The organism is Streptomyces sp. H27-D2, assembly GCF_035828615.1.
Lineage (GTDB): Bacteria > Actinomycetota > Actinomycetes > Streptomycetales > Streptomycetaceae > Streptomyces.
Genome location: NZ_JAYMZR010000041.1, coordinates 10779 through 58102, shown reverse-complemented (window position 1 = coordinate 58102; position 47324 = coordinate 10779). Strand labels below are relative to the sequence as shown.

Below are 47324 nucleotides of genomic sequence, written 5' to 3'. Positions count from 1 at the left end.
GTCCCTCGTACGCGGCGGAGCTGGTGCGCGGCCCGGCCCACCTGCTGCCCGCCGTGCGCCGGCTGCTGCGCGGGATCGTGGTGGTGGGGACGCTGGAGGACGCCGAGGATCTGGTCGCGGCACGGCCCGGGTTGACCGCGGTGACCGCTGAGGGCGACCTGCTCGGGGCGCACTTCGCGCAGGGCGGTTCGGCCGGCGTGCCGAGCCTGCTGGAGGTCCGGGCGGCCGTCGACGAGGCGTCGGCGGAGCTCGCCGAGTCGGCCGTGCGGTGCGCGGAGCTGGCCGGGACGCGACAGCGGGCGGCGGAGCGGCGCGCGCAGTGCTCCGCGCTCGTCGAGGAGTTGGCGGCCCGGCGCGGCGCGGCCGACCGGGAGAAGTCGTCCGTCGCCCAGGCGCTCGGCCGGCTCGGCGGGCAGGCGCGGGCCGCGGCCGGTGAGGCGGAGCGGACGGCGGAGGCGGTGGCCAGGGCCGAGGAGGCGCTGGAGCGGGCTGCCGAGGAGGCCGAGGAACTGGCCGAGCGGCTGCTGACGGCGCGCGAGGAATCGCCGTTCGGCCCGGACGCGGACCGGGAGCCGGACACCTCCGTGCGCGAGCGGCTCGCCGCCGACGGGGCCAACGCCCGCCAGGCCGAGATGGAGGCGCGGCTCCAGGTCCGTACGCACGAGGAGCGGGTCAAGGGGCTCGCGGGGCGGGCGGACGGGCTCGACCGGGGGGCGCGCGCGGAGCGGGACGCGCGGGCGCGCGGCGAGCACCGGCGCGCCCGGCTGCGCTACGAGGCCGAGGTCGCCACGGCGGTCGCGAGCGGCAGCCGGCAACTCCTCGCGCATGTGGAGGTCTCGCTCGTGCGGGCCGCGCAGGAGCGGTCGGCGGCCGAGCTGGCGAAGACGGAGCGTGAGGCCGAGCTGATCGCGGAGCGCAACCGGGACCGCGAACTGGCGGCCGAGCTGGACAAGCTGACGGACTCGGTGCACCGGGGCGAGGTGCTGGGCGCCGAGAAGCGGATGCGGATCGAGCAGTTGGAGACGAAGGCGCTGGAGGAACTGGGCGTCGAGCCGGCCGGGCTGATCGCGGACTACGGGCCGGACCAGCTCGTACCCCCGTCGCCCGCGGCGGCGGGCGAGGAGCTCCCCGAGGCGCCGGAGCACGCCCGCAACCAGCCGGTGCGCTACGACCGGACCGAGCAGGAGAAGCGGCTCAGGGCCGCCGAGCGGGCGTATCAACAGCTCGGAAAGGTGAACCCGCTGGCGCTGGAGGAGTTCGCGGCGCTGGAGGAGCGGCACAAGTTCCTCACCGAACAGCTTGAAGACTTGAAGAAGACGCGGACGGATCTGCTGCACGTGGTCAAGGAGGTCGATGTACGGGTCGAGCAGGTCTTCACCGAGGCGTTCCAGGACACCGCGCGGGAGTTCGAGGGGGTGTTCTCGCGGCTCTTCCCCGGCGGCGAGGGGCGCTTGGTGCTGACCGAGCCTCACGACATGCTCGCCACCGGGGTCGATGTGGAGGCCAGGCCGCCGGGCAAGAGGGTGAAGCGGCTGTCACTGCTGTCCGGGGGCGAGCGGTCGCTGACCGCGGTGGCGCTGCTGGTCGCGATCTTCAAGGCCAGGCCGAGCCCGTTCTACGTCATGGACGAGGTGGAGGCGGCGCTCGACGACACCAACCTGCAACGGCTCATCGGGCTCCTGGAGGAGCTCAAGGAGAGTTCTCAGCTGATCGTGATCACCCACCAGAAGCGGACGATGGAGGTGGCCGACGCGCTGTACGGCGTCGCGATGCAGGGGGACGGCGTCTCGAAGGTCATCAGCCAGCGCCTTCGATGAACAATCTTCAAGAGTTGAACATCAACCCGTCACAGTCTCGGCGGATATTCGTCACGCCCCGGTATTGACTTCGAAACTTGAAGGAATAGTCTCGGCAACGTTGCTTTTACCTTCAGGTGGTGGCTGCATGCTTCCGTGCCCCACTTAAAGGGCTCGTTCCCCATGTACCAGCACCGCCGCCGGGCTCCAGGAGTACACCTTGACCAGCACCGCGCAGTTGCCCGTCCCGGAGGGTCGCAAGGCCGAACCGGAGCATCTCGGCCACGTCATCTTCATCACCGCGGCGGCCGCCATGGGCGGCTTCCTCTTCGGTTACGACAGCTCCGTGATCAACGGAGCCGTCGAGGCCATCCGGGGCCGGTTCGACGTCGGCTCCGAGCTGCTCGCCCAGGTGATCGCCGCCGCGCTGATCGGCTGCGCCATCGGCGCCGCGACCGCGGGCCGGGTCGCGGACCGCATCGGCCGCATCCGCTGCATGCAGATCGCCTCGGTGCTCTTCACGGTCAGCGCCATCGGCTCGGCGCTGCCGTTCGCCCTCTGGGACCTCGCGATGTGGCGCGTGCTGGGCGGTGTCGCCATCGGCATGGCCTCCGTCATCGGCCCGGCCTACATCGCCGAGGTCTCGCCGCCCGCGTACCGGGGGCGGCTGGCCTCGTTCCAGCAAGCGGCGATCGTCATCGGCATCGCGGTCTCCCAGCTCGTCAACTTCGGCATCCTCAACCTCGCGGGCGACGACCAGCGCGGCGAGATCGCCGGCTTCGAGGCCTGGCAGTGGATGCTCGGCGTCATGGTCCTGCCCGCCCTGCTCTACGGGCTGCTGTCCTTCGCGATCCCCGAGTCGCCGCGCTTCCTGATCTCGGTCGGCAAGATCAAGCAGGCCAAGAAGGTGCTCGAAGAGGTCGAGGGCTCGAAGGTCGACCTCGACGTGCGCGTCAACGAGATCGAGACGGCGATGCGCCGCGAGCACAAGTCGAGCTTCCGGGACCTGATGGGCGGCAAGTTCGGTTTTCTGCCGATCGTCTGGGTCGGCATCGGCCTGTCGGTCTTCCAGCAGCTCGTCGGCATCAACGTGATCTTCTACTACTCGTCGTCGCTGTGGCAGTCCGTCGGCATCGACCCGAGCAGCTCGTTCTTCTACTCGTTCACGACGTCGATCATCAACATCGTCGGCACCGTGATCGCGATGCTCTTCGTCGACCGGTTCGGCCGCAAGCCGCTGCTGCTCATCGGCTCGGTCGGCATGGCGCTCTCGCTGGGCCTGGCCGCCTGGGCGTTCTCGTTCAAGACGGGCACCGGCAAGGACATCTCGATGCCCGACGTCCAGGGCACCATCGCGCTCGTCGCGGCGCACTCCTTCGTGCTCTTCTTCGCGCTGTCGTGGGGCGTCGTGGTCTGGGTGCTGCTCGGCGAGATGTTCCCGAACAGGATCCGCGCCGCCGCGCTGGGTGTGGCCGCCGCCGCGCAGTGGGTCGCCAACTGGGCGATCACGGTCAGTTTCCCGACCCTCTCGGACTGGAACCTGTCCGGCGCGTACGTCATCTACACGCTCTTCGCCGTGCTCTCGATCCCGTTCATCCTCAAGTGGGTGCCGGAGACCAAGGGCAAGTCGTTGGAGGAGATGGGCTGACACCCCGCTGCCCGCTCCCCTTCGCAGGTCGCTGCCCCGGCTCAGTCCTTGAGCCGGGGCAGCACCCGTTGCGGGGTCAGTCCTTGAGGTGCGGCAGCACTCGTTCCGCGAACAGGTGCAGCGAGCGCCAGCCCTCGTCCACCGGCATGCCGCCGCACAGCGGATGCAGGACGAGGCTGCCCGCGCCGCCGCCCGGCGCGGCGAAGTCCAGGCATTCGTCCGGCGTGACGATGCGGTAGACCCCCTCGCGGCGCAGCTCCCCGACATCCCCGGCCGAGGAGCGGACGGCGGAGCGGATGCCGGCGGACTGCCAGGACGCGTAGGTGCGGGCCTCGTGCAGCAGGTGCTCGCCGTAGTGCGCCCAGGCGCGGTCCGGGTCCTCGGCGATGTGCAGCAGCGGGGTCTCGGCGGCGGGCATCATGCACCAGCCGTCGGTCCCGTACTCCGAGCGCCGGGCGTGGTAGTACGCCTCCAGCTCCGGCAGATGGGCGCTGGGGAAGAACGGCAGCCCGAGCCGGGCCGCCCGGCGCGCGGCGGCCTGCGAGCTGCCGCCCACCAGCAGCAGCGGATGCGGCTGGGTGTAAGGGCGCGGGGTGACCCGGACCGTACGCCCCCGGTGCTCGAACGGCTCGCCGGTCCAGGCGGCCAGCAGGGTTTCCAGGGCCTCGTCCTGGAGGGCGCCGCGCCGCTCGAAGTCCTTGCCGTGCGCCGCGTACTCCTCGGGGCGGTAGCCGATTCCGGCGACGGTGATCAGCCGGCCGCCGCTGAGCAGGTCGAGGACGGCGATGTCCTCGGCGAGCCGCAGCGGATCGTGCAGTGGGGTGATCAGGGCGGAGACGGTGACGCCGATCCGCCGCGTCGCGCCGAGGACCGCGCCGGCGAAGGTGAGCGGCGAGGGCAGCCAGCCGTTCGCCGTGCCGTGGTGCTCCTCGGTCTGGACGGTCGACAGGCCCCGGTCGTCGGCGAAGGCGGCCATCTCGACGGCGGCGCGGTAGCGGTTCGACAGCGACTCCGGGGTGGGCGCCGGGTCGACGAGGTTGAGACGAACGACGGTGACGGGCATGGGCGGGCGTCCCCCTGGGCCGTGGGCGGGCGGGGGAGCACGGTAGCTGACGTAGCGTCAGCTCGAAAGGGGGCGTGCGCCCACGCCCGTACGCCCGGCGTGCGAGACGCCCGGCGCGAGACGCCCGGCGCGCGAGACGGTCGCGCCGGGGAGGCGCGCGGTTGCCCGCGCGTGCCCTCGGAGCCGGAGTCCGATCCGGAGCAGGCTCAGCCGACCGCGGCGGGCTTGCGGTCGGCCCGGTCGGCCTCCGTGCTCGGCGTGACGTTCTCCCGGGCCCGCGGCAGGATCGCGAAGATCGCCGCAGCTATGGCGATGGTCGTCGCCCAGCCGAGCCCGTTCGCGCCGATCCACGTGGTGGCCAGCGGGCCGGTGAACCACTCGACGTCGGTGAAGCACAGCCCCGCGATCAGGGCGACGGCCCACGCGGTCAGCGCCTGCCAGCAGAAGCCGCCGGTGTACCAGTAGCGGCTGGTGCGGCCGGTGTCCATGAGGCCGACGGGGTCGTAGCGCACCGCCATCTTGCGGCGACGGGCCATGTCGACCGCGTAGACGCCGATCCAGGCGGAGAAGGAGACGGCCAGCAGGGTGAGGAAGGTGATGAACGAGCCGATGAAGCTCGTCGCCGCCAGCATCATGAAGAGGCCGCCGACCAGGCTGATGACGGCGTTGATGCTGACCGCCATCGCGCGCGGCAGCTTGACGCCCATCGTCTGGGCGGTGAAGCCCGCCGAGTACATCGAGAGGCTGTTGATCAGGATCATGCCGACGACCGCGGTGATCAGGTACGGCACCGCGAGCCAGTTCGGCAGCACGTCGCCGAGGAAGGAGACCGGGTCGGTGGCCTCGGCCAGCTGGGGGTTGGAGACCGCGATGACCCCGCCCATCAGCACCATCGGCACCAGCACCAGGGCCGCGCCGGAGATCGTCGTGCCGACTATCTTCCTGCCGGAGACGGAGTGCGGGAGGTAGCGCGCGAAGTCCGGCCCGGTGGGAACCCAGCTGATGCCGCCCGCCGCGATGGTCCCGATGCCCGCGATCATCATCGAGGTGCTGCCGGGGCTCTTGGCGAAGACGTCGCCCCAGTTCATGTTGGCCACCAGATAGACCAGCACCAGGACGCTGAACACGCCGAAGAGGTACGTCGACCACTTGTTGCACACCTGGAGCGCCTTGCGGCCCATGCCGCTCACCAGGAAGGTGCAGGCGACGAACGCCAGCAGGGTGACGACGATCAGGACCTTGTTGCTCCGGACGCCGAAGAGCAGATCCAGCACCGTCAGCACGGCGTACGCGCCGGTGACCGCGTTGATCGTCTCCCAGCCGAAGCGGGCGACCCACAGCACGGCGCCGGGGAAGTAGTTGCCGCGCACGCCGAAGGCCGCGCGCGAGAGCAGCGCGCCGGGCGCGCCGCCCCACTTGCCGGACACCGACAGCACGCCGACCATGCCGAAGGCGGTCGCGGAGGCGACGGCGGCGACCGTGAGCACCTGCCAGAAGTTCAGCTCGTTGAAGACCACCAGGGACGCGCCCATGGTGAGCAGCAGCACACTGATGTTGGCGGCGACCCAGGTCGGGAAGAGCTCCCGCACACTGCCCCGGCGCTCGCTGTCGGGTACCGGCTCGATGCCGCGGGTTTCGATCGCGCCGTCGGCGTCGGATGTCGGCGTATTGCCCATGGGGGAGTCTCCGTGCAGGTGCAAGCGGCAGCTGAATGGCCTGGATGGGGAGGGACGCGGCGGACTCTACGCGCGTTGCGTGGCCCCGGACCATTGTAGTTTGCTCCGAGATCGCCCCATCGATGGCTTTGGTTCTCCGAACATGAACGGCGGCATGGCCATCGGGGGCCGGTGGCTGATACTGGGGAGGTTATGGAAATCGTCATCCTTGCTGTAGTCATCGCTGTGGTCGCGCTCGGCGCGATCAGCGGGCTCGTGGTCAGCAGCCGTCGCAAGAAGCGGCTGCCCCCGTCCCCGCCGAGCGCCCCATCCGTCACCGCTCCTCCTGCGGAACCGCAGGTCGGCGAGGACGCCGAGACTCCGCGCGCCGAACCGCGCCGCACCATCGAAGAAGTCGGCCTGCCGGAGCCGGGCGCTCCGACGGCCGAAGCCGCAACCCCGGTCGCCGAGCCCCCGGCTCCCGTGCTGGAGGTGCCCGAACCCACCGCCGGCCGCCTCGTACGGCTGCGCGGGAGGCTCTCCCGCTCGCAGAACTCGCTGGGCAAGGGGCTGCTGACGCTGCTCTCCCGCGAGCACCTCGACGAGGACACCTGGGAGGAGATCGAGGACACCCTCATCACCGCCGACGTCGGCGTCACGCCCACCCAGGAGCTGGTCGACCGGCTCCGCGAGCGGGTCAGGGTGCTCGGCACCCGCACCCCGGACGAGCTGCGCGCGCTGCTGCGCGAGGAGCTGCTGCGCCTGATCGGCACCGAGGCGGACCGGGTGATCCGCACCGAGGGCTCGGTGACGGCCGGCGGCGCCGAGCTGCCGGGCGTCGTCATGGTGGTGGGCGTCAACGGCACCGGCAAGACGACCACCACCGGCAAGCTCGCGCGGGTGCTCGTCGCCGACGGCAAGTCCGTCGTCCTCGGCGCCGCAGACACCTTCCGCGCCGCCGCCGCCGAACAGCTGCAGACCTGGGGCGGACGGGTCGGAGCCCGTACGGTCCGCGGGCCCGAGGGCGGCGACCCCGCCTCGGTCGCCTACGACGCCGTCAGGGAGGGCATCGCGGAGGGCGCGGACGTCGTCCTGATCGACACCGCCGGCCGGCTGCACACCAAGACCGGGCTGATGGACGAGCTCGGCAAGGTCAAGCGGGTCGTGGAGAAGCACGGCCCGGTCGGCGAGGTGCTGCTGGTGCTGGACGCCACCACCGGGCAGAACGGCCTGGTGCAGGCGCGGGTGTTCGCGGAGGTCGTGGACATCACCGGCATCGTGCTGACCAAGTTGGACGGCACGGCGAAGGGCGGCATCGTCGTCGCGGTGCAGCGCGAGCTGGGCGTGCCGGTGAAGCTGGTGGGCCTGGGCGAGGGCGCCGACGACCTGGCCCCGTTCGAGCCCGAGGCCTTCGTCGACGCGCTGATCGGGGACTGACCCGGCCGGCCGGCCGTCTCCCCGGATTCCTGGACGTCGGGTACCTGGACGTCGGCTTCCTGGACGGGACCGGCCGCGAGCCGCTTCCCCGAGAGTCATCCGGACGCGCGCGAAGCGCCCCGCCGCACGATGCAGATGCTGGCGGGGCGCTTCGCCGTTCGCGGCCTGGTGGGCAGGTTGTCTAGGCCGCGGTGGAGCGGTTGCACACATACGCGAGGGTGCCCAGCAGCAGCCGGGCCTGCGGCGGGCGGCCCGCGGTGTCGAGCGTGGGCGGGCGCAGCCAGCGCATCGGGCCGAGGCCGCCGAAGTCGGACGGCGGGGCGGTGATGTGGTCGCCAGGACCCAGGCAGCGCAGATCGAGATCGGCGTCGTCCCAGCCCATCCGGTAGAGCAGCTGCGGCAGTTCGGCCGCGGCCCCCGGGGCGACGAAGAAGAGCGTCCGCCCGTGCGGGGTGACGGCCACCGGGCCCAGCGGCAGGCCCATCCGCTCCAGCCGGGCCAGCGCGCCCCGGCCGGCCGGGGCGGCGACCTCCAGCGCGTCGAACGAGCGGCCCACCGGCAGCAGCACCGCGGCGTCCGGCACCTGGCTCCAGGCCGCGCTGGCCTCGTCGAGGGTGGCTCCGGCGGGCACCTCGGTCGCGAAGGCCAGCGGGTGGGCGCCGGGGGAGGGGCAGTCGGCGGCGCCGCAGGAGCACTCGGGGCGGCCGTGGCCCGTACGCGCCGCGCGGGCGCCCGGGACCACGGCCCAGCCCCACAGGCCGGTGTACTCCGCCACCGTGGTGCAAACGGATGAGCGGCTGCGTCGCCGTGAACCGGCCCGGATGTCGCGGATGCCACCGATCATGAAGCCCATGCCCCCTCCAACGGGTCGTGCGCGCCGACAGTTACGGCTCGGAGTCACGGCATCACCCTGTGTCGCCAATGGTGCGATGCCGACGGCGCGAATCGGTGTGACGGGTGGTGCGAGTTGGCGTGTGCGCCCCGGCGCGCTCCGGTCGATCCGTCCCCTGGTCGTGCTGTGTCAAGTGAATCGCGATGAGCCGTCGGGGAGTTCATTCGAAGGGGTGGCGAATGGTGGCGTTTCTTGAATCGGCCTCGCCAGGTGGGTGATCGTAGGATTACTTTCAGTGCATGAACCCCGGTGGTATGGCCCTCTTTTGGGTATGCCAGAGGCAAGGCTCTCCGTTTTCCGGCCCGCGCGGCGGGCGGTATCGGCACACCACCGGACAGGTGGCCGCGACAAGCGGCATTCTGTTGGGTGGTTCGGGCTCGTGGTTCGACTTCCGAGACGACGATGCCGACGGGCGAACAGGCGGAGCGATGCGGCGCAAGCAGGGATGGGGGCGTTCCAGTGGGCGACAGTGGCGGTAGTGGTTCCAGCGCTGACAAGCGTCCCAACGAGCAGTTGGGCTCCTGGTTCCTGCGCAGCGGCTGGTCCAAGGGCGAACTCGCGCGCCAGGTGAACCGGCGGGCCCGCCAGATGGGAGCCCACCACATCAGCACGGACACCTCGCGGGTCCGCCGCTGGCTCGACGGCGAACAGCCGCGCGAGCCCATTCCGCGAATCCTCTCCGAGCTGTTCTCCGAGCGCTTCGGCTGCGTCGTCGGCATCGAGGACCTCGGCCTGCGCTCGACCCATCAGTCGCCCTCGATCTCCGGCGTGGACCTGCCCTGGGCCGGACCGCAGACCGTGTCGCTGATCAACGAGTTCTCCCGCAGCGACCTGATGCTGGCGCGGCGCGGCTTCCTCGGCGCCTCGCTCGCGCTGGCCGCGGGCCCCTCGCTCATCGAGCCGATGCAGCGCTGGCTGGTGCCCTCGCCGCCCGGCCAGCCCGACACCCCGACGCTGCCCTCCCAGGACCGCTCCCGCCGCGCGTCCCGGCTGTCCAACCCCGAACTGGAGCTGCTGGAGTCCACCACCGCGATGTTCCGCCAGTGGGACGCCCAGTGCGGCGGCGGACTGCGCCGCAAGGCGGTTGTCGGCCAACTCCACGAGGTCACGGACCTCTTGCAGGAGGCGCAGCCCGAGATGGTCTCCAAACGGCTGTTCAAGGTCGCCGCCGAGCTGGCCGAGCTGGCCGGCTGGATGAGTTACGACGTCGGACTGCAGCCCACCGCGCAGAAGTACTTCGTGCTGGCGCTGCACGCGTCCAAGGAGGCCGGGGACCGCCCGCTCGGCTCGTACATCCTGTCCGACATGAGCCGTCAGATGATCCACCTCGGGCGCCCCGAGGACGCGCTGGAGCTCATCCATCTCGCGCAGTACGGCAGCCGCGAGGTCTCGACCGCACGCACCCAGGCGATGCTGTACGCGGTGGAGGCGCGCGCCTACGCGACCATGGGCCAGCCCAACAAGTGCCACCGGGCGGCCCGGATGGCCGAGGACGCGTTCAACGACGCCGAGGCGGGCGACGGCGACCCGGACTGGATCAAGTTCTTCTCGGAGGCGGAGCTCAACGGCGAGAACGCGCACTCCTACCGTGACCTCGCCTATGTGGCCGGCCGCAGCCCGACCTACACCTCGCTGGCCGTCCCCGTCATGGAGCGCGCCGTCGAGCTGTTCGGCAAGGAAGCCGAGCAGGAGGGCGGGCACCACCGTTCGTACGCACTGAACCTCATCGGCATGGCCACCGTCCATCTGCTGCAACGCGAACCGGAGCAGTCGGCGGAGCTGGCCGGGGAAGCGATCAAGTTCGCCAAGCGGGTGCGTTCGGAGCGGGTGAACACCCGGCTGCGCAAAACCGTACACACCGCCGCGCGGGACTTCGGCGAGGTGGCCGAAGTGATCCAGCTCACCGAAGACCTGGCCCGCGAGCTGCCCGACGCCATGGAGGCCGTCCCCCAGGCGGTCTGAAACGGCGCGGCCCTTCGACTCCGGCCGCGGCGACCACCCCGTACAGCCCGACTCGGCTCCCCCACGCCAGGTCAAACAGGGTGGTTGTCGCGGTCGGTCTTTGTGACGCCCGGTCGTTGTCGTGCCCCGGACGGCCGCCCGGTCGGCGCGTCCCGGTGGTCGCTGTCCGGGTCTGTCCTAGGCTCCCGTTCCGTAGGGTTCCGCCGCGGTTCCGGTAGGGAGCGAGAGTAGCGGGGAGGCCGCAGAGCGGTGCGGCAGTTCACTTCCGCGTAACACGCAGGCTTCCTTCGTCACTGCGGCGAAACACCGTGCGGCGTCGGCGGAAATTTGGTTGCGCGAACCTCATGGCGAAAACAGGCCCACCTATTGCCGCATCCGCACGGGCCGTACCGACCCACGAGGGGACTGAAGGCTTTGAATGGCGCAGATACCGCGTTCGTCTTGATCAGTGCCGCGCTCGTCATGCTGATGACACCCGCCCTGGCCTTCTTCTACGGCGGCATGGTGCGGGTCAAGAGCGCTCTCAACATGCTCATGATGTCCTTCATCTCGCTCGGCATCGTCTCCGTGCTGTGGGTGCTCTACGGCTACTCGCTCGCCTTCGGCGACGACATCGGCGGCGGACTGCTGGGCAACTTGGACCACATCGGCCTCAAGGGCATCACCGCCGAGACACTGACCGGCGGCAAGGAGGGCATCCCGGTCTTCGCCTTCGTGCTCTTCCAGCTGATGTTCGCGGTGCTGACCCCCGCGCTCATGAGCGGTGCGCTGGCCGACCGGGTGAAGTTCAGCGCCTGGGCGCTGTTCAGCGCGCTCTGGGTCACCGTCGTCTACTTCCCGGTGGCGCACTGGGTCTGGTCGCCGGACGGCTGGCTGTTCAAGCTGGAAGTGATCGACTTCGCCGGCGGTACGGCGGTGCACATCAACGCCGGTATCGGCGCCCTCGCCGCGGTGCTGGTCGTCGGCAAGCGCATCGGGTTCAAGAAGGACCCGATGCGCCCGCACAGCCTGCCGCTGGTCATGCTCGGCGCCGGACTGCTCTGGTTCGGCTGGTTCGGCTTCAACGCCGGCTCCGCGCTCGCCGCCAACGGCACCGCCGCCAACATGGCACTGAACACACAGGTCGCCACCGGTGCCGCGATGCTCGGCTGGCTGGTCTACGAGCGCATCCGGCACGGGGCGTTCACCACCCTGGGCGCGGCCTCCGGCGCGGTGGCCGGTCTGGTCGCCATCACCCCGTCCGGCGCCCACGTCAACGCGATGGGCGCGATCCTGATCGGCCTCATCGCCGGCGCGGTCTGCTCCTGGGCGGTCAGCCTCAAGTACAAGCTGGGCTACGACGATTCACTCGATGTGGTCGGCGTGCACCTGGTCGGCGGCATCGTCGGAACCCTGCTCGTCGGTGTGCTCGCCATCAACGGTGTGGGCGGCCTGGAGCAACTGGGCAGGCAGGCGATCGGCGCGTTCTCGGTCCTCGCCTACTCCTTCGTGGTCTCCTGGCTCCTCGCCAAGGGCGTCGACCTCGCGATGGGCTTCCGGGCCGACGAAGAGGACGAACAGAGCGGCCTCGACCAGGCGTTCCACGCGGAGACCGCCTACGACTCCAGCGCGATGGGCGGCCACCCGAGCGGGCGTAGTACGGTGCCTGCCGCCAGCCAGGACGAGACCGGTGCGGCCGCGCCGAAGAACAAGAAGGTGGACGCATGAAGCTCATCACCGCAGTCGTGAAGCCCCACCGGCTCGACGAGATCAAGGAAGCCCTGCAGGCCTTCGGCGTCCAGGGCCTGACGGTGACCGAGTCGAGCGGCTACGGCCGGCAGCGCGGCCACACCGAGGTCTACCGGGGCGCGGAGTACACCGTCGACCTGGTGCCGAAGGTGCGCATCGAGGTGCTGGTCGAGGACGCGGACGCCGAGGGGCTGATCGAGGTGGTCGTCAAGGCCGCCAGGACCGGCAAGATCGGTGACGGCAAGGTGTGGAGCGTTCCGGTCGAGACGGCGGTCCGGGTACGGACCGGCGAACGCGGCCCGGACGCGCTCTAGGCCCGGACAGGCCTAGGACTCCAGACAGGCGTCGGCCGGACGGATTCCGGCCGGCGCGGTGCCGGCCGGACTGGAACGAACGGACTGGGAGCCCGCGTGACGGAGAACGCCGAAGCGACATCCAAGGCGAGCACCGAAGGTGACGCCGACCCGGGATCCGGCGGCTACGCGGCGGCCCGGCTGCGACTCCTCCAGGAGGGTTCGCCGGCCGGGCCGCCGCGCCGCACCGGGCTCGCGGAACTCACCGACGACTGGCTGGCCGGCCTGCTGCACGGCGGCGTCGAGGCGGCCGGGATGACGGCCGCTGGCGCGCCCGGCGGGAGCACGAAGGGCGGCGGGGGCGCGCGATCAGGAGCGAGCGCCGGGGCCGGCGGGGTCGCGCTGGTCGCCGTCGGCGGCTACGGACGCGGCGAACTCTCGCCCCGCAGCGACCTCGACGTCCTGCTGCTGCACGACGGCACAGCGGACCCCAAGGCCATCGCGGCGCTCGCCGACCACATCTGGTACCCGGTCTGGGACCTCGGCCTGGCCCTCGACCACTCGGTGCGCACCCCGGCCGAGGCGCGCAAGACGGCCGCCGAGGACCTCAAGGTGCAACTCGGGCTGCTCGACGCCCGGCACCTCGCGGGCGACCCCTCCCTCACCGCGGGGCTGCGCACCACGATGTTCGCGGACTGGCGCAACCAGGCGCCCAAACGCCTCCCGGAACTCCACGAGTTGTGCCAGGAACGGGCCCGGCGCCAGGGCGAACTGCAATTCCTGCTCGAACCCGACCTCAAGGAGGCGCGGGGCGGGCTGCGCGATGTGACGGCGCTGCGCGCGGTGGCCGCCTCCTGGCTGGCCGACGCGCCGCGCGAGGGACTGGAGCGGGCCCGTACTCGGCTGCTGGACGCCCGGGACGCGCTGCACCTGGTCACCGGCCGGGCCACCGACCGGCTCGCCCTCCAGGAACAGGACCAGGTCGCCGAGAGCCTCGGCCTGCTGGACGCGGACGTGCTGCTGCGCCAGGTGTACGAGGCCGCCCGCACCATTTCGTACGCCGGTGACCTGACCTGGCGCGAGGTCGGCCGGGTGCTGCGCGCCCGCTCGGCGCGCCCCCGGCTGCGCGGATTGCTCGGCGGACGCGGGGGGCGCGCGGGAACGTCGCGCACTCCGGGGGAGTCCGGGGAGCGCACCCCGCTCGCGGACGGCGTCGTCGAGCTGGAGGGCGAGGTGGTGCTGGCCCTCACCGCGCGCCCCGAGCACGACCCCGTGCTCCCCCTGCGGGTCGCCGCCGCAGCGGCCCAGGCGGGGCTGCCGGTCGCGCTGCCCGCCGTACGGCGCATGGCGGCTGCCGTACGCCCCCTGTCCGTGCCGTGGCCGTCCGAGGCGCGTGAGCAGTTCGTCACCCTGCTCGGCGCGGGCGAGTCCACCGTGCAGGTGTGGGAAGCCCTCGAAGCCGAGGGGCTGATCACCCAGCTGCTGCCCGACTGGGAGCGGGTCCGCTGCCGTCCGCAGCGCAATCCGGTGCACCGCTGGACCGTCGACCGCCACCTGGTGGAGACCGCCGTCAGAGCCAGCGCGCTGACCCGCCGGGTCGGCCGCCCCGACCTGCTGCTGGTCGCCGCCCTGCTGCACGACATCGGCAAGGGCTGGCCCGGAGACCACTCGGTGGCCGGTGAGGTCATCGCCCGCGACGTGGCGACCCGGATCGGCTTCGACCGCGCTGACGTCGACGTGCTGGCTGTCCTCGTACGCAACCATCTGCTGCTGATCGAGACCGCGACGCGGCGCGATCTCGACGACCCGTCCACCGTGCAGTCGGTCGCCGAGGTCGTCGGCAGCGCCGGCACGCTGGAGCTGCTCCACGCGCTGACCGAGGCGGACGCGCTCGCGACCGGGCCGGCCGCCTGGAGCAGCTGGCGCGGCTCGCTCGTCGGCGACCTGGTCAAACGGGTCGCCGCGGTGCTCGCGGGCCGGCCCGCCGCGGAACTGGCCGCGCCGGACGAGCCCACGGCCGAGCAGGAGCGGCTGGCCGTCGAGGCCTGGCGCATCGGCGGGCCCGTACTGGCGCTGCACACCCAGACCGAGCCGGCGCGGCCGGACGGCGAAGGAAGCGGGTCGCCGGGGGAGCGCGAGGCGGCGGAGCGCGCCGGGGGGCGTGCGGGAGCGCGAGCGGAGGCGGCCGAGGCGGGGCCCGAGCCGGTCGGGGTCGAGCTGCTGATCGCCCTTCCCGACCGGCCCGGAGTACTGGCCGCGGCGGCCGGGGTGCTCGCGCTGCACCGGCTCACGGTGCGCGCTGCCGACCTGCGCGCCGTGGAACTGCCCTCGGGAGTGGAGCCGGGCAGGCGCGATGTGCTGCTGCTGAGCTGGCGGGTGGCCGCCGAATACGGTTCGCTGCCGCAGGCGACCCGGCTGCGCGAAGACCTCGTACGCGCCCTGGACGGCACCCTCGACATCCCGGCGCGGCTCGCGGAGCGCGAGGCCGCGTACGTGAAGTACCCGCGCCGCCGCGGGGTGGCCGGCCCACCGCCCCGGGTCACGGTGGCCCCCGGCAGCTCGCGGCTCGCGACCGTGATCGAGGTGCGGGCCCAGGACGCTCCGGGACTGCTGCACCGGATCGGCAGGGCGCTGGAGCAGACCGGGGTGACGGTGCGCAGTGCGCACATCAGCACGCTCGGCTCCAACGCGGTGGACGCCTTCTACGTCACCGGGCCGCAGGGCGCGCCGCTCTCGGACCGCGCCGCGATCGAGGTGGTCGGGTCCGTGGAGAGCGCGCTGCGCTGACGGGGCCGTGCGCGCCGAGCCACGCGTCCGGGGGCTGCGCCGACGCGTCCGGAAGGGCCGGAACAGCTCGTCCGGGCACCGTCGCGGAGCGCCCGGCGGGGCCCGTCGTCGTCACTTTCCTGGACGTAGGAGAGATGCCCGCCCGGCGGGCGGATACCCTGGACGACGACTGCAATCAGACCCGGCACTCATGGAAACCGGCACCTACGACACGAGGACCCGCGACCGCTGTGTTCGATACTCTTTCCGATCGCCTCGCAGCGACGTTCAAGAACCTCCGGAGCAAGGGCCGCCTGTCCGAGGCGGACATCGACGCCACCGCGCGCGAGATCCGTATCGCCCTGCTCGAGGCCGACGTCGCGCTGCCCGTGGTACGGGCTTTCATCAAGCAGATCAAGGAGCGGGCGCTCGGCGCCGAGGTCTCCCAGGCGTTGAACCCTGCGCAGCAGGTCATCAAGGTCGTCAACGAGGAACTCGTCGGCATCCTGGGCGGTGAGACCCGTCGGCTGCGCTTCGCCAAGAACCCGCCGACCGTGATCATGCTCGCGGGTCTGCAGGGCGCCGGCAAGACCACGCTCGCCGGCAAGCTCGGCCACTGGCTGAAGGGGCAGGGCCACGCGCCGCTGCTCGTCGCCTGTGACCTCCAGCGCCCGAACGCGGTCACCCAGCTGTCGGTGGTCGCCGAGCGCGCGGGCGTCGCCATCTTCGCGCCGGAGCCCGGCAGCGGCGTCGGCGACCCGGTGAAGGTCGCCAAGGACTCGATCGAGTACGCCCGGGTCAAGCAGCACGACGTTGTGATCGTCGACACCGCCGGCCGCCTCGGCATCGACGCCGAACTGATGCAGCAGGCATCCGACATCCGCGACGCGGTCAACCCCGACGAGATCCTCTTCGTCGTCGACGCCATGATCGGCCAGGACGCGGTCAACACCGCCCAGGCGTTCCTGGAGGGTGTCGGCTTCGACGGCGTCGTGCTGTCGAAGCTGGACGGCGACGCGCGCGGCGGCGCCGCGCTGTCGGTCTCGCAGGTCACCGGACGTCAGGTGATGTTCGCGTCCAACGGCGAGAACCTGGACGACTTCGACGCGTTCCACCCGGACCGCATGGCGTCCCGCATTCTCGGCATGGGCGACATGCTCAGCCTGATCGAGAAGGCCGAGCAGACCTTCAGCCAGGACGAAGCCGAGAAGATGGCGGCGAAGCTGGCGAAGGGCCCCAAGGAGTTCACGCTCGACGACTTCCTGTCCCAGATGGAGCAGGTCCGGAAGATGGGCTCCATCTCCAAGCTGCTCGGGATGATGCCGGGCATGGGGCAGATCAAGGACCAGATCGCCAACCTCGACGAGCGCGATGTGGACCGCACCGCCGCGATCATCAAGTCGATGACGCCCGGCGAGCGGCACGACCCGCACCTCATCAACGGCTCGCGCCGGGTCCGTATCGCCAAGGGCTCCGGTGTCGACGTGAGCGCGGTGAAGAACCTCGTCGAGCGTTTCTTCGACGCGCGCAAGATGATGTCGAAGATGGCCCAGGGCGGCGGGATGCCGGGCATGCCCGGGATGCCCGGCATGGGTGGCGGCGGCGCGAAGAAGAAGAAGCAGCAGAAGCAGGTCAAGGGCAAGCAGCGCAGCGGCAACCCGCTCAAGCGCAAGGCCGAGGAGCAGGCCGCCGCGGAGCGCAAGGCGGCGGGCCCGGCGGCTGCTCCGGCTGTCGAGCAGGGGGGCGCGTTCGGGATTCCGGGCGCCGGCCAGGACGCGAGCTCGTTCGAACTGCCGAAGGAGTTCCGGGACATGCTGCCGCCCGGGGACAAGAAGTAACGGGCGAGCGGCGGCGGTAGCCGACGAACATCGCTGTCGGCGAGCGGCGGCGGCCGGGGAGCTTTTCTTCCCTGGCCGCCGCCGCTCGCTGTTGCTTGAGCTGAGCCCCGCCGGCTGACGGGGCGGCGGCTGGTGCTCAGGCCGCGCGGGGAGCGGTCGGCAGGGCCGCGCCGTTCGCGAGTTCCGCCGGGTCCAGCCCCAGCGCGAGGGCGGCCGTCGCGCCCACGTCGGCGAGGCTGTGCGCGTCCGGCAGGAACTCCAGGCCGCGTGCCTCCGGCCGGTGAATGAGCACTGGGACGAATTCGCGGGTGTGGTGAGCGTGCCCGATGGTGGGGTCGTTGCCGTGATCGGCGGTGACGATCAGCCGGTCGCCGGGGGAGTTCAGCAGCGCGATCAGCTCGCCCAGCCCCGCGTCCACCTCTTCGAGGACGGCCCCGTAGCGAGCGGTGTCCTGCTGGTGGCCCGCGAGGTCGGTCTCCTGCACATTCGCGACGATCAGCGCGCGGGGACCGGGGCCGGCACCTCCGCGGCGGGAGTCTGCTGCGGTACGAGGACCGGCGCCGGCGTCTCCCGGGGTGCCCGCGCCGGATTGCCGCGCGGTGGCGCGTACGGCGTCGATCGTGTGGGCGAGGACGTCGGCGGTCGGGACGGCGGGGCGGCGCACCGCCGCGTCGCAGGCGAGGATGTCCGCGGCCTTGCCGATCAGCGTGACCGGGATGCCGGCGCGGGCGGCCAGATCGGGTAGCTGGCGGGTGTGGTCCAGCGGAGCGCCCAAGTGCCGTACCTCCAGGCCGCCGTTGCGGTAGAAACCGCTCGCGGGGGTGTCGAGGCCGACTGTGCCGCCGTCCCCTTCGCGCACGAAGGAGGGCAGCGGGCCGTCCGCATGGCCTCCCACCGCGATCACGCGGGCCACGGGCGCCACCGAGCGGACCGTCCGGGCGACGGAGAGAATCCGCGCGAAGGGCAGGTCCTCCAGCCGCGCGGAGGCGTTCCAGTTGATGCCGGGGTCGGCCTCCAGGTTGTCGTGGACCAGGACGCGGCCGTCGACCACCAACAGCGGTCGGCCGTCCAGTGGTTCCACCGTGTGGCCCGCCGCTCGCAGTGCGGTGCTGACCTCGTCCAGATGCTCGCCGAGCCGGGCGACGACGACCTTGCTGAAGTCGGCGCCCATCATCGTCTGGTGGCCCGCGAAGGTGTCCGCGCCCGGATAGCCGAGCGCCGCCCGACCGACGGCCGCTGGCAGGGACGTACGGTCCGCGAGGTCGGGGTGCGGATGGACCAGGCCGAGGCCGAGCGCGCCCAGGCAGGGCAGCCGCAGCGGCCGGCCGTTCGCCGCGCGGCAGTGGTCGAGGAGGTGGCCGCAGGTGTCGGCCCGCAGGTCACCGGGGCGCAGCGCGCCCCCGTCCGGCATCGCGCCGATGCCGAAGCCGTCGATGACGACGATGACGGTTCTGCTCATGTCCAGCTCCTCACTGCGCCCGGCCGAGCGCGTCGTACAGGCCGAGCAGCCGCGGCCGGCCGGACGAGAGCCCGGCCAGGACAGCGACATTGCTGCGGGTCACGAAGATCTGCGTACGGAAGGCGAGCACGGCCGTGTCGCCGACCCGCGCCCGAGCGGCTTCGGCCGGGGCGTCGAGCAGTCGGTAGTAGTCGATGTTCTCGGCCGGCGCGTGCTGTACGGGCAGCCGGACGCCGGACCGGGGCAGCAGCGCGTCCTTGATGCTCGCGCGGGCGTAGAAGCCGCCGCCGTAGAGGGCCGGCCGTCCGTCGGAGAGGGTGTGGGCGACCTCGCTCACATAGACGTAGCCGGGTTTCTCGGGCTGTCGCGGGTCCACCGCGTGCAGCGGCGTGGTGCCGGTGAGCGCGTGGCCGGGCTCGCCGTGGGTGGCGCCCAGCTCGGCCAGCAGCGGAAGGGTGGCCATCGAGGTGGCGCTCGGGGCGCTCAGCTTGAGGCCCGAATGTCCGCGCTCGCGCAGCACCTCGACCGCGGCCAGCGCCAGATCGAAATTCGGGGTGGGCCCCGGCTTGCCGCTCACCGGGTCGCACAGCACGCAAGGGAAGGCGGTGGCGCCCGCGATCCGTACCCCCGGCAGCCGCTCCACCTCGGCGGCGAACGTGTCCAGCCGATCGAGCCGGACGCCGCCCTCCTGGCCGGGGTAGACCGACCCGGCCGCGCCTTCGAGGCGTACGAGCAGGTCCTGCACGAAGCCGAGGCGCTCGGCGGCGGCCGACACCGCGCGGGCGTTGGCGGCGTCGTACACGGTGACCGTCTCCGGCCGCCAGCCGAGCAGCTCCGCCAGGTCGCGGTCCGGGATCTGCACCAGATGACCGAGGTTGCCGGCCCGCGCGCCGGAGGCGTGCAGCACGCGGGCCTCGGGCGCGTCGATGGCGGCGAACGCCGGCAGGTGCCGGGCGATGGCCTTGATCAGCTCGGGGTTGCGGCCGATCTGCTTCACGACGAACCACAGGCCCAGCCCCAGCCGCTCGGCCTCGGCCGCCAGCATCGCGGCGTTGCCCTCGACGGCGTCTAGGTCCATCACATAGGTGTCGGGCGGGATCGCGCCCCCGCGGTGCAGTTCGGCGGCGGCGTCGACCAATTCGGGGTTGCGGGTGAGCACGGTGTCGAGGAACACGGTCAGTCCTTGGGGTCGTGCGCGGCGTGCGGATCGTGCAGGTCGTCCAGGTCGAGCAGCGAGCGTCGGAGGATGTCGAGTACGAGATCGGCGCCGGCCCGCATCGGGTTGATCCGCACCGTCCAGTCGGCGAGAGCGGGGGCGTCGTCGAGCGAGGAACTCGACATTCGGTAGAAGAGCGGAGCCACCTCGTAGCGCGAGTTGGAGCCCACCGGGTAGGGCGCCGCGCCGTGCCGGGCCGCCGCCGCGGGCAGTTCGCGGGCCACCGGCCGGTCCAGGCGGACGAGCAGACAGCGGTCCTGGGCGTTGGCGACCCTGACCTCGGCCACCCCCGGCACCTCGCCCGCGGCCAGCCGCTCCGCGATCTCGGCTCCCACCCGCGACTGGACGGCCCACATCACCGGGACGTGGCTGAGCGCGCGGAGCGCGTCGAGCGCCTGGTGGCCCTGGACCTGGCCGCCGCCGGAGTAGTTGTCGGCGCGGACCCGCTCGACCAGATCCTTCGAACCCGCCACCACCCCGACGCCCTCGGGCCCGTGCAGCTTGAACAGGGAGAAGCAGGAGGCGTCCGCGCCGAGTTCGACGCCGCAGGCGGGGACCCGCATGACCGCGTAGTTGTCGTCCACGATCGTCCGTACTCCCGCGGCCCGGCAGGCGGCCAGCACCTGGCCGGGCTCGTAGGAGTCGGCCAGCCGCTGCCTGGTGTGCTGGACGTACGCCCAGGAGAAGCCGCCGGACGCGAGCGCGGAGCTGAGCGCCGACCGATCGTTGAAGTCGACCTCGACCGTGCGCACGCCGAGCCCCCGCAGGGTGACCTCCGTGCTGCGGTAGACGGGGGCGCGGTGGATGAGCAGCGGGTCGCCCGCGCTCACCACGGCGCTCAGCGCGGCCCGGATGGCGCCGGTGCCCGCGCCCTGTACCAGCGCCGCGGCCTCGGCGGAGAGGAAGTCGGCGAGCACCGCCTCCACCCTCGCGGTGGCGCGCGGCCGGCCGAGGCCGGGCACGACACCCGCGTCGGCCTCGAACAGTTGCTGTCCCTCGAAGTGCGCCGCGACGCACTCGACCAGCCGGAACTGGCGGGCTACGGCCTCCTCCAACGGCACGGCGGGCAACGGGAAGGTCTGCGGCAGACGGATCCGCGGGTCGGTCATCTCAGATCTCCTCCGGGGTGGCGCCGGCCAGGAAGCGCAGCGGATTGCGCCGGGTCATCAGATCGATCAGGTCCTCGTCGACTCCGGCCGCCCGCGCCTTCGGCAGGAACGACCGGAAGAGGTGTCCGTAGCCCTGGCCGCCCTCCGCGAGGAGGTAGCCGTGCCGGGAGATGTCGCAGCTGAGCAGTATCCGGTCGGCGTGCCCCGCCTCCAGCAGCGCGAGCAGCAGCCGCAGCCGGGTGTCGTCGCTCTGGTAGCTCTCCTTGCCGACCGTGTCGAAGGCGACGTACGCGCCCGCGGCGGCCAGTTCGCGGTGCACGGCGGAGTCGTCGAGAAGGTCCTGGTGCCCGATGCTCACGCGGTGCGCGGGCAGTCCTGCGCCGGTGAGCAGTTCGAGCTGAGCCGGGCCGCCCGCGCCGAGTTGGGCGTGGGTGGCCACGGACAGCCCCGAGGCCAGTGCGGCGTGCGCCGAGGCGAGCAGGGTGCGGGTCTCCGGCTCGCTGGGCCGCTCGCCGTGGCTGCCGACCTCGCCGATGACGCCGGGCCGGATCGCGGTGCCGTCGAGGCCGTCCGCGATCTCCCGCAGCAACGTTCGGGTGAGTACGGCGACATCGGCGTCGCCCACTTCGTCCGGGTGGAACGGCTCGTAGTACCAGCCGGTCGCCGCGACCACCGCGACGCCCGACCGCTCGGAGAGCCGAGCCAGCGCGCGCGGGTCGCGGCCCATCCCGCGACAGGTCAGCTCGACGACGAGGGAGAGCCCGAACTCCTCACGGAGCGAGGTCAGTTCGGCGGCCACGGCACTGCCGTGCTCGTCGGCGCGCAGCACGGCCTCGCGGTCGGTGTCCCGGCTGAGGTCGAGAGCCAGGTGTTCATGGGCGAGGGCGGGCCCCCGGACGTCCGCGGCGCGGAGCGGCCCGTTGACGGTCTGAATGTTGACGATCTGGATGTGGTGCATGGTGCTGCCTTCCCGGCGGTCCGTACCGGATCAGCCCTTGACGGGGGTGAACAGGTCCAGCCAGTACAAGATGTTGAGCAGGACGCCTCCGACGATCACCGCGGCGGGCGCCGCCGCCATCCGGACCACGACGCGCCCCATCGCCTCGTTGAGCAGGTACAGCCCGCCCACGATGAGGATGCCGAGACCGCCGCCCATGGCGTTGGCGGCCATCAGTGAACCGAAGAGGATCGCGAGCCGCAGCGACTCGCTGATGGCGTTTCGCAGATGCTCCGACGAGTCCCGCACCGACGGCAGCTTGCCGAGCACCTTGCCGATGTAGGACAGCGCCAGGACTTCGAACGCGAAGACGGCGGCGCCGACGAGAGCGGCGACCCATGGGTTCGGCATCAGGTAGCCGATGGGGTAGACGAGGGTGAAGCCGGCGATGCCGTACGCCCCGGAGGCCAGCGCGGTGGTGGCGATCAGCGGGATGAAGCCGAAGACGCGGTAGAAGTCGACCTGCGCGGCTTCCGCGTACTGCCCCTTGGCGATCAGGAAGCTGGTCGCCTCGCCACCGCCGAATATGTGCATTTGGGAGAGCACGCAGACACCGGCGCCGAGCACCATGAACAGCGGCAGATATCTGCGCAGCCGGGCCGCGCTCGCGCTGAACAACGACACCATCGGGTCCTCGTCCGCCGCCGGGTCCTCGACCGGCCGCGCCGCTCGCACCCGCTCCGCCGTGTCCGACCGGCGCTGCTTGAGGTCCTTGACTATCGCGAAACCGATGAGCATCAGCACACCGACCGCCATGGCCAGCGCACCGGCGAACATATTCGGCCACAACTTCATGGTCAGGATGACGAGCGCGAGCTCGACCACGCCGGCGATACCGCCGCGCAGCCGCCCGAACTGCTTGGTGATGGCGAGCACCGGAAAGAGCGTGAAGAGGAACAGGATCGGCGTCGACATCGCCTGCATCGCGGTGAGGAAGTCCACCGGCAGGTCGTGCGCGAGGTCGTTGGCCCCGTTGAGCCCGAAGACGACCACCGCGCCCCAGGCGCCGCCGAGAATCGGCGCGAGCCATCTCTTGGGAGCCAGGATGCCGAGGATATCGGTGGGCAGGAAGACGAGCCACGGATTGAGCACGCCGGAGGCCAGCGCCATCGGCGCGCCGAGACCGAAGATGAAACCGGCGGACAGTCCGAAGGACACCGCGGTGGTGGCGGTGCGAGTCGTACGCCCCTGGATGAAGTCGAGCATGAAGGGACGCACACCGTCATTGAAGACGGCGAGGGCCATGTGCGAGATGAAGGCGGTCAGCGCGCACAGGGCTATGACGGTCAACTGCTGCGCCAGTGTGAAGTCCAGACGTGCGCCCGCCGCGGCGAGATCGGTGCTCACGGGGCTGCTCCTTTGTGCCCTGGTATTCGAAAGGGGGGCCGGATCAGGCGGCGTGCGCGGCGATGGCGCGGGCCATCAGCGGCGCGATGACGTCGATCTGGTCCATGCTGAAACCGAAGACCTTCTTGCCTTCGGCGAGCAGCGCGGTCACCGCGCCCTCGGTGGGTACGGAGCGGCCGAAGGTGTGGCAGGCGGCCTGGCCCATCAGGCCGACGAGGACACCGAGCGAGGCGCCGGCGCCGGTGTGGCAGGTGCCGAGGTAGTAGTCGGCCTGTCCGGCGCGCAGTTTCATCGCCGCGTCCATGTCGCTGGAGAGCGTGACCTCGACCCCGTCCAGGGCCAACTTCTTGATGGTGTCGGTCACTTCGACCTTGCCGACGCCGCCAGTGAGGATCTTCGTCATGAGGTGGGCCTTTCCATACATGAAGGGGGAAGTGCGGAAGGTGTCAGAAGGCGGTGGGCCGCTGGGCGAGCACGGCCAGATGCATCGCCAGAAAGTTGATCTCTGACTCGGGAAGCGCCGCGCCGAGGTCCCGTTCGGCCCGCGCCGCCACGGTGCGGGCGCGCGCGAGCGCCTCGGGGTGTCCGGCGAGCTCCGCGGCGACCTGGTCGTCGGTGACGAACTCCTCGATCGGCTGGCCGTCCAGCAGCCGGGTGAGCGCCATCATCAGATGGCTGGTGAGCATCCCGGCGGTGTCCTCGGTGACCGCGCGCCCTTCGTCGGACAGCGAGCGCAACTCGGCGGCGACGAAGTCGGCGACAGGGGGCCGCACCTGCCCGCTCTCGCGGAACAGCTGGATCCGTAGGGCCAATTTCTCTTCCACGGCGCATCCTTTCTCGAAGCCAACAGTAACCAGGATTTTGGATATTGACGAGGGCCTTAAGGCCCGGGTTGCCGGCGGATTCCGGAACGTCGTTTCGGGGACTGCGAATCAGGGGCTGGGGCGGTGCCGGTGAGGTCGGCGGTCAGTACGAGGGCAGGCGTTCACCGCGCAGGACTTCGGTCTGCAAGGCCGTGATCACGGACAGGTCGAGCGTTTCGCGCACCGCGCTCAGCGCCTTGGTCCCCTCGGACCGTCCGATGATCGCGGCGCTGGAGTTGCGCAGGGACAGGCCCCGGGTGACCTCGTCGCCGAGCGGCAGCGCGTCGACCTCCGCGCCCAGCCGGTCCTGTATCTCGTCGAGGTTCCAGACGGTGGCGTCCACATCGCCGCGCGCGAACAGGTCGCGCAGCTGCATGTACGAGGCCTCGACCCACTCGACGTCCGCCCGCCCGGCGAACGCCCGCTCGGCCAGCATCCGCTGGTCCTCCGAGGTGTGGTCGACGGCGACCCGCAGGCCTGGGGTGTCCAGTGAGGCGCCGTGGCGCAGCAGTAGCCCGTGGGCTCCGACGTAGGTGGCCGGGCCGAGGTCCGCGACCAGCTCCACGGGGCGCTCCTCCAGCAGTCGGTCGGCGGCGAAGCGGGACAGTACGACGAGGTCGACCTTGCCCTCGACCAGCGCGTCCGTACGGGCGGCGGCGCCGCGCATGAAAGTGATCGCGAAGGGGGCGCCGGCCTGCTCGAAGGCCGCGCGGAGCCCGGTCGCCAGGCCCTCGTGCCGCCGGGAGTAGGGCAGCGGCATGGCGGCGAGCAGGGTGCCGAGGCCGGAAAGCTGCCAAAGTATGGCGCGTTCCGCGCGGGTCAGAAACGTACCGAGGTGTCCACGGGCCACGGTGTCGATGGCGCCGGACTCCTCCAGCATCTGGAAGGCGGCCTGCACCGTGCCGTTGCCGACTCCGAGCTCTTCGGCGAAGTCGCGCAGGCGGGGGAGGCGGGCGTCGACCTCGTGGTTGAGCAGCAGGACCGCGAGCTGCCGGGCAGCCAGTCCGTTGCGGGTCAGGAACCGCTCGTCGATACCGTTCACACACCAGACAATAACCAGGATTCTGGATATTGACAAGAGGCATCCGGAACACCGGAACAAGAGGTCCCGAAGATCCGGGGGCCCGGCGACGCCGGCGCGCCTCGGCACGCGTCACCGCGCCCCCGCCTGCTTCAGGTGCGAAACCCGGTACGAGGCCACCCGATACCCCGATACAAGGCCTCCCGATCCTACGAGTGACCGGACTCAACCCACCACCAACGTAAGGAGGTCAAGCGCCGGATCAGCCGGATCAGCCGGATCAGCCGGATCAGAGTGCCGGATCAGGCGCGAGCGATCAGATACCGGAAGATGTTCGCCATCCACACGGTCCCGTCCTCCCGCAGGTGCGGGTGCAGGGCCTCTTCCAGTTCCTTCTCCACCTGTTCCTGGTCGGTCGCCTCCACGGCGATGTCGAACAGCCCCGTCGACAGCAGACCGCGCACCGCGCTGCCCATGTCCGCGTATCCGAACGGGCAGGCCACCCGGCCCGAACCGTCCGGCCGCAACCCGGCGCGCAGGGCCAGGTCCTCAAGGTGATCCCGGCGACTGGGCTGCCAGCCCCCGGGCGGCGCGGGCTCGTCCCCGGCCGAGTCTTCGGACGGATCGGAGGCATCGGAAGCGTGGGAAGAGGTGGCAATGGTGGAAGCGGTGGCCGAGTGGCGCAGCGGTTCCGGCAGCCGCGCGACCCCGCGCAGCACCGACGCCGTCGAGCAGCGCTCGGGCGGACCCCAGTCGGCCAGCACGATCGGACTGCCGCGCTTCACGAGGCGGACCGCGAGCGCCAGTGAGTCCGGCAGCTCGTCGGGTCCGCTCGCCGGGCAGCCGAGCGGGTCGAATACCGTCACCAGGTCGAAGGCCGTTCCGAGGCCGTCCGGCCCGTCCCCGGGGTCGTCGGGGCCATCGGCGAGCAACCGGGCGGCGTCCTTGGACGCGCCCCGCGCTCCCTTCGCGCCCTCCGCCGAGGGCGGCGGAGATACGAGTCGCTCGCGCGCGAGGTCGAGGCGGTGCTCGTCGTGTTCCACCCCGGCGACCGACGCGCCCCGGTTGGCTGCCATGAGCAGTGCGAGGCCGGAGCCGCAGCCCAGCCCGAGCAGCCGGGTCGTGGGACCTACCTCCAGCCGTTCGTACACCGCTTCGTAGAGCGGCACCAGCATCCGTTCCTGGATCTCGGACCAGTCACGGGCGCGCGTGCACGCGTCGGCGGGAGCAGGAGGGGATGCCAGGCGCGATGGGTGCTGCCTTACGAGCGTACGTGTCATTGAAGCGCCCCAATCAGCCAAAAGCCTGTTGCTGATCACCGGTGTTGTGCGCCGGTGTTGTGTACCGGTCGAACGCCCCCGTGTTCGCTTCGTACTCCGCCCCCGTATGCCAGGGAACTCCCCATCCGTCCCCGAGTCCAGGGGTTGCGCGGGGATGCTTGTGTGCCCCCTTCGTGCGCCCCTGTTTTCGGACTCGCGCGCTGATCAGGAGCGGGGCGATTCACAGTTGCACGCGCCCCCGCCGTACCATCTGCGCCATGGCAAAGGCTCCCGTTCTCACTCCCCAGGCGGACGACTTCCCCCGCTGGTACCAGGACTTGATCAACAAAGCCGAGCTGGCCGACAACGGTCCGGTGCGCGGCACGATGGTCATCCGTCCGTACGGGTACGGGCTCTGGGAGCGGATGCAGCAGGAGATGGACGCCCGGATCAAGGACGCCGGCGCCCAGAACGCGTACTTCCCGCTGCTGATCCCGCAGTCGTACCTGACGAGGGAAGCCGAGCACGTGGAGGGCTTCGCCCCTGAGCTCGCGGTCGTCACGCACGGCGGCGGCAAGGAGCTCGACGAGCCGGTCGTGATCCGTCCCACGTCCGAGTCGATCGTCAACGAGTACTTCTCCAAGTGGGTGCAGAGCTACCGCGACCTGCCGCTGCTGATCAACCAGTGGGCGAACGTGGTGCGCTGGGAGATGCGTCCGCGCGTTTTCCTGCGCACCAGCGAGTTCCTCTGGCAGGAGGGGCACACGGCGCACGCCACCCGTGAGGACGCGCGGGCGTACGCGGCCCGCATCCACCAGGACGTGTACGCCGACTTCCTGGTGAACGTCCTGGGCATCGACGTACTGCTGGGCCGTAAGACCCCTAAAGAGCGCTTCGCGGGCGCCATCAACACCCTCACCCTGGAGGGCATGATGCGCGACGGCAAGGCGCTGCAACTGGGGACGAGCCACGAACTCGGTCAGAACTTCGCCAAGGCGTTCAACACCAGCTACCTCTCCAAGGAGGGCAAGCAGGAGTTGGTCTGGCAGACCTCCTGGGGTGTCTCCACCCGGATGGTCGGCGGCCTGATCATGTCGCACGGCGACGACAGCGGACTGCGGGTCCCGCCGCGGCTGGCCGCCGTCCAGGTCGTCGTGCTGGCCATCAAGGGCGACGAGGCGGTCGCCAAGGTCCGTGAGATCGGCGCCGCACTCAAGGCCGCCGGCATCCGGGTGCAGGTCGACGACCGGATCGACACCCCCTTCGGCCGCCGGGCGGTCGACTGGGAACTCAAGGGCGTCCCGGTCCGCGTCGAGGTCGGACCGCGCGACCTGGAGAACGGCACCGCGATGCTGGCCCGCCGGATTCCCGGCGGCAAGGAGCCGGTGCGCGTCGACGAACTGGCCGCGCTGCTGCCCGGAATCCTCGAAGAGGACCAGGCGCAGTTGCTGACGGAGTCCCGTGAGCGCCGTGAGTCCCGCACTTCGGACGTACGGACCGTCGCGGAGGCCGCGGAGGCGGCGGCCGGCGGCGGCTGGGCGCGGGTTCCGTGGGCGGATCTGGGCCCGGAGGGCGAGGCCGAGCTGGCCAAGCAGGCCGTGACGGTGCGCTGCCTGATCGCCGAGGACGGTTCCGTCCCCAGCTCGGACGACGCTCCGGGTACCGTCGCGGTCGTCGCCCGCGCCTACTGAGGCCGCGCTCAGGGCGGCGGCAGACGTCCGTCCGGCGGCGGGATGAGGTTTTCCGGCCGTGGGGGCGTACGCGGGGGTACGGACCGGCTTGGTACGGCGTGCCTGGCTCCTCCACAGATCTGCGCACCCGCCCCTCGTCGGGATGCATCAGTACGAACTGACTGGTACGTGCAAATTATTTGGGATGGCCCGTTATCGGAACACCTGGCCACTCCGGCTCGTTATCACGACGTGAGCACGACACCACCTGTTCTCGCCGCAGAACTGGCACAGGCGTGGGCCGACATTCAACGGCACCACCCCGAGCTGCCGGATCTTGCCGCGCCCGAATCGCTTATCGGAGAGTCCTCGTCCGCCTGTGGCGCCGAGCTCTCCTTCGAACGGCTGTTGCACGAGGCCGTCCATGGAATCGCCGCTTCCCGCGGCGTCCGTGACACCTCGCGCGCCGGCCGCTACCACAACCGCAGATTCCTGGCGATCGCCGAGGAGTTGGGGCTGGACCATGCCGAGGAGCCGCATCCCAGCAGTGGCTTCTCGCTCGTCACGCTCAATCCCGAGGCCAGAAAGCGCTATCGGCCGACCATCGAGCGACTGCAGCGCGCACTCAAGGCGCACACCGCGGCGACGACGGCCGATACGGCCCGCAGCTTCCGGGGGCCTGCCGCACGGCACGGCTCGTCCGGCGGCGGGGTCCGAGTGAAGGCGGTGTGCGATTGCGGACGTAATGTCCGGGTCGTCCCGTCCGTTCTCGCGCAGGCGCCCATCGTGTGCGGTGGTTGTGGCAAGCCGTTCCGGATCCCCGAGGTGGTCGCCATCGCCTGAAGCGCCACCTGGCCCCAGCGCCCGATCCATCCCCTGACGTGCGGCACCCCCGGTGCGGTGTGGCAGAATGGATCGCTGAGCACTCGACAGCCGTCACGGGCCCCTCTCTCCCTCGGCTGGCGCGTCCATCGAGCACTCGGCTCCACAACCCCACGTGGAATTCGCAGTGCTCAATCACGTCATAGACCAGGAGACACCACTCCCGTGGCAGTCAAGATCAAGCTGAAGCGTCTGGGCAAGATCCGTTCGCCTCACTACCGCATCGTCATCGCCGACTCCCGTACCCGCCGCGACGGCCGGGCCATCGAGGAGATCGGCCTGTACCACCCGGTACAGAACCCTTCGCGCATCGAGGTCGACACTGAGCGTGCTCAGTACTGGCTGAGTGTCGGCGCACAGCCGACCGAGCCGGTCCTGGCCATCCTCAAGGTCACCGGTGACTGGCAGAAGTACAAGGGTCTGCCGGCCCCGCCCCCCGTGCGCGTTGCCGAGCCCAAGACCGACAAGCGGGTCCTCTTCGAGGCCGCGGCCAAGGACTCCGGCAACGAGCCGAAGGGTGAGGCAATCACCCCCAAGGCGAAGAAGAGCGAGAAGAAGGTGGACGAGGCAGCCCCGGCAGCTGAGTCCGCCGAGCCGACCGAGGCCTGAGGATGCTCGAGGAGGCCCTCGAGCATCTGGTGAAGGGCATTGTCGACAACCCCGACGACGTAGAGGTCGCTTCGCGAACTCTGCGCCGCGGGCGTGTACTGGAGGTCCGGGTTCACCCCGACGACCTCGGTAAGGTGATCGGCCGCAACGGCCGCACCGCACGCGCCTTGCGTACCGTCGTGGGCGCCATCGGCGGCCGCGGTATCCGAGTCGACCTCGTCGACGTGGATCAGGCCCGCTGAGAAGCGATAGAGCACCGGCACGGGCCGGGGTACGGCGCGAGCCGTCCCCGGCCCGTTCCCGTTCGTCCGGAGCAGCACGAGAGCAGGAGAGCAAGCAGTGCAGCTGGTAGTCGCGAGGATCGGCCGCGCCCACGGCATCAAGGGCGAGGTATCGGTCGAGGTACGTACGGATGAGCCGGAACTGCGGCTCGGGCCGGGCGCCGTACTGGCCACGGAACCGGCCTCGACCGGGCCGCTGACCATCGAGACCGGCCGGGTGCACAGCGGCCGGCTGATGTTGCGCTTCGAGGGCGTGAAGGACCGGTCGGGCGCCGAGGCGCTGCGGAACACGCTCCTCATCGCGGAGGTCGACCCGGAGGACGTCCCGGACGACCCCGAGGAGTTCTACGACCACCAGCTGATCGACCTCGACGTGGTGACGGTCGACGGTGTCGAGGTCGGCCGGATCGCCGAGGTCTCGCACCTGCCGTACCACGACCTGCTGATCGTCAAGCGGCCCGACGGCAGCGAAGTGATGATCCCCTTCGTCTCCGAGATCGTGCCGGAGATCGACCTGGAGGAGCAGCGGGCGGTCATCGACCCGCCGCCGGGCCTGATCGACGAGAGCGAAGCCGAGGTCGCCAGCGCGCGGGACGCCGAAGAGGCTGACGAGTCGCCGAAGGCCGACAGCTCGGAGAAGGCCGCCGGGCCGGAGCACAGCGCCGAGCCGGAGAACAGCGACGAGCCGCAGAAGGCCGACGCCCCGGTGCGGCCCGCCGCTCCGGAGAAAGACGCGTAATGCGGCTCGACGTCGTAACGATCTTCCCCGAGTACCTGGAACCGCTGAACGTCTCGCTGGTCGGCAAGGCGCGCGCCCGCGGTCAGCTCGACGTACGCGTGCACGACCTGCGCGAGTGGACGCACGACCGGCACAACACGGTGGACGACAGCCCGTACGGCGGCGGCCCGGGCATGGTCATGAAGCCCGAGCCCTGGGGTGAGGCGCTGGATTCGGTCATCGAGTCCGGTACGGACGGGTCGAAGCCGACGCTGGTGGTCCCGACCCCCAGCGGCCGTCCCTTCACCCAGCAGCTCGCGGTCGAGTTGTCCGAGCGCCCCTGGCTGGTCTTCGCGCCGGCGCGCTACGAGGGCATCGACCGCCGGGTCATCGACGAGTACGCCGACCGGCTGGGCGAGGACGCCGTGCACGAGGTCTCGATCGGCGACTACGTGCTGGCCGGCGGCGAGGCCGCGGTGCTGGTGATCACCGAAGCGGTGGCCCGGCTGCTGCCCGGCGTGCTCGGCAACGCGGAGTCGCACCGGGACGACTCCTTCGCGCCCGGCCCGATGGCGGATCTGCTGGAGGGGCCCGTCTACACGAAGCCCCCGCAGTGGCGCGAGCGTGGCATTCCCGATGTGCTGATCAGCGGTCACCATGGCAAGGTCGCGCGCTGGCGCAGGGACGAGGCGTTCCGGCGTACGACGGACAATCGGCCGGACCTGATCGAGCGCTGCGATCCGGCCGCGCTGGACAAGCACGACCGCGCAATCCTGGCCGCACTGGGCTGGGAGGAGCTGCCGGACGGCCGATTTGGGCGCTCGGTACCCGCCGTGGAAGAATAGGCCGCTGCCCTACGTGCGGCGAGCGCCCCTGCCACAGGGGGAACGTCGTTCACCCGACGCAGTGGCATCCTGAGACCTCATCACGATATTCCGCTGATGACCTGTGGCGTCAGCGAAGAAAGCAGACGGTATGAACCTTCTTGACAACGTCGACAATGAGTCGATGCGCACCGACATTCCGGCGTTCCGCCCCGGCGACACGGTCAACGTGCACGTCCGGGTCGTCGAGGGCAGCCGCTCTCGTGTGCAGCAGTTCAAGGGCGTTGTCATCCGCCGCCAGGGCGCCGGCGTGCGGGAGACCTTCTCCGTCCGCAAGGTCAGCTTCAGCGTCGGTGTCGAGCGCACTTTCCCGGTGCACACCCCGATCGTCGAGAAGATCGAGGTCGTGACCCGCGGTGACGTCCGCCGCGCCAAGCTGTACTTCCTTCGTGAGCTTCGCGGCAAGAAGGCGAAGATCAAGGAGAAGCGCGACAACTGAGCTAACTGCGGCAGTCCACTCCCGGCCGGATAGGCTCTGGGTTCGATGGACACCGATGCACGACCTTCGGAGCGCGACCGCTCTCCCGTCCCCGACCAGGGACCGGGACAGTGGTCGCGCTTCGTGCGTTTTCCGCCGGCCGGCTCCTGGCGGCGGACCGGGCTGCTCGCGGGGGCGAGCGTGGCGGCCATGTTGCTGGTCAGCGCCTTCGTGGTGCAACCGTTCCTGATCCCGAGCGGATCGATGGAGAACACCCTGCGGGTGGGAGACCGGGTCCTGGTGAACAAACTGGCGTACGACTTCGGCGGGCGGCCCCGGCGTGGGGACGTGGTCGTCTTCGACGGGACCGACTCCTTCGTCCAGGCCGGGCCGGCCGGCAATCCGGTGACCGGCCTGCTGCGTGCGGGCGCTGCCGCCGTCGGCCTGGCGGAGCCGGCCGAGACCGACTACATCAAGCGTGTGATCGGAGTCGGCGGTGACCGGGTCACCTGCTGCGACAAGCGGGGGCGGGTCAAGGTGAACGGCCGGCCGGTGCGGGAGGACTACCTCCACCCCGGGGACGCTCCGTCCGCGGTGCCCTTCGACATCGTGGTGCCGCAGGGCACCCTGTGGATGATGGGCGATCACCGCTCCGACTCCAGCGACTCCCGCGACCACCTCGGCGAGCCGGGCGGCGGCATGGTCCCGGTGGAGCGGGTCATCGGGCGGGCCGACTGGATCGGCTGGCCGTTCGGCCACTGGACCTCGCTGGAGCGCCCCGCCGGCTTCGGCCGCGTCCCCGACACGTCCGAACCCCATCTGTTCGAACCCGACCCGGTGGGCTCCCGTGGGTAGCCGGGGTCGGTCGCCGGTCGCGGTGGACGAGCCGAGCGCGGGGCGGCTGCGCGGCGGGCGGGCCGAGCGTCGCCGCGTCGCCCGCCGGGTCAAGCGTCGGCGTCGTCGTTCCGCGATGAAGGAAGTGCCGATCCTCATAGGCGTGGCGCTGCTGATCGCGCTGGTGCTGAAGACCTTTCTGGTACAGGCGTTCGTGATCCCGTCCGGCTCGATGGAGCAGACGATCAGGATCGGCGACCGGGTGCTGGTCGACAAGCTGACGCCCTGGTTCGGCTCCGAGCCGCAGCGCGGCGACGTGGTGGTCTTCAAGGATCCGGGCGGCTGGCTCGACGACGAGAAGAGCACGCTCGGGTCCGACCCGGTGGTGGTCAAGCAGGTCAAGGAGCTCATGACCTTCATCGGACTGCTGCCCTCGGCGGACGAGCAGGACCTCATCAAGCGGGTGATCGGGGTCGGCGGCGACACGGTGAAGTGCTGCGACAAGGGCGGCAGGATCACCGTCAACGGCGTTCCGCTGACGGAGCCGTACGTCAACCCGGGAAACCCGCCCTCGAAGCTGAAGTTCACCGTGAAGGTGCCCAGCGGACGGATCTTCGTGATGGGTGATCATCGGTCCAACTCGGCCGACTCGCGTTACCACCTGGATGAGCCGTACCGTGGGACGATCTCGGAGGACATGGTGGTGGGCCGGGCTGTGGTGATCGCCTGGCCGTTCGGGCACTGGCGGCGCCTGGAGGAGCCGGAGACGTTCGCCTCGGTGCCGGACGCGGCCGCGGGAAGCCCGGCCGGCGCGGTGTCCCGAGCCAAGCCTTCGCAAGAGTTTTCCCAAGAAACACAAGGAACGATCCCGCTTCCGACCCCTGCGGAACTCCCGCTCGTTATGGGAGTGGTGGGCCTGTACCGGGTCTCGGTCAGGCGGTGGCGTGGAATGAGGAGTGGATGTGGGGGACGTGGCGGTCGACGCGCGGTCCGAAACGGATGGCCCGGAAGAGCCCGAGGGAATCGAAGGCCCCTCTGAGGCGGAGGAAGGCAGCACCCGCGTGACAGGCAAGAAGCCGCGCTCCTTCTGGAAGGAGCTGCCGATCCTCATCGGGATCGCGCTCGTCCTGGCGTTGCTCATCAAAACCTTCCTCGTACAGGCGTTCTCGATCCCGTCCGACTCGATGCAGGACACCCTGCAGCGGGGCGACCGGGTGCTGGTGGACAAACTGACCCCGTGGTTCGGCTCGGAGCCGGAGCGGGGCGAGGTCGTGGTGTTCCACGACCCGGGCGGCTGGCTCGGCGAGACCGACACCGCCGACTCCGGCGCGATCGCATCCGGTATTCAAAAGGCGCTCAGCTTCATCGGGCTGATGCCGTCGGCCGAGGAGAAGGACCTGATCAAGCGGGTCATCGCGGTCGGCGGCGACACGGTGGAGTGCAAGAACACCGGTCCGGTGAAGGTCAACGGCAAGGCGCTCGACGAGCCGTACCTCTTCCCCGGCAACACCGCTTGCGGTGACCGGGCGTTCGGGCCGATCAAGGTTCCCGAGGGCCGTATCTGGGTGATGGGCGACCACCGGCAGAACTCGCTGGACTCGCGCTACCACCAGGAGCTTCCTGGCAACGGCACGGTCTCGGTGGACGAGGTCGTCGGACGGGCGTTCGTCAAGGCCTGGCCGATCAACCGCTGGGGCACCCTCCCGGTGCCGGACACCTTCGAGCAGCCGGGGCTGAACGCCGCGGCCGCCGCTGGTCCGGCAGCGCTCGGGTTCGTGGGCGCGGTGCCGCTGGTGCTGTGGCGCAGGCGTCGGCTGACCGACAAAGCGCGGTCGACCGACGGCGCGTCGCTGATCGACAAGGCGCGGCAGGACAGCTGACCCCCGTCCGTACCGCCGGGTAGGGTGCGTTCGCATGCCGCAGAGGCATATGGAACGTGATCTTCTACGCGGAGCGGGAGCGCTGGGATGAGCGGAGCGGGACGTACCGACGACGGCCACGGCCGGCTGGGCGACAGATTGTCCGGGCTGGCCGTGGCCGTCGGCTGTGTGCTTTTCCTGGGCGGTTTCGTATGGGGCGCGGTGCTGTACCAGCCGTACACCGTGCCGACCGACTCGATGGCGCCGACCGTGGGCGCCGGGGACCGGGTGCTCGCGCAGCGAATAGACGGTGCCGAGGTGCGGCGCGGCGACGTCGTGGTCTTCACCGACGCGGTGTGGGGCGACGTGCCGATGGTCAAGCGGGTCGTCGGGGTCGGCGGCGACAAGGTCACCTGCTGCGATCAGGACGGCCGGCTGACGGTCAATGGCGATCCGGTCGAGGAACCGTATCTGCGGGCCAAGGGACCGGCCTCGCCGACGGGCTTCAAGGCGACCGTGCCCGGGGACCAGCTCTTTCTGCTGGGCGACCACCGGGACACCTCGCAGGACTCCCGGGTGCACCTCGCCGACGGGGACAAGGGCTCGGTGCCGCGTGGCTCGGTGAACGCGCGCGTGGACGCCATCGCATGGCCGCTGGGCAACTTCGGGCTGACCGACCGCCCGGCGTCCTTCGAGTCGCTGCCAGGCGGGGTCTCGCAACCGGGACCGCTGCGGCTGATCTTCGTATCGGTCGTGCTGGGTGCGCTGCTGATCCTCGGCGGCGCTGCCTACGGGCCGATCGCGCGACGGCGCGCGGGGCGACGAGGCGCGGGGCGGGGCGGCGGCCGGGCCCAGGACGGCAGCCCGGTGCGGGAAAGGGGAGCGGCCGGTGGCTGAGGAGCTTCGCAGGGTCGCGCGGGTGGTCCTGCTGGACCCCGACGACCGCATCCTGCTGATGCACGGCTTCGAACCGGACGACCCGGCCAGCCGGTGGTGGTTCACGCCCGGCGGCGGGGTCGAAGCCGGGGAGAGCCTGCTGGAGGCGGCGCGCCGGGAGCTCGCGGAGGAGACCGGGATCACAGACGCGGAGCTGGGGCCCGAGCTCTGGCGGCGGACCTGTTCCTTCCCCTTCGACGGCCGGCGCTGGGACCAGGACGAGTCCTACTTCCTCGGCCGCACCACCCGTACCGGCACCAGCACCACCGGCCACACCGAGCTGGAGCGGCGCAGTGTCGCGGGGCTGCGGTGGTGGACTTCCGCTGAACTGTCCGCGTCGCATGAGACGGTGTATCCGACCAGGCTCGCCGAGTTGCTGCGCACGCTGCTCGACGACGGTCCCCCGGGTTCGCCAGTGCTCCTGGAGACTGAGCGCGTCTGACGCACAATGGGGGGACGCACGGCTGAAGGGGAACATGCCATGAGCGCCGAGGACCTCGAGAAGTACGAGACCGAGATGGAGCTGAAGCTCTACCGGGAGTACCGCGATGTCGTCGGTCTGTTCAAATACGTGATCGAGACCGAGCGGCGTTTTTACCTCACCAACGACTATGAGATGCAGGTGCACTCCGTCCAGGGTGAGGTGTTCTTCGAGGTGTCCATGGCGGATGCCTGGGTGTGGGACATGTACCGGCCCGCTCGCTTCGTGAAGCAAGTGCGGGTCCTGACATTCAAGGACGTGAATATCGAGGAGCTCAGCAAGAACGACCTCGATCTGGCGTCGGGCGAGACGGGGTTCAGCACCTGACCGCACCGGGCGTTATGTGATCGCACCGGGCGTCCGCGAGACGTCCGCCGGGCGGTTGTCGGCCGTGCGCCCCGGTTGCTCCCTCCTCGCGCCGCCTTCGCGCCGTCCCCACTCCTGGTCGCACTCGTACGAGCGACCGAGTTATCCACAATGGGTGGGTAGGGCGAGTCGGCGGGCGGAAGTTATCCACCGTTTTCCTCAAGATCCACTGAATTCCTCCGGAGCCGTCACAGTCGGTTCCGGAGGTGGTGCCGATGAACGGGCGAGGAGCACTCGGCCGCTACGGCGAGGATCTGGCGACGCGACGGCTCGCCGCCGCCGGGATGACCGTCGTGGAACGGAACTGGCGGTGCCGGGCCGGCGAGATCGACATCGTGGCGCGGGACCGGGACGCACTGGTCGTCTGCGAGGTCAAGACCCGCAGAACCGGTGGATACGAACATCCGATGGCGGCCATCACACCGCGCAAGGCGGCCCGGCTGCGCAGACTCGCGGAGTACTGGCTCGCGGAGCACGGCGCCGCTCCTTCGGGCGGGGTACGGATCGACCTCGTCGGCGTCCTCGTCCCGGCCCGCGGCGCCGCACGCGTCGAGCATGTGCGGGGGGTGCTCTGATGGGCTTCGCCCGCACCTGCTCGGTCGCGCTCGTCGGAGTCGAGGGCGTGGTGGTCGAGGTCCAGGCGGACCTGGAGCCGGGCGTCGCCAACTTCACGCTCGTCGGACTGCCCGACAAGAGCCTGACCGAGAGCCGCGACCGCGTTCGCGCGGCCGTCGTGAACTCCGGCGCCGAGTGGCCACAGAAGAAACTCACCGTCGGGCTCAGCCCTGCGTCGGTCCCCAAAAGTGGAAGTGGTTTCGATCTGGCTGTGGCCTGCGCTGTTCTCGGCGCGGCCGAGCGCATCGACCCGCGCGAGATCGCCGACCTGATGCTGTTCGGAGAGCTGGGGCTCGACGGCCGGGTGCGACCGGTGCGCGGAGTGCTGCCCGCGGTGCTGGCCGCGGCCGAAGCCGGCTACCGGCAGGTCGTCGTACCCGAGCAGACGGTCGCCGAGGCGTCCCTCGTCCCCGGTGTGTCCGTGCTCGGCGTGCGAAGCCTGCGCCAGCTCATCGCCGTACTCGCCGACGAACCGGTCCCGGACGAAGGGGAACTGCTCGAAGCGGGTCGGCCGGACCCGATGCTCGCGGGACTGCAGCTTCCCGGCGCGGGGATGTGCCTCGGCGGCACTCCCGGCCCGAAGGGGGCCGGGGGCGTGGGGCAGCCGGACCTGGCCGAGGTCGCGGGGCAGGCGGACGCCCGCGTCGCCCTGGAGATCGCGGCAGCCGGCGGGCACCACCTTTTCCTCAAGGGACCGCCAGGTGCGGGCAAAACGATGCTCGCCGAGCGGCTGCCCGGACTGCTGCCCCCGCTCACCCCGAAGGAGGCGCTGGAAGTCACCGCGGTGCACTCGGTCGCCGGGACGCTCCCGCCGGGACAACCACTGGTGAACGAGGCCCCGTACTGCTCCCCGCACCACTCGGCGACGATGGCCTCGCTCATCGGCGGTGGCACCGGCATGCCGAGACCCGGTGCGGTCTCACTGGCCCACCGCGGCGTGCTCTTCCTCGACGAGGCGCCGGAATTCAGCGGACGGGTGCTGGACGCCCTGCGGCAGCCGCTGGAGTCGGGCCAGGTGGTGGTGGCCCGCTCGGCCGGGATGATGCGGATGCCGGCGCGTTTTCTGCTGCTGCTCGCCGCGAACCCCTGCCCGTGCGGCCGGCACTCCTTGCTGGGGGAGGGCTGCGAATGCACCGTCACGATGATCCGGCGCTACCAGGCCAGGCTCTCCGGACCGCTGCTGGACCGGGTCGACCTCAGAATCCGGGTCGAGGCCGTCAGCCGGGCCGAACTGACCGGAGGGGGAGTGCGGCCGGAATCTACGGCCACCGTCGCCGCCCGGGTCCGGGAGGCCAGAGCGCGGGCCGCCGCCCGCTACGAGGGCACGCCCTGGACCGTGAACAGCGAGGTGCCCGGCCACGAACTGCGCACCCGGTGGTGCCCGGCGCCCGGAGCTCTGCGAGCGGCCGAGCAGGACATGGAGCGGGGGCAGCTCACCGCCCGCGGGCTGGACCGGGTGCTGCGGGTCGCCTGGACCGTCGCGGACCTGGCCGGACACGACCGGCCGGACCAGCACGACATCACCTGGGCCCTGCAACTGCGCACCGGCGTCAACAGAGGTGCCGTCGCCGCGGCGGGAGCCGGCCGATGACCGGAGCGCCGATGACCGGAGCCACGAGCGGTCCTGGAGCGGACCGCTGGGCGCGGGCCGGGCTGACCAGGATCGTCGAGCCGGGTGACGAGCTGGTGGGCCGCTGGCTACGGCAGCGCGGGGCGTCGGCGCTGCTGCGAGCGCTGAGCGGGCCGGGGGAGCCACCGGACGGGGCGAGCGCCGAACGGATCGCCGGATACCGGCTGCGCGCCACCGGGCTCGACCCGAGCGCCGACCTCACGGGCGCCGCCGAGGCGGGAGCACGGTTCGTGTGCCCCGGCGACCGGGAATGGCCGGGTCAACTCGACGACCTGGGGGACGCCCGCCCCATCGGGCTGTGGGTGCGCGGGCGGCCCTCGCTGCGGATATGGGCGCTGCGCTCGGTCGCGGTCGTGGGCGCCAGGGCCTGCACCGACTACGGCGCGCATGTCGCGGCCACCCTCGGGGCCGGGCTCGCCGAACGCGGCTGGGTGGTCGTATCCGGCGGGGCGTACGGGGTGGACGCGGCGGCCCACAGAGGAGCGCTCGCCGCGGGCGGCGCCACCATCTGCGTCCTCGCCTCCGGCGTCGACAGCCCCTACCCACGAGGTCACGCCGAGTTGATCGGACGGATCGCCGAACAGGGTCTGGTCGTATCCGAGTTGCCATCGGGTGATCACCCGACCCGCAGTCGCTTCGTGCTGCGCAACCGCGTCATCGCCGCGCTGACCAGGGGCACGGTCGTGGTCGAGGCGCAGTACCGCAGTGGCTCGCTGGTGACCGCGCGCCACGCCCGCGAGCTCGGCCGGTCGACGATGGGGGTGCCGGGGCCTGTGACGTCGGGCCTGTCGGCCGGGGTCCATGAACTCCTGCGGGGTGAGGCGGTTCTGGTCACCGACGCCGACGAAGTCGCCGAACTGGTCGGGAGCATCGGCGACCTCGCGCCCGAACGGAGCGGGCCGGTGGTAGCCCGGGATCTGCTGCACCCGGCGGCGGCTCGGGTTCTGGAGGCGCTGCCCGCCAGGGGAGGAGTGTCCGGCCGTGACGTGGCGCGCGCGTCGGGGACACGACCGGAGGAGGTCGTCAACCGTCTCTACGAGCTCCAGTCCTTGGGTTTCGTCGAACGAATCGGCGAGCGTTGGCAGTTGGCGGCACCGCCCGGCCCTTCCGCGAACGCCCGGCGGGGCGGTCCCTGACCTGGGCCGTTCCGGTGGAAAAGTGAGGAGCGCGGCCGCGTGGAGCGGCGGCGTCCGGCTCCTGGGGACCGGCGCCGGGGACGGCCGCGGACTGCCGGCGAGAAGGCCCGCCGGACCCGCCGGGGCACGCCCGAACAGGAACCCTTCACACACAGCGATACTCTAGTCACGCTACGCTCGCAGGGGTTCCGGCCCACCCCCTCACCCGCGCTTCGGCAGAACGGCTCAAGGCGACCAATGCCCCAGCACACCTCCGGGTCAGACCGCACGGCAGCGCCGCCCGCTGCCCGCGGTACGGTGCGCCCAGCCGCGCCCTCCTCGATCGACGAGCTGTGGCGGTCGTACAAGTCAACGGGCGACGGCCGGTTGCGCGAGCAGCTGATCCTGCACTACTCACCCCTGGTGAAGTACGTGGCCGGCCGGGTCAGCGTCGGTCTGCCGCCCAACGTGGAGCAGGCGGACTTCGTCTCCTCGGGGGTCTTCGGGCTCATCGACGCGATCGAGAAGTTCGACCTCGAACGGGCCATCAAGTTCGAGACGTACGCGATCACCCGGATCCGCGGCGCGATGATCGACGAACTGCGCGCGCTGGACTGGATTCCGCGTTCCGTCCGGCAGAAGGCCAGGGCGGTCGAGCGCGCCTACGCCACTTTGGAGGCGGCGCTGCGCCGTACCCCCTCGGAGGCCGAGGTGGCCGCGGAGATGGACGTCGCGGTCGAGGAACTCCACGCCATTTTCAGCCAGTTGTCGCTGGCCAATGTGGTCGCCCTGGAGGAGTTGCTGCACGTCGGGGGCGAGGGCGGCGACCGGCTGAGCCTGATGGACACCCTGGAGGACACCGCGGCGGACGACCCCGTCGAGGTGGCGGAGGGGCGCGAGCTGCGGCGGCTGCTGGCGCGGGCGATCAACACCCTGCCGGACCGCGAGAAGACCGTGGTCACCCTCTACTACTACGAGGGACTCACGCTCGCCGAGATCGGCCAGGTGCTGGGCGTCACCGAGAGCAGGGTCAGCCAGATCCACACCAAGTCCGTCCTGCAACTGCGGGCGAAACTGGCCGACGCCGGTCGCTGAATCGTCCCTGCCGCCATGTTCGCAGCCGTGCGGAGTCCCGCCGCGGCCGGTCCGTCCGTAGAGTGGACGGGTGCCCAGGATTCGAGCGGCCTCAGTGGCCGAGCACCGGACCATGCAACGCGGCGCCCTGTTGGACGCCGCCCGCTCCTTGCTGTCCGAGGGCGGTACGGAGGCGCTGACCTTCCCCGCCCTCGCCGAGCGCACCGGGCTGGCGCGCTCTTCCGTCTATGAGTATTTCCGCTCCCGCGCCGCGGTCGTCGAGGAGCTGTGCGCCGTGGACTTCCCGGTCTGGGCGACCGAGGTCGAGAACGCCATGGAGCAGGCCGATACACCGGAAGCGAAGATCGAGGCGTATGTACGGAGCCAACTGGCGCTGGTCGGCGACCGGCGGCACCGCGCCGTCGTCGCCATCTCGGCGGGGGAGCTGGACGCCGGAGCCCGGGAGAAGATCCGGGCGGCGCACGGCGGTCTGATCGCCATGGTCGTCGAGGCGCTCGGCGGCCTCGGCCATGAGCAGCCCAGGCTGGTCGCGATGCTGTTGCAGGGTGTCGTGGACGCGGCCGTCCGCCGCATTGAGCTCGGCGCGGCGGAGGACCCGGACGGGATCATCGAGGCGGCGGTCTCGATGGCGCTGTCCGGGGTCCGCAGCCGGCCCTGCTAGCCCGCGGCGGCGGCCTGGCCGGAGCGCCTGCCGGCGCCCCCTCGGGAACGCCGAACACCGGGAGCAGCCGGGACGGTCCGCCGCCCAGCGACTCCGGGGGCAGCAGCGACAAGGGGTCCAGGTAGCGCTCCGCGCGGAGCAGTCCCCAGTGCAGGCAGCCCGCCGGGCAGTGGAACGGGCCGTCCGTCAGCTCGCCGACCGGCTGCCCGGCCGTTACCCGGTCCCCCTTCCGTACGGAGGCCCGCAGCGGCTCGTAGGTGATGCGCAGCGGTGGGCGGCCGGTCCCGGACAGCTCGATCGCCAGCACCCCGCGGCGCCCGACCCGCCCCGCGAACGACACCCGCCCCGAGGCGGCGGCCCGTACCGGCTGTCCGGCGCGGGCGGTCAGGTCCACCCCGCGGTGCCCGGCCGCCCATTGGGTGGCCGGCGGCTCCCAGCCTCGCGCGATCACCGGCCGACGGCCCCCTGCTCCGGTCACGGGCCAGGCCCGCTCCGGTATCCCGGCCCGGCCCTCCTTCTCCGCTTCCTCCGCCCCCTCCGGCTGCCCTTCCTCGGTCCCGTCGCCCACGGCCACGTACGGCCCGGCCGACTCCGACGGACCGGCCGACTCCGACAGTCCTGCCGGCTCAGCCACCCCCGTCAGATCCGTAGCCCGCGCCGGAACGCTCGGCCACAGTGGCCCGAGCACTCCAACCACCCCAGCCACCCCGGTCATCCCGACCGCCCCGAACACCAGCACCGTCAGCACCACCGCGACCGCTGCCGCGCTCCCTGCCGCATGCCGTGTGAATCGCTCTCGTCGACGCATGGAACGACGGTGACGCAGTGCGCGCATGCGTGGGGATCATGGTCGCGATCGGGGGAATACTCGTCGGTTGTGGACAACCCCATCACCCGGCCGTGGCCGAAAGATGTGTGTCGCCTGGGGCTTCACCGGTCCCGTACACTTCTGGTGGCGATCCGGGTGACTGGATCGACTTCGCACGCCCCGCCACTGCCGCATCAGTCCCTTTCGGGCAGCACGGTGGCCGCGTCCCTCGGTCTGCGGAACGACTCTCGCGAGAGCGTCCTCCGTGGCAGGCGCGTCGGGGTGTCAGGCACGGCAGCCGCCCGGCAGCCGTGGAACCGAGATGTCAAGGAGCGCGGCCATGGCCGTCGTCACGATGCGGGAGCTGCTGGAAAGCGGCGTCCACTTCGGTCACCAGACCCGTCGTTGGAACCCGAAGATGAAGCGTTTCATCTTCACGGAGCGCAACGGCATTTACATCATTGACCTGCTCCAGTCGCTGTCGTACATCGACCGCGCCTACGAGTTCGTCCGCGAGACCGTCGCCCACGGCGGCTCCATCATGTTCATCGGTACGAAGAAGCAGGCCCAGGAGGCCATCGCCGAGCAGGCGACCCGCGTCGGGATGCCGTACGTCAACCAGCGCTGGCTGGGTGGCATGCTCACCAACTTCTCGACCGTCTACAAGCGCCTGCAGCGCCTGAAGGAGCTCGAGCTCATCGACTTCGGAGATGTGGCCGCGTCCGGCCTCACGAAGAAGGAGCTCCTGGTTCTCTCCCGCGAGAAGATCAAGCTGGAGAAGACCCTCGGTGGTATCCGCGAGATGCAGAAGGTGCCCAGCGCCGTCTGGATCGTGGACACCAAGAAGGAGCACATCGCCGTAGGCGAGGCGCGCAAGCTGCACATCCCGGTCGTCGCGATCCTCGACACCAACTGCGACCCGGACGAGGTCGACTACAAGATCCCGGGTAACGACGACGCGATCCGTTCCGTCACGCTGCTCACCCGCGTGATCGCCGACGCGGTCGCCGAGGGCCTCATCGCCCGTTCGGCCGCCGCCACCGGTGGTTCGAAGGGTGCCGAGAAGGCCGAGCCGCTCGCCGAGTGGGAGCGCGACCTTCTTGAGGGCGAGAAGAAGGCCGACGAGCCCGCCGCCGAAGGTGACGTGCAGACCTCCGCCGAGACCGAGAAGGTCGCCGACGCCGAGGAGGCCGACGAGGCCCCCGCAGCCGAGGCTGCTGTCGCCGAGGCTCCGGCCGCTGAGGCTCCGGCCGAGGCCCCCGCCGCCGACGCTCCGGCCGACGAGGCCCCTGTCGCCGAGGCGCCCGCCGCGGACGCCGACAAGGCCTGACGACCCTTTCGTTCGGGTGGACGGCGGGGGCAGGAGCCCCCGCCGTCCACCCGTACATCCAACGACTTTCCGAGAAGAGATTGACAGATCATGGCGAACACCACCGCCGCTGACGTCAAGAAGCTCCGTGAGCTCACCGGCGCCGGAATGATGGACTGCAAGAAGGCGCTGGACGAGGCCGAGGGCAGTGTCGACAAGGCCGTCGAGATCCTTCGCGTCAAGGGCCAGAAGGGCGTGGCCAAGCGCGAGAGCCGCAACGCCGAGAACGGCGCCGTCGTCTCCCGCATCGCGGAGGACAACCAGGCCGGCGTGCTGCTGGAGCTGAAGTGCGAGACCGACTTCGTCGCCAAGGGTGACAAATTCGTCGTCGTCGCCGACGCCCTCGCCGCCCACGTCGCCAAGACCGCCCCGGCCGACATCGATGCGCTGCGCGCGTCCGAGATCGAGCCCGGCAAGACGGTCCAGGCGTTCGTGGACGAGGCCAACGCGACGCTCGGCGAGAAGATCGTTCTCGACCGCTTCGCACAGTTCACCGACGGCTTCGTCGCCGCGTACATGCACCGCACCAGCCCGGACCTGCCCCCGCAGGTCGGTGTGCTGGTCGAGCTGGACACGCCGAACGCCGAGATCGCCAAGGACATCGCGCAGCACATCGCCGCGTTCGGTCCGAAGTTCCTCACCCGCGAGGACATCTCGGCCGAGACCGTCGAGAACGAGCGCCGCGTCGCCGAGGCGACCGCGCGCGAGGAGGGCAAGCCCGAGGGCGCGCTCCCCAAGATCGTCGAGGGCCGGGTGAACGGCTTCTTCAAGGAGAACGTTCTGCTCGACCAGGCGTTCGCCAAGGACAGCAAGAAGTCGGTCAAGAAGGTTCTGGACGAGGCCGGCGTCACGCTCAAGCGCTTCGCCCGTTTCCGCGTCGGCGTCTGAGCACGTCACCGATTGACCTACGACCCCGCTAGGGTCGGACGCGACCGGCCGTCCACCGGCCGGCCGCAGATGTGACGAGGAGGCCATTGCCGCACAGGGATCTGATCAGGACCCACCGGCAATGGCCTTCTTCGTATGTCTTCGTATGTGCACGAGGAGAGCTCCAATGAATCAAGGCGCCGAAAAGGCCGACAAGAGCGCTGACGGTGGTAATCGCCACCGGTTCATGCTGAAGCTGTCAGGCGAGGCTTTCGCCGGCGGCGGCGGCCTGGGCGTCGATCCCGACGTCGTGCACAAAATGGCGCGGGAGATCGCCGCTGTGGTCCGGGACGGGGCACAGATCGCCGTCGTCATCGGCGGCGGCAACTTCTTCCGCGGCGCGGAGCTTCAGCAGCGCGGCATGGACCGGGCGCGCTCCGACTACATGGGCATGCTCGGCACCGTCATGAACTGCCTCGCGCTCCAGGACTTCCTGGAGAAGGAAGGCATCGACTCCCGCGTCCAGACCGCCATCACGATGGGGCAGGTCGCGGAGCCGTACATCCCGCTGCGGGCCGTACGGCACCTGGAGAAGGGCCGCGTCGTCATCTTCGGCGCGGGCATGGGCATGCCGTACTTCTCGACGGACACGACCGCCGCTCAGCGCGCTCTGGAGATCGACGCGGAGGCGCTGCTGATGGGGAAGAACGGCGTGGACGGGGTCTACGACTCGGACCCGAAGAAGAACCCGGACGCGGTGCGGTTCGACGCGCTCGGCTACAGCGAGGTGCTGACCCGCGACCTCAAGGTCGCCGACGCCACCGCGATCACACTGTGCCGTGACAACAAGCTGCCGATCCTCGTCTTCGAGTTGCTGACCGAAGGCAACATCGCGCGTGCGGTCAAGGGTGAGAAGATCGGCACGCTCGTGAGCGACCAGGGAACCCGGGACTGAGCCGCCCGGAGCGCCGGCCGGCGCTCCGGGGCCTCGCCTCCGGAGTAATAAAGTCGGCAACTCCCGTACGGGGGAAGACCTCGGTACGGGGATGGACAATGGCCTGCCGGTCGGACACCGTGCAGGAGAAGATGTGCGCAGGGGCGAGTCTGCGTTTATTCACAAGATCGGGAGCAAGCCGTGATCGAAGAGATCCTCCTCGAGGCCGAGGAAAAGATGGAGAAGGCCGTCGTGGTCGCGAAGGAGGACTTCGCCGCGATCCGTACCGGTCGTGCCCACCCGGCGATGTTCAACAAGATCGTGGCTGACTACTACGGGGCACTGACGCCGATCAACCAACTCGCGTCGTTCGCCGTGCCGGAGCCGCGGATGGCGGTGATCACCCCGTTCGACAAGAGCGCGCTGCGCAACATCGAACAGGCGATCCGCGATTCCGACCTCGGCGTCAACCCGTCGAACGACGGCAGCATCATCCGGGTGTCGTTCCCGCAGCTCACCGAAGAGCGCCGGCGCGACTACATCAAGGTCGCCCGGACCAAGGGTGAGGACGCGAAGATCTCGATTCGCGCCATCCGCCGCAAGGCCAAGGAGACCTTCGACAAGCTCGTCAAGGACGGCGAGACGGGCGAGGACGAGGGCCGCCGCGCGGAGAAGGAGCTCGACGACACCACCCACAAGTACGCGGCTCAGGTCGACGAGCTGCTCAAGCACAAGGAAGCCGAGCTGCTCGAGGTCTGATGAACGACTCTTCCTGGGGGGCTCCACCGCGCGTCGGCCAATGGGGACCGCCCGACCAGGGGCCCGTCTCGGCGGGTCCTGTGCACGGCGAGGACTACGCGGCGCAGACTCGGCCCATGCCCATCGTGCCCGACGCAGGCGGAGACCAGGACGACCGTGACCGGGGGGCCGCTCGGCCGAGCGGCCCCCCGTTTCGCTACAAGCCCCACCCGGAGGAGCCGGTGCCCGCAGGCCCTCAGGCGCAGGAACCGGACGAACCGGCGAAGGCGCAGCCGCCGAAACCCCGTGAGAAGAAGCGGGCGGGACGGGATCTGGGCTCCGCGATAGGGGTCGGTCTGGGCCTCGGAGTGGTCGTCTTCGCCACGCTGTTCATCGTCAAGGCCGCGTTCGTCGGCGTGATCGTGCTCGCCGTCGTCGTCGGACTGTGGGAGCTGACCTCCCGGCTGGCGGAGAAGAAGGACATCCGGGTTCCGCTGATCCCGCTCGCGGTCGGCGGCACCGGCATGGTCATCGCCGGCTATGTGCGCGGTGCCGAGGGCGCCTGGATCGCCATGGCGCTCACCGCGCTCGCGGTCCTCGTATGGCGCATGACCGAGCCGCCGGACAACTACCTGCGCGATGTCACCGCCGGCGTCTTCGCGGCCTTCTACGTGCCCTTCCTGGCGACCTTCGTCGCCATGCTGCTGGCCGCCGACGACGGCCCGCAGCGCGTGCTCACCTTCCTGCTGCTGACCGTGGTCAGCGACACCGGCGCGTACGCCGTCGGCTGGAAGTTCGGCAAGAACAAGCTCGCGCCGCGGATCAGCCCGGGCAAGACCCGCGAAGGGCTGTTCGGGGCGGTGGCCTTCGCGATGGGGGCCGGCGCGCTGTGCATGCAGTTCATGATCAAGGACGGCACCTGGTGGGAGGGGCTGCTGCTCGGCCTCGCGGTCGCGGTCAGCGCCACCCTCGGCGACCTCGGCGAGTCCATGATCAAGCGGGACCTCGGCATCAAGGACATGGGCTCGCTGCTGCCAGGCCACGGCGGAATCATGGACCGGCTCGACTCGCTGCTGCCCACCGCGCCGGTGGTCTGGCTGCTGCTGGTCATCTTCGTGGGTAGTGGCTGACCTGCGCTTTTCGCCCGTATGAAGGCCCGAGCGGGGGCCCGCGCCGTCACTAGCGCGGGGCCCCGCGAACCTCTG

44 protein-coding genes are annotated in these 47324 nt (G+C 70.8%); 31 read left to right on the top strand and 13 right to left on the bottom strand.

The window, feature by feature from the left end:
* Both QMK28_RS17580 and QMK28_RS17575 read left to right on the top strand, forming a co-directional pair.
* A partial coding sequence (locus QMK28_RS17580; protein ID WP_326438947.1) for an AAA family ATPase occupies positions 1-1817 on the top strand: 1817 nt, incomplete at its 5' end.
* Positions 1818-2016: 199 nt separating this feature from the next.
* Positions 2017-3444, top strand: coding sequence for a sugar porter family MFS transporter (locus QMK28_RS17575; RefSeq protein WP_326438945.1), 1428 nt, complete (start codon positions 2017-2019; stop codon positions 3442-3444).
* Positions 3445-3520: 76 nt separating this feature from the next.
* On the opposite strand, the gene QMK28_RS17570 is transcribed toward QMK28_RS17575, so the two are convergent.
* Both QMK28_RS17570 and QMK28_RS17565 read right to left on the bottom strand, forming a co-directional pair.
* Positions 3521-4507 carry an LLM class flavin-dependent oxidoreductase gene (locus QMK28_RS17570; RefSeq protein ID WP_326438943.1) on the bottom strand — a complete coding sequence of 329 codons (987 nt, stop codon included), beginning with the start codon at positions 4505-4507 and terminating at the stop codon, positions 3521-3523.
* A gap of 206 nt (positions 4508-4713) precedes the next feature.
* Positions 4714-6183 carry a purine-cytosine permease family protein gene (locus QMK28_RS17565; RefSeq protein WP_326438941.1) on the bottom strand — a complete coding sequence of 490 codons (1470 nt, stop codon included), beginning with the start codon at positions 6181-6183 and terminating at the stop codon, positions 4714-4716.
* Positions 6184-6375: 192 nt separating this feature from the next.
* Here QMK28_RS17565 and ftsY point away from each other — a divergent pair, with 192 nt between their 5' ends.
* Positions 6376-7599 carry a signal recognition particle-docking protein FtsY gene (gene ftsY, locus QMK28_RS17560; protein WP_326438939.1) on the top strand — a complete coding sequence of 408 codons (1224 nt, stop codon included), beginning with the start codon at positions 6376-6378 and terminating at the stop codon, positions 7597-7599.
* 181 nt (positions 7600-7780) lie between these two features.
* Here ftsY and QMK28_RS17555 read toward each other — a convergent pair whose 3' ends face one another.
* A complete protein-coding gene (locus QMK28_RS17555) occupies positions 7781-8452 on the bottom strand; it encodes a bifunctional DNA primase/polymerase (RefSeq protein ID WP_326438937.1) in 672 nt (223 codons plus the stop codon).
* 441 nt (positions 8453-8893) lie between these two features.
* On the opposite strand from QMK28_RS17555, the gene nsdA reads away from it, so the two are divergent.
* From nsdA to ffh, 5 genes are all read left to right on the top strand, one after another.
* The gene (nsdA, locus tag QMK28_RS17550) at positions 8894-10453 is read left to right on the top strand and encodes a transcriptional repressor NsdA (protein ID WP_443050753.1); all 1560 of its coding nucleotides are present in this window, start codon (positions 8894-8896) and stop codon (positions 10451-10453) included.
* A 414-nt stretch (positions 10454-10867) separates the two neighbouring features.
* Positions 10868-12160 carry an ammonium transporter gene (locus tag QMK28_RS17545; RefSeq protein ID WP_326438933.1) on the top strand — a complete coding sequence of 431 codons (1293 nt, stop codon included), beginning with the start codon at positions 10868-10870 and terminating at the stop codon, positions 12158-12160.
* Complete coding sequence (locus QMK28_RS17540) at positions 12157-12495, top strand: P-II family nitrogen regulator (RefSeq protein ID WP_326438931.1); 339 nt, start codon at positions 12157-12159, stop codon at positions 12493-12495. Before QMK28_RS17545 ends, QMK28_RS17540 begins: the two co-directional genes overlap by 4 nt.
* A 96-nt stretch (positions 12496-12591) precedes the next feature.
* Complete coding sequence (locus QMK28_RS17535) at positions 12592-15261, top strand: [protein-PII] uridylyltransferase (RefSeq protein WP_326438930.1); 2670 nt, start codon at positions 12592-12594, stop codon at positions 15259-15261.
* A 230-nt stretch (positions 15262-15491) separates the two neighbouring features.
* A complete protein-coding gene (ffh, locus tag QMK28_RS17530; protein ID WP_326438928.1) occupies positions 15492-17078 on the top strand; it encodes a signal recognition particle protein in 1587 nt (528 codons plus the stop codon).
* A gap of 136 nt (positions 17079-17214) precedes the next feature.
* On the opposite strand, the gene QMK28_RS17525 is transcribed toward ffh, so the two are convergent.
* From QMK28_RS17525 to QMK28_RS17485, 9 genes are all read right to left on the bottom strand, one after another.
* Complete coding sequence (locus tag QMK28_RS17525) at positions 17215-18537, bottom strand: phosphopentomutase (RefSeq protein WP_326438926.1); 1323 nt, start codon at positions 18535-18537, stop codon at positions 17215-17217.
* Between the two features lie 10 nt (positions 18538-18547).
* Positions 18548-19711 (bottom strand): alanine racemase, encoded by a 1164-nt coding sequence (locus tag QMK28_RS17520; protein WP_326438924.1) that lies wholly within the window; start codon positions 19709-19711, stop codon positions 18548-18550.
* Positions 19712-19713: 2 nt separating this feature from the next.
* Positions 19714-20862: an aminotransferase class V-fold PLP-dependent enzyme gene (locus tag QMK28_RS17515; protein WP_326438922.1), complete on the bottom strand. Its 1149-nt coding sequence runs from the start codon at positions 20860-20862 to the stop codon at positions 19714-19716.
* A gap of 1 nt (position 20863) precedes the next feature.
* A complete protein-coding gene (locus QMK28_RS17510) occupies positions 20864-21820 on the bottom strand; it encodes a phosphotriesterase family protein (RefSeq protein WP_326438920.1) in 957 nt (318 codons plus the stop codon).
* Positions 21821-21850: 30 nt separating this feature from the next.
* The gene (locus tag QMK28_RS17505) at positions 21851-23206 is read right to left on the bottom strand and encodes a YhfT family protein (RefSeq protein WP_326438918.1); all 1356 of its coding nucleotides are present in this window, start codon (positions 23204-23206) and stop codon (positions 21851-21853) included.
* A gap of 43 nt (positions 23207-23249) precedes the next feature.
* A complete protein-coding gene (locus tag QMK28_RS17500) occupies positions 23250-23609 on the bottom strand; it encodes a DUF2620 domain-containing protein (RefSeq protein ID WP_326438916.1) in 360 nt (119 codons plus the stop codon).
* 43 nt (positions 23610-23652) lie between these two features.
* A complete protein-coding gene (locus QMK28_RS17495; RefSeq protein WP_326438914.1) occupies positions 23653-24030 on the bottom strand; it encodes a PRD domain-containing protein in 378 nt (125 codons plus the stop codon).
* Between the two features lie 142 nt (positions 24031-24172).
* Entirely contained in the window at positions 24173-25111 is a 939-nt protein-coding gene (gene yhfZ, locus QMK28_RS17490) for a GntR family transcriptional regulator YhfZ (protein WP_326438912.1), read from the bottom strand.
* A 281-nt stretch (positions 25112-25392) separates the two neighbouring features.
* A complete protein-coding gene (locus QMK28_RS17485) occupies positions 25393-26370 on the bottom strand; it encodes an SAM-dependent methyltransferase (RefSeq protein WP_326438911.1) in 978 nt (325 codons plus the stop codon).
* A 257-nt stretch (positions 26371-26627) separates the two neighbouring features.
* Between QMK28_RS17485 and proS the strand changes: the two genes are divergently transcribed.
* From proS to QMK28_RS17395, 18 genes are all read left to right on the top strand, one after another.
* Positions 26628-28040 carry a proline--tRNA ligase gene (gene proS, locus QMK28_RS17480; RefSeq protein WP_326438910.1) on the top strand — a complete coding sequence of 471 codons (1413 nt, stop codon included), beginning with the start codon at positions 26628-26630 and terminating at the stop codon, positions 28038-28040.
* A 231-nt stretch (positions 28041-28271) separates the two neighbouring features.
* The gene (locus tag QMK28_RS17475; protein ID WP_326438908.1) at positions 28272-28862 is read left to right on the top strand and encodes a hypothetical protein; all 591 of its coding nucleotides are present in this window, start codon (positions 28272-28274) and stop codon (positions 28860-28862) included.
* Positions 28863-29066: 204 nt separating this feature from the next.
* Complete coding sequence (gene rpsP / locus QMK28_RS17470; RefSeq protein ID WP_326438907.1) at positions 29067-29510, top strand: 30S ribosomal protein S16; 444 nt, start codon at positions 29067-29069, stop codon at positions 29508-29510.
* A gap of 2 nt (positions 29511-29512) precedes the next feature.
* Positions 29513-29752 carry an RNA-binding protein gene (locus QMK28_RS17465; protein WP_326438906.1) on the top strand — a complete coding sequence of 80 codons (240 nt, stop codon included), beginning with the start codon at positions 29513-29515 and terminating at the stop codon, positions 29750-29752.
* A gap of 97 nt (positions 29753-29849) precedes the next feature.
* On the top strand, positions 29850-30530 hold the full coding sequence (rimM, locus tag QMK28_RS17460) for a ribosome maturation factor RimM (RefSeq protein ID WP_326438905.1): 681 nt from the start codon (positions 29850-29852) through the stop codon (positions 30528-30530).
* On the top strand, positions 30530-31354 hold the full coding sequence (trmD, locus tag QMK28_RS17455; protein WP_326438904.1) for a tRNA (guanosine(37)-N1)-methyltransferase TrmD: 825 nt from the start codon (positions 30530-30532) through the stop codon (positions 31352-31354). Before rimM ends, trmD begins: the two co-directional genes overlap by 1 nt.
* A gap of 130 nt (positions 31355-31484) precedes the next feature.
* Positions 31485-31832, top strand: coding sequence for a 50S ribosomal protein L19 (gene rplS, locus QMK28_RS17450; protein ID WP_326438903.1), 348 nt, complete (start codon positions 31485-31487; stop codon positions 31830-31832).
* A 45-nt stretch (positions 31833-31877) separates the two neighbouring features.
* Entirely contained in the window at positions 31878-32666 is a 789-nt protein-coding gene (lepB, locus tag QMK28_RS17445) for a signal peptidase I (RefSeq protein ID WP_326438902.1), read from the top strand.
* Positions 32659-33684: a signal peptidase I gene (lepB, locus tag QMK28_RS17440; RefSeq protein WP_443050752.1), complete on the top strand. Its 1026-nt coding sequence runs from the start codon at positions 32659-32661 to the stop codon at positions 33682-33684. The genes lepB (QMK28_RS17445) and lepB (QMK28_RS17440) overlap by 8 nt, the downstream gene beginning before the upstream one ends.
* Positions 33668-34525, top strand: coding sequence for a signal peptidase I (gene lepB, locus QMK28_RS17435; RefSeq protein WP_443050754.1), 858 nt, complete (start codon positions 33668-33670; stop codon positions 34523-34525). The genes lepB (QMK28_RS17440) and lepB (QMK28_RS17435) overlap by 17 nt, the downstream gene beginning before the upstream one ends.
* Before the next feature lie 87 nt (positions 34526-34612).
* Complete coding sequence (lepB, locus tag QMK28_RS17430) at positions 34613-35401, top strand: signal peptidase I (RefSeq protein WP_326438901.1); 789 nt, start codon at positions 34613-34615, stop codon at positions 35399-35401.
* Positions 35394-35882 (top strand): NUDIX hydrolase, encoded by a 489-nt coding sequence (locus QMK28_RS17425; RefSeq protein WP_326438900.1) that lies wholly within the window; start codon positions 35394-35396, stop codon positions 35880-35882. The genes lepB (QMK28_RS17430) and QMK28_RS17425 overlap by 8 nt, the downstream gene beginning before the upstream one ends.
* 39 nt (positions 35883-35921) lie before the next feature.
* On the top strand, positions 35922-36248 hold the full coding sequence (locus QMK28_RS17420; RefSeq protein ID WP_326438898.1) for a DUF2469 domain-containing protein: 327 nt from the start codon (positions 35922-35924) through the stop codon (positions 36246-36248).
* A gap of 254 nt (positions 36249-36502) precedes the next feature.
* Positions 36503-36862 (top strand): YraN family protein, encoded by a 360-nt coding sequence (locus QMK28_RS17415; protein ID WP_326438896.1) that lies wholly within the window; start codon positions 36503-36505, stop codon positions 36860-36862.
* Positions 36862-38493 carry a YifB family Mg chelatase-like AAA ATPase gene (locus tag QMK28_RS17410; RefSeq protein WP_326438894.1) on the top strand — a complete coding sequence of 544 codons (1632 nt, stop codon included), beginning with the start codon at positions 36862-36864 and terminating at the stop codon, positions 38491-38493. Before QMK28_RS17415 ends, QMK28_RS17410 begins: the two co-directional genes overlap by 1 nt.
* Before the next feature lie 11 nt (positions 38494-38504).
* On the top strand, positions 38505-39668 hold the full coding sequence (gene dprA, locus QMK28_RS17405; protein WP_326438892.1) for a DNA-processing protein DprA: 1164 nt from the start codon (positions 38505-38507) through the stop codon (positions 39666-39668).
* Positions 39669-39905: 237 nt separating this feature from the next.
* Positions 39906-40742 carry an RNA polymerase sigma factor WhiG gene (gene whiG, locus QMK28_RS17400; protein WP_326438890.1) on the top strand — a complete coding sequence of 279 codons (837 nt, stop codon included), beginning with the start codon at positions 39906-39908 and terminating at the stop codon, positions 40740-40742.
* A gap of 112 nt (positions 40743-40854) precedes the next feature.
* Entirely contained in the window at positions 40855-41403 is a 549-nt protein-coding gene (locus QMK28_RS17395; RefSeq protein WP_326438951.1) for a TetR/AcrR family transcriptional regulator, read from the top strand.
* Here QMK28_RS17395 and QMK28_RS17390 read toward each other — a convergent pair.
* A complete protein-coding gene (locus tag QMK28_RS17390; protein ID WP_326438888.1) occupies positions 41348-42037 on the bottom strand; it encodes a M23 family metallopeptidase in 690 nt (229 codons plus the stop codon). The genes QMK28_RS17395 and QMK28_RS17390 overlap by 56 nt on opposite strands.
* Positions 42038-42551: 514 nt before the next feature.
* Here QMK28_RS17390 and rpsB point away from each other — a divergent pair.
* The 5 genes from rpsB to QMK28_RS17365 all read left to right on the top strand — a co-directional run bounded on the left by rpsB (position 42552) and on the right by QMK28_RS17365 (position 47249).
* The gene (rpsB, locus tag QMK28_RS17385; protein ID WP_326438886.1) at positions 42552-43541 is read left to right on the top strand and encodes a 30S ribosomal protein S2; all 990 of its coding nucleotides are present in this window, start codon (positions 42552-42554) and stop codon (positions 43539-43541) included.
* Between the two features lie 90 nt (positions 43542-43631).
* On the top strand, positions 43632-44468 hold the full coding sequence (tsf, locus tag QMK28_RS17380; protein ID WP_326438884.1) for a translation elongation factor Ts: 837 nt from the start codon (positions 43632-43634) through the stop codon (positions 44466-44468).
* Positions 44469-44634: 166 nt separating this feature from the next.
* Entirely contained in the window at positions 44635-45402 is a 768-nt protein-coding gene (gene pyrH / locus QMK28_RS17375; RefSeq protein WP_326438882.1) for a UMP kinase, read from the top strand.
* Between the two features lie 180 nt (positions 45403-45582).
* The gene (frr, locus tag QMK28_RS17370) at positions 45583-46140 is read left to right on the top strand and encodes a ribosome recycling factor (RefSeq protein WP_326438880.1); all 558 of its coding nucleotides are present in this window, start codon (positions 45583-45585) and stop codon (positions 46138-46140) included.
* On the top strand, positions 46140-47249 hold the full coding sequence (locus QMK28_RS17365; RefSeq protein ID WP_326438878.1) for a phosphatidate cytidylyltransferase: 1110 nt from the start codon (positions 46140-46142) through the stop codon (positions 47247-47249). The genes frr and QMK28_RS17365 overlap by 1 nt, the downstream gene beginning before the upstream one ends.
* Positions 47250-47324 lie beyond the last annotated feature (75 nt).

Coding starts and splice junctions, on each gene's coding strand:
- QMK28_RS17570 (WP_326438943.1), bottom strand. CDS start 4,507: ATGCCCGTCACCGTCGTTCGTCTCAACCTCGTCGACCCGGCGCCCACC.
- QMK28_RS17565 (WP_326438941.1), bottom strand. CDS start 6,183: ATGGGCAATACGCCGACATCCGACGCCGACGGCGCGATCGAAACCCGC.
- ftsY (WP_326438939.1), top strand. CDS start 6,376: ATGGAAATCGTCATCCTTGCTGTAGTCATCGCTGTGGTCGCGCTCGGC.
- QMK28_RS17555 (WP_326438937.1), bottom strand. CDS start 8,452: ATGGGCTTCATGATCGGTGGCATCCGCGACATCCGGGCCGGTTCACGG.
- nsdA (WP_443050753.1), top strand. CDS start 8,894: ATGCCGACGGGCGAACAGGCGGAGCGATGCGGCGCAAGCAGGGATGGG.
- QMK28_RS17540 (WP_326438931.1), top strand. CDS start 12,157: ATGAAGCTCATCACCGCAGTCGTGAAGCCCCACCGGCTCGACGAGATC.
- QMK28_RS17525 (WP_326438926.1), bottom strand. CDS start 18,537: ATGAGCAGAACCGTCATCGTCGTCATCGACGGCTTCGGCATCGGCGCG.
- QMK28_RS17515 (WP_326438922.1), bottom strand. CDS start 20,862: ATGACCGACCCGCGGATCCGTCTGCCGCAGACCTTCCCGTTGCCCGCC.
- QMK28_RS17510 (WP_326438920.1), bottom strand. CDS start 21,820: ATGCACCACATCCAGATCGTCAACATTCAGACCGTCAACGGGCCGCTC.
- QMK28_RS17500 (WP_326438916.1), bottom strand. CDS start 23,609: ATGACGAAGATCCTCACTGGCGGCGTCGGCAAGGTCGAAGTGACCGAC.
- QMK28_RS17485 (WP_326438911.1), bottom strand. CDS start 26,370: ATGACACGTACGCTCGTAAGGCAGCACCCATCGCGCCTGGCATCCCCT.
- proS (WP_326438910.1), top strand. CDS start 26,628: ATGGCAAAGGCTCCCGTTCTCACTCCCCAGGCGGACGACTTCCCCCGC.
- QMK28_RS17465 (WP_326438906.1), top strand. CDS start 29,513: ATGCTCGAGGAGGCCCTCGAGCATCTGGTGAAGGGCATTGTCGACAAC.
- trmD (WP_326438904.1), top strand. CDS start 30,530: ATGCGGCTCGACGTCGTAACGATCTTCCCCGAGTACCTGGAACCGCTG.
- rplS (WP_326438903.1), top strand. CDS start 31,485: ATGAACCTTCTTGACAACGTCGACAATGAGTCGATGCGCACCGACATT.
- lepB (WP_326438902.1), top strand. CDS start 31,878: ATGGACACCGATGCACGACCTTCGGAGCGCGACCGCTCTCCCGTCCCC.
- lepB (WP_326438901.1), top strand. CDS start 34,613: ATGAGCGGAGCGGGACGTACCGACGACGGCCACGGCCGGCTGGGCGAC.
- QMK28_RS17420 (WP_326438898.1), top strand. CDS start 35,922: ATGAGCGCCGAGGACCTCGAGAAGTACGAGACCGAGATGGAGCTGAAG.
- QMK28_RS17415 (WP_326438896.1), top strand. CDS start 36,503: ATGAACGGGCGAGGAGCACTCGGCCGCTACGGCGAGGATCTGGCGACG.
- QMK28_RS17410 (WP_326438894.1), top strand. CDS start 36,862: ATGGGCTTCGCCCGCACCTGCTCGGTCGCGCTCGTCGGAGTCGAGGGC.
- dprA (WP_326438892.1), top strand. CDS start 38,505: ATGACCGGAGCCACGAGCGGTCCTGGAGCGGACCGCTGGGCGCGGGCC.
- whiG (WP_326438890.1), top strand. CDS start 39,906: ATGCCCCAGCACACCTCCGGGTCAGACCGCACGGCAGCGCCGCCCGCT.
- QMK28_RS17395 (WP_326438951.1), top strand. CDS start 40,855: ATGCAACGCGGCGCCCTGTTGGACGCCGCCCGCTCCTTGCTGTCCGAG.
- rpsB (WP_326438886.1), top strand. CDS start 42,552: ATGGCCGTCGTCACGATGCGGGAGCTGCTGGAAAGCGGCGTCCACTTC.
- tsf (WP_326438884.1), top strand. CDS start 43,632: ATGGCGAACACCACCGCCGCTGACGTCAAGAAGCTCCGTGAGCTCACC.
- pyrH (WP_326438882.1), top strand. CDS start 44,635: ATGAATCAAGGCGCCGAAAAGGCCGACAAGAGCGCTGACGGTGGTAAT.
- QMK28_RS17365 (WP_326438878.1), top strand. CDS start 46,140: ATGAACGACTCTTCCTGGGGGGCTCCACCGCGCGTCGGCCAATGGGGA.